58 protein-coding genes and 6 pseudogenes (1 of these 64 running past the window's edge) are annotated in these 57,671 nt (G+C 37.9%); 41 read left to right on the forward strand and 23 right to left on the reverse strand.

The features are described 5' to 3' along the window. Positions 1-130: 130 nt before the first annotated feature. On the reverse strand, positions 131-910 hold the full coding sequence (locus CDG59_RS10710; protein ID WP_005159755.1) for a ferredoxin--NADP reductase: 780 nt from the start codon (positions 908-910) through the stop codon (positions 131-133). Positions 911-1,010: 100 nt separating this feature from the next. On the opposite strand from CDG59_RS10710, the gene tsaA reads away from it, so the two are divergent. Next, entirely contained in the window at positions 1,011-1,745 is a 735-nt protein-coding gene (tsaA, locus tag CDG59_RS10715) for a tRNA (N6-threonylcarbamoyladenosine(37)-N6)-methyltransferase TrmO (RefSeq protein WP_087545302.1), read from the forward strand. 8 nt (positions 1,746-1,753) lie between these two features. On the opposite strand, the gene CDG59_RS10720 is transcribed toward tsaA, so the two are convergent. Beyond that, the gene (locus CDG59_RS10720; RefSeq protein WP_413772670.1) at positions 1,754-2,974 is read right to left on the reverse strand and encodes an MgtC/SapB family protein; all 1,221 of its coding nucleotides are present in this window, start codon (positions 2,972-2,974) and stop codon (positions 1,754-1,756) included. Between the two features lie 281 nt (positions 2,975-3,255). On the opposite strand from CDG59_RS10720, the gene CDG59_RS10725 reads away from it, so the two are divergent. Next, the gene (locus tag CDG59_RS10725; protein ID WP_087535876.1) at positions 3,256-5,013 is read left to right on the forward strand and encodes a GspE/PulE family protein; all 1,758 of its coding nucleotides are present in this window, start codon (positions 3,256-3,258) and stop codon (positions 5,011-5,013) included. A 137-nt stretch (positions 5,014-5,150) separates the two neighbouring features. Here the strand turns inward: CDG59_RS10725 and hemP are convergent, their stop codons facing one another. Beyond that, on the reverse strand, positions 5,151-5,321 hold the full coding sequence (hemP, locus tag CDG59_RS10730; protein ID WP_004661888.1) for a hemin uptake protein HemP: 171 nt from the start codon (positions 5,319-5,321) through the stop codon (positions 5,151-5,153). Between the two features lie 176 nt (positions 5,322-5,497). Here hemP and CDG59_RS10735 point away from each other — a divergent pair, with 176 nt between their 5' ends. After that, positions 5,498-6,409, forward strand: a complete 912-nt coding sequence (locus tag CDG59_RS10735; protein ID WP_087545305.1) for a thiamine phosphate synthase — start codon at positions 5,498-5,500, stop codon at positions 6,407-6,409. 9 nt (positions 6,410-6,418) lie between these two features. On the opposite strand, the gene CDG59_RS10740 is transcribed toward CDG59_RS10735, so the two are convergent. Both CDG59_RS10740 and mrcB read right to left on the reverse strand, forming a co-directional pair. Then, on the reverse strand, positions 6,419-6,988 hold the full coding sequence (locus CDG59_RS10740) for a tetratricopeptide repeat protein (protein WP_087545307.1): 570 nt from the start codon (positions 6,986-6,988) through the stop codon (positions 6,419-6,421). A 19-nt stretch (positions 6,989-7,007) separates the two neighbouring features. Further along, the gene (mrcB, locus tag CDG59_RS10745) at positions 7,008-9,422 is read right to left on the reverse strand and encodes a penicillin-binding protein 1B (RefSeq protein WP_087545309.1); all 2,415 of its coding nucleotides are present in this window, start codon (positions 9,420-9,422) and stop codon (positions 7,008-7,010) included. Positions 9,423-9,656: 234 nt separating this feature from the next. On the opposite strand from mrcB, the gene CDG59_RS10755 reads away from it, so the two are divergent. Both CDG59_RS10755 and CDG59_RS10760 read left to right on the forward strand, forming a co-directional pair. After that, on the forward strand, positions 9,657-10,565 hold the full coding sequence (locus CDG59_RS10755) for an NAD(+) kinase (protein WP_034601775.1): 909 nt from the start codon (positions 9,657-9,659) through the stop codon (positions 10,563-10,565). Further along, positions 10,562-10,834 (forward strand): YeaC family protein, encoded by a 273-nt coding sequence (locus CDG59_RS10760; protein ID WP_005230905.1) that lies wholly within the window; start codon positions 10,562-10,564, stop codon positions 10,832-10,834. The genes CDG59_RS10755 and CDG59_RS10760 overlap by 4 nt, the downstream gene beginning before the upstream one ends. A 210-nt stretch (positions 10,835-11,044) precedes the next feature. On the opposite strand, the gene CDG59_RS10765 is transcribed toward CDG59_RS10760, so the two are convergent. Then, positions 11,045-12,040 carry a glycosyl transferase family protein gene (locus CDG59_RS10765; protein ID WP_087545311.1) on the reverse strand — a complete coding sequence of 332 codons (996 nt, stop codon included), beginning with the start codon at positions 12,038-12,040 and terminating at the stop codon, positions 11,045-11,047. Positions 12,041-12,289: 249 nt separating this feature from the next. Here CDG59_RS10765 and CDG59_RS10770 point away from each other — a divergent pair, with 249 nt between their 5' ends. Then, on the forward strand, positions 12,290-13,435 hold the full coding sequence (locus CDG59_RS10770; protein ID WP_087545313.1) for an acyl-CoA dehydrogenase family protein: 1,146 nt from the start codon (positions 12,290-12,292) through the stop codon (positions 13,433-13,435). Positions 13,436-13,524: 89 nt separating this feature from the next. Here CDG59_RS10770 and CDG59_RS10775 read toward each other — a convergent pair. Then, positions 13,525-13,782 (reverse strand): annotated as a pseudogene (locus CDG59_RS10775) (alpha/beta hydrolase); the annotation flags it as partial. A 261-nt stretch (positions 13,783-14,043) separates the two neighbouring features. Here CDG59_RS10775 and pheA point away from each other — a divergent pair. The 4 genes and pseudogenes from pheA (at position 14,044) to CDG59_RS10795 (ending at position 19,317) form a co-directional block, all read left to right on the forward strand. Beyond that, positions 14,044-15,153, forward strand: a complete 1,110-nt coding sequence (gene pheA / locus CDG59_RS10780; protein WP_005159784.1) for a prephenate dehydratase — start codon at positions 14,044-14,046, stop codon at positions 15,151-15,153. A 111-nt stretch (positions 15,154-15,264) separates the two neighbouring features. Then, positions 15,265-17,514, forward strand: a complete 2,250-nt coding sequence (locus CDG59_RS10785; RefSeq protein WP_087545315.1) for a bifunctional prephenate dehydrogenase/3-phosphoshikimate 1-carboxyvinyltransferase — start codon at positions 15,265-15,267, stop codon at positions 17,512-17,514. Positions 17,515-17,652: 138 nt separating this feature from the next. Then, positions 17,653-17,757 (forward strand): annotated as a pseudogene (locus CDG59_RS15515) (hypothetical protein); the annotation flags it as partial. Positions 17,758-17,856: 99 nt separating this feature from the next. Beyond that, positions 17,857-19,317: an aminoacyl-histidine dipeptidase gene (locus tag CDG59_RS10795; RefSeq protein ID WP_087545317.1), complete on the forward strand. Its 1,461-nt coding sequence runs from the start codon at positions 17,857-17,859 to the stop codon at positions 19,315-19,317. A 169-nt stretch (positions 19,318-19,486) separates the two neighbouring features. Here CDG59_RS10795 and CDG59_RS10805 read toward each other — a convergent pair. From CDG59_RS10805 to CDG59_RS10815, 3 genes and pseudogenes are all read right to left on the reverse strand, one after another. Beyond that, positions 19,487-19,791, reverse strand: a pseudogene (locus CDG59_RS10805) (DUF2157 domain-containing protein); the annotation flags it as partial. A gap of 125 nt (positions 19,792-19,916) precedes the next feature. Continuing rightward, positions 19,917-20,348: a hypothetical protein gene (locus tag CDG59_RS10810; protein ID WP_005159807.1), complete on the reverse strand. Its 432-nt coding sequence runs from the start codon at positions 20,346-20,348 to the stop codon at positions 19,917-19,919. 28 nt (positions 20,349-20,376) lie between these two features. Continuing rightward, on the reverse strand, positions 20,377-21,006 hold the full coding sequence (locus tag CDG59_RS10815; RefSeq protein WP_087545318.1) for an alpha/beta hydrolase: 630 nt from the start codon (positions 21,004-21,006) through the stop codon (positions 20,377-20,379). Between the two features lie 124 nt (positions 21,007-21,130). Here CDG59_RS10815 and yaaA point away from each other — a divergent pair, with 124 nt between their 5' ends. Genes yaaA through CDG59_RS10830 form a run of 3 tightly spaced genes read left to right on the forward strand, consistent with a single transcriptional unit; the run spans position 21,131 to position 22,825 of the window. Further along, entirely contained in the window at positions 21,131-21,913 is a 783-nt protein-coding gene (yaaA, locus tag CDG59_RS10820) for a peroxide stress protein YaaA (RefSeq protein ID WP_087545320.1), read from the forward strand. Positions 21,914-21,934: 21 nt separating this feature from the next. After that, positions 21,935-22,198: a hypothetical protein gene (locus tag CDG59_RS10825; RefSeq protein ID WP_087545322.1), complete on the forward strand. Its 264-nt coding sequence runs from the start codon at positions 21,935-21,937 to the stop codon at positions 22,196-22,198. A 9-nt stretch (positions 22,199-22,207) separates the two neighbouring features. Further along, positions 22,208-22,825: a metal-dependent hydrolase gene (locus CDG59_RS10830; RefSeq protein ID WP_087545323.1), complete on the forward strand. Its 618-nt coding sequence runs from the start codon at positions 22,208-22,210 to the stop codon at positions 22,823-22,825. 48 nt (positions 22,826-22,873) lie between these two features. Here the strand turns inward: CDG59_RS10830 and CDG59_RS10835 are convergent, their stop codons facing one another. Continuing rightward, complete coding sequence (locus tag CDG59_RS10835) at positions 22,874-23,185, reverse strand: ArsR/SmtB family transcription factor (protein WP_005215950.1); 312 nt, start codon at positions 23,183-23,185, stop codon at positions 22,874-22,876. A gap of 482 nt (positions 23,186-23,667) precedes the next feature. After that, complete coding sequence (locus CDG59_RS10840; RefSeq protein WP_087545325.1) at positions 23,668-24,237, reverse strand: TetR/AcrR family transcriptional regulator; 570 nt, start codon at positions 24,235-24,237, stop codon at positions 23,668-23,670. Between the two features lie 431 nt (positions 24,238-24,668). On the opposite strand from CDG59_RS10840, the pseudogene CDG59_RS10845 reads away from it, so the two are divergent. The 4 genes and pseudogenes from CDG59_RS10845 to CDG59_RS10860 all read left to right on the forward strand — a co-directional run. Continuing rightward, positions 24,669-24,818: pseudogene (locus tag CDG59_RS10845) on the forward strand (helix-turn-helix domain-containing protein); the annotation flags it as partial. Positions 24,819-24,873: 55 nt separating this feature from the next. Then, positions 24,874-25,263 (forward strand): annotated as a pseudogene (locus tag CDG59_RS10850) (transposase); the annotation flags it as partial. A gap of 87 nt (positions 25,264-25,350) precedes the next feature. Next, positions 25,351-26,271, forward strand: coding sequence for a LysR family transcriptional regulator (locus CDG59_RS10855; RefSeq protein WP_171295030.1), 921 nt, complete (start codon positions 25,351-25,353; stop codon positions 26,269-26,271). A 194-nt stretch (positions 26,272-26,465) separates the two neighbouring features. After that, positions 26,466-26,713, forward strand: a pseudogene (locus tag CDG59_RS10860) (IS3 family transposase); the annotation flags it as partial. A 231-nt stretch (positions 26,714-26,944) separates the two neighbouring features. On the opposite strand, the gene CDG59_RS10865 reads toward CDG59_RS10860, so the two are convergent. The 9 genes from CDG59_RS10865 to CDG59_RS10905 form a co-directional block, all read right to left on the reverse strand. Continuing rightward, complete coding sequence (locus CDG59_RS10865; RefSeq protein WP_087545329.1) at positions 26,945-28,195, reverse strand: mechanosensitive ion channel family protein; 1,251 nt, start codon at positions 28,193-28,195, stop codon at positions 26,945-26,947. 116 nt (positions 28,196-28,311) lie between these two features. Then, on the reverse strand, positions 28,312-28,851 hold the full coding sequence (locus CDG59_RS10870) for a DUF2058 domain-containing protein (protein ID WP_004662427.1): 540 nt from the start codon (positions 28,849-28,851) through the stop codon (positions 28,312-28,314). Positions 28,852-28,854: 3 nt separating this feature from the next. After that, positions 28,855-29,535 (reverse strand): YoaK family protein, encoded by a 681-nt coding sequence (locus tag CDG59_RS10875; protein WP_087545331.1) that lies wholly within the window; start codon positions 29,533-29,535, stop codon positions 28,855-28,857. A 9-nt stretch (positions 29,536-29,544) separates the two neighbouring features. Continuing rightward, on the reverse strand, positions 29,545-30,744 hold the full coding sequence (gene sstT / locus CDG59_RS10880) for a serine/threonine transporter SstT (protein ID WP_087545333.1): 1,200 nt from the start codon (positions 30,742-30,744) through the stop codon (positions 29,545-29,547). A gap of 424 nt (positions 30,745-31,168) precedes the next feature. After that, complete coding sequence (locus tag CDG59_RS10885; RefSeq protein ID WP_004639328.1) at positions 31,169-31,954, reverse strand: thiazole synthase; 786 nt, start codon at positions 31,952-31,954, stop codon at positions 31,169-31,171. Between the two features lie 23 nt (positions 31,955-31,977). Further along, positions 31,978-32,175 carry a sulfur carrier protein ThiS gene (gene thiS / locus CDG59_RS10890; RefSeq protein WP_087545335.1) on the reverse strand — a complete coding sequence of 66 codons (198 nt, stop codon included), beginning with the start codon at positions 32,173-32,175 and terminating at the stop codon, positions 31,978-31,980. A 9-nt stretch (positions 32,176-32,184) separates the two neighbouring features. Beyond that, a complete protein-coding gene (locus CDG59_RS10895) occupies positions 32,185-32,550 on the reverse strand; it encodes a DUF423 domain-containing protein (protein WP_087545337.1) in 366 nt (121 codons plus the stop codon). Positions 32,551-32,657: 107 nt separating this feature from the next. Continuing rightward, entirely contained in the window at positions 32,658-33,527 is an 870-nt protein-coding gene (rpoH, locus tag CDG59_RS10900) for an RNA polymerase sigma factor RpoH (RefSeq protein ID WP_004662417.1), read from the reverse strand. 131 nt (positions 33,528-33,658) lie between these two features. Further along, positions 33,659-33,898: a sulfurtransferase TusA family protein gene (locus tag CDG59_RS10905; RefSeq protein WP_005159855.1), complete on the reverse strand. Its 240-nt coding sequence runs from the start codon at positions 33,896-33,898 to the stop codon at positions 33,659-33,661. A gap of 564 nt (positions 33,899-34,462) precedes the next feature. Between CDG59_RS10905 and CDG59_RS10910 the strand changes: the two genes are divergently transcribed. From CDG59_RS10910 to fba, 3 genes are all read left to right on the forward strand, one after another. Then, the gene (locus tag CDG59_RS10910; protein ID WP_004653893.1) at positions 34,463-34,675 is read left to right on the forward strand and encodes a cold-shock protein; all 213 of its coding nucleotides are present in this window, start codon (positions 34,463-34,465) and stop codon (positions 34,673-34,675) included. A gap of 100 nt (positions 34,676-34,775) precedes the next feature. Continuing rightward, positions 34,776-35,927, forward strand: coding sequence for an ATP-dependent RNA helicase RhlB (rhlB, locus tag CDG59_RS10915; RefSeq protein WP_005159857.1), 1,152 nt, complete (start codon positions 34,776-34,778; stop codon positions 35,925-35,927). A 200-nt stretch (positions 35,928-36,127) separates the two neighbouring features. Beyond that, positions 36,128-37,165 (forward strand): class II fructose-bisphosphate aldolase, encoded by a 1,038-nt coding sequence (fba, locus tag CDG59_RS10920; RefSeq protein ID WP_004662410.1) that lies wholly within the window; start codon positions 36,128-36,130, stop codon positions 37,163-37,165. A gap of 98 nt (positions 37,166-37,263) precedes the next feature. On the opposite strand, the gene CDG59_RS10925 is transcribed toward fba, so the two are convergent. Beyond that, complete coding sequence (locus CDG59_RS10925) at positions 37,264-38,574, reverse strand: peptidylprolyl isomerase (protein WP_087545339.1); 1,311 nt, start codon at positions 38,572-38,574, stop codon at positions 37,264-37,266. Next, complete coding sequence (locus CDG59_RS10930) at positions 38,574-41,039, reverse strand: LPS-assembly protein LptD (protein WP_087545341.1); 2,466 nt, start codon at positions 41,037-41,039, stop codon at positions 38,574-38,576. Before CDG59_RS10930 ends, CDG59_RS10925 begins: the two co-directional genes overlap by 1 nt. 118 nt (positions 41,040-41,157) lie before the next feature. Between CDG59_RS10930 and CDG59_RS10935 the strand changes: the two genes are divergently transcribed. From CDG59_RS10935 to CDG59_RS11035, 21 genes are all read left to right on the forward strand, one after another. Further along, complete coding sequence (locus CDG59_RS10935) at positions 41,158-42,171, forward strand: aminoglycoside phosphotransferase family protein (RefSeq protein WP_005159863.1); 1,014 nt, start codon at positions 41,158-41,160, stop codon at positions 42,169-42,171. After that, on the forward strand, positions 42,171-42,860 hold the full coding sequence (gene murU, locus CDG59_RS10940) for an N-acetylmuramate alpha-1-phosphate uridylyltransferase MurU (protein ID WP_005159865.1): 690 nt from the start codon (positions 42,171-42,173) through the stop codon (positions 42,858-42,860). The genes CDG59_RS10935 and murU overlap by 1 nt, the downstream gene beginning before the upstream one ends. 176 nt (positions 42,861-43,036) lie before the next feature. Next, positions 43,037-43,672, forward strand: coding sequence for a 16S rRNA (guanine(527)-N(7))-methyltransferase RsmG (gene rsmG / locus CDG59_RS10945; protein WP_087545343.1), 636 nt, complete (start codon positions 43,037-43,039; stop codon positions 43,670-43,672). An 18-nt stretch (positions 43,673-43,690) separates the two neighbouring features. Continuing rightward, complete coding sequence (locus CDG59_RS10950) at positions 43,691-44,473, forward strand: ParA family protein (RefSeq protein ID WP_005159877.1); 783 nt, start codon at positions 43,691-43,693, stop codon at positions 44,471-44,473. Next, entirely contained in the window at positions 44,470-45,357 is an 888-nt protein-coding gene (locus CDG59_RS10955) for a ParB/RepB/Spo0J family partition protein (RefSeq protein WP_087545345.1), read from the forward strand. Before CDG59_RS10950 ends, CDG59_RS10955 begins: the two co-directional genes overlap by 4 nt. A gap of 47 nt (positions 45,358-45,404) precedes the next feature. After that, complete coding sequence (locus tag CDG59_RS10960; protein ID WP_087545347.1) at positions 45,405-46,034, forward strand: MotA/TolQ/ExbB proton channel family protein; 630 nt, start codon at positions 45,405-45,407, stop codon at positions 46,032-46,034. A 14-nt stretch (positions 46,035-46,048) separates the two neighbouring features. After that, a complete protein-coding gene (locus CDG59_RS10965; protein WP_087545349.1) occupies positions 46,049-46,477 on the forward strand; it encodes an ExbD/TolR family protein in 429 nt (142 codons plus the stop codon). Further along, positions 46,474-48,201 carry a lipid A export permease/ATP-binding protein MsbA gene (msbA, locus tag CDG59_RS10970; protein WP_087545351.1) on the forward strand — a complete coding sequence of 576 codons (1,728 nt, stop codon included), beginning with the start codon at positions 46,474-46,476 and terminating at the stop codon, positions 48,199-48,201. Before CDG59_RS10965 ends, msbA begins: the two co-directional genes overlap by 4 nt. Positions 48,202-48,203: 2 nt before the next feature. Further along, positions 48,204-49,211, forward strand: a complete 1,008-nt coding sequence (gene lpxK, locus CDG59_RS10975; RefSeq protein WP_087545353.1) for a tetraacyldisaccharide 4'-kinase — start codon at positions 48,204-48,206, stop codon at positions 49,209-49,211. Positions 49,212-49,220: 9 nt separating this feature from the next. Continuing rightward, positions 49,221-49,982, forward strand: coding sequence for a 3-deoxy-manno-octulosonate cytidylyltransferase (gene kdsB / locus CDG59_RS10980; RefSeq protein ID WP_087545355.1), 762 nt, complete (start codon positions 49,221-49,223; stop codon positions 49,980-49,982). A gap of 2 nt (positions 49,983-49,984) precedes the next feature. Then, entirely contained in the window at positions 49,985-50,968 is a 984-nt protein-coding gene (locus CDG59_RS10985; RefSeq protein ID WP_087545357.1) for a DNA polymerase III subunit delta', read from the forward strand. Positions 50,969-51,306: 338 nt separating this feature from the next. Continuing rightward, positions 51,307-51,651, forward strand: coding sequence for a PilZ domain-containing protein (locus tag CDG59_RS10990; RefSeq protein WP_004662384.1), 345 nt, complete (start codon positions 51,307-51,309; stop codon positions 51,649-51,651). A gap of 17 nt (positions 51,652-51,668) precedes the next feature. After that, the gene (locus tag CDG59_RS10995) at positions 51,669-52,442 is read left to right on the forward strand and encodes a TatD family hydrolase (RefSeq protein ID WP_087545359.1); all 774 of its coding nucleotides are present in this window, start codon (positions 51,669-51,671) and stop codon (positions 52,440-52,442) included. Positions 52,443-52,482: 40 nt separating this feature from the next. Next, entirely contained in the window at positions 52,483-53,094 is a 612-nt protein-coding gene (locus tag CDG59_RS11000; RefSeq protein ID WP_034601445.1) for a TetR/AcrR family transcriptional regulator, read from the forward strand. Between the two features lie 8 nt (positions 53,095-53,102). Beyond that, positions 53,103-53,654, forward strand: a complete 552-nt coding sequence (locus CDG59_RS11005; protein ID WP_005159908.1) for a prepilin-type N-terminal cleavage/methylation domain-containing protein — start codon at positions 53,103-53,105, stop codon at positions 53,652-53,654. Beyond that, positions 53,641-54,027, forward strand: coding sequence for a type II secretion system minor pseudopilin GspI (gene gspI, locus CDG59_RS11010; RefSeq protein WP_087545361.1), 387 nt, complete (start codon positions 53,641-53,643; stop codon positions 54,025-54,027). Before CDG59_RS11005 ends, gspI begins: the two co-directional genes overlap by 14 nt. Then, positions 54,027-54,656, forward strand: coding sequence for a type II secretion system minor pseudopilin GspJ (gene gspJ, locus CDG59_RS11015; protein ID WP_087545369.1), 630 nt, complete (start codon positions 54,027-54,029; stop codon positions 54,654-54,656). Before gspI ends, gspJ begins: the two co-directional genes overlap by 1 nt. Continuing rightward, positions 54,653-55,609, forward strand: a complete 957-nt coding sequence (gspK, locus tag CDG59_RS11020) for a type II secretion system minor pseudopilin GspK (RefSeq protein ID WP_087545363.1) — start codon at positions 54,653-54,655, stop codon at positions 55,607-55,609. Before gspJ ends, gspK begins: the two co-directional genes overlap by 4 nt. Before the next feature lie 110 nt (positions 55,610-55,719). Next, positions 55,720-56,316, forward strand: coding sequence for a 6-pyruvoyl trahydropterin synthase family protein (locus tag CDG59_RS11025; protein WP_005159917.1), 597 nt, complete (start codon positions 55,720-55,722; stop codon positions 56,314-56,316). Between the two features lie 45 nt (positions 56,317-56,361). Then, on the forward strand, positions 56,362-57,075 hold the full coding sequence (ung, locus tag CDG59_RS11030; RefSeq protein WP_050040245.1) for a uracil-DNA glycosylase: 714 nt from the start codon (positions 56,362-56,364) through the stop codon (positions 57,073-57,075). Continuing rightward, on the forward strand, positions 57,072-57,671 hold the 5' portion of the coding sequence (locus tag CDG59_RS11035; protein WP_171295032.1) for an enoyl-CoA hydratase/isomerase family protein. Its footprint extends 525 nt past the window's final position; the window shows 600 of its 1,125 coding nt (coding positions 1-600); its start codon is at positions 57,072-57,074; its stop codon lies off the right edge, out of view. Before ung ends, CDG59_RS11035 begins: the two co-directional genes overlap by 4 nt.

A 57,671-nucleotide genomic window follows, 5' to 3' on the forward strand; every position in this document is an offset into this window, starting at 1 on the left:
TAAGAAAGTGCTCGCAATTTTAAGGAAGAAAAAGCCTGATAGGACAAGGGCCCTATGAAATTTGTCGTGTACAGAGAGATAAAAAGAAACCGAGGGATCACCTCGGTTTCTTTTATATCGTTATTGACGTTTATTTTTCAACAAATGCACGTTCAATAACATAATCACCCATTACACCCATACGAGGGGATTCAACTAAACCATGTTGGTCAAGTAAAGCAGCCACGTCTTTTAGGAAAGCAGGGCTACCACAAAGCATTGCACGGTCAGTTTCACGATTGAAACGTGGCAAACCAATTTTTTCAAATAATTGACCAGATTCAATTGCGGTTGTAACGCGACCTTGGGTGTGGAAAGGTTCACGAGTCACTGTTGGATAGTAGATTAATTTATCTTTGATACCCAATTCTTCAAAGAACTCATGGTTTGGTAGTTCATTTAAGATTAAATCTTGGTATGCAAGCTCTGATACATAACGCGTACCGTGAACCATGATCACTTTTTCAAATTTTTCATATGTTTCAGGATCACGTAATAAAGCCAAGAATGGTGCTAGTCCTGTACCTGAAGATAACAGATATAGGTTTTTACCTGGCAATAAATCATCATGTACAAGAGTACCTGTAGGTTTTTTAGAAATAAGGATTTCGTCGCCCACTTGTACTTTTTGTAAGATAGAAGTGAGTGGACCATCTTGTACTTTAATTGAGAAGAATTCGAGTTCTTCTTCATAATTCGCACTCGCAATCGAATACGCACGCATTAAAGGCTTACCATTCACTTCAAGTCCGATCATCACAAACTGACCATTTTTAAAACGTAAGCTTGTATCGCGCGTGGTTTTAAAACTGAAAAGCGTGTCATTCCAGTGGTGAACATGAGTAATGCGTTCAACGTTAAAAGCAGCCATTAAAGGTCTCGATCACAGTTAAAAGAAACAGATTGCTATTCTAATCTAAAATCATTCTCTATAAACTGAATATATTTAATTGTGTTTATAAGAAAAAGTGATGAGCAATTCTGTGGTCATGCCGATCATCGGTTATATGCATTCTCCTTATCAGGAGAAATTTGGTATCCCAAGACAGCCAAATTTGGTGCAGGTGGAGTCCTATATAGAGTTGTCAGAACCTTATAATGATCTTTCTGCATTTGAGGGAATTGAAGACTTCAGTCATTTATGGTTATTGTGGCAATTCCATGATAATAAAAATAATGATAACTCCTTAAATCAAATGTCTAAATTTCGTCCACAAGTACGTCCACCTAGATTAGGTGGTAATCAAAAAATTGGAGTATTTGCAACGAGGAGTATGTATCGTCCATCTCCTATAGGTCTGTCGGTCGTTCGCTTTTTACGTGTTGAAAAATGTGCTAAGAGTGTTCGAATGTATGTGATGGGAAGTGATTTACTCAATAAAACTCCAATTTTGGATATTAAACCTTATATCCATTATTCAGATGCTGTCATGGATTCAGTCAGTGGCTATGCGCAAGACGAGCCGATTCGAAAGCGTGTTCTATGGAGCGAATTAGCACAATCAATTAAGCACAAGTTCATTCAAGAGAATGACACTCAGCCGAGAATCTTTGACGAGTTAGAACAAGTTCTATCTTTAGATCCACGGCCTGCTTATCATGATGATGCGAGTCGAATTTATAAAATGAAGTTTTCCACGTTCGATGTGAGTTTTAATGTTGACGATGAAAAGATCAACATATTAAAGCTTGAAACTCTCAATTAGCATTGATATTAGTGTTGCTGCATCCAGAACATGATAATTAACACAGTCATATGTATGATTTGGGCTGGAATAAAAGCAAGAGCAAATTTATATCCTCCTGTTAGCGCAGCGTTGATACTTTTCGCTAAAGCATGGGCAGCGAGTCCAATCATTAATGCAATCATAAGTGTTGTTGCTTGAACGGTATCAGGCTCTGCTTGGACAACGATTGCAGCAATTGCCGCATGTATTTCAAAAAGAGATGCGATTAATGTACCTAAAATCAGACCTGAACTACCAAGCCAAATGTTGAGAGCATATACCGCGGCTTGAATTGCTGATAAGGCAAAAGTAATAATGATGGCATTTTTGAAGCTGAACATGCGGCTGCTATCATTGGTTACGATTGTTTCACCATCGCCAATAGATGTCCGCATCAAGTATAAAGCCCAAATAGATAGAACGATGGTAGAAATGATAGTTGGCAAAAATATGATTTTGAACCAAGCCAAGCTAATGCTTGCAACAATAATGAGCATTTGAATAAGCGTAGATACGCAGGACATCAAGGCAGCACCAGCATTTAGATGAGGGTTCGCACCGTTGTTACGAACTTCCATACCCAGATTTGCGATAGTTGCTGTGCTTGAGACAAAACCAGATGCCAAAGCAGAAAAGACGATTGCATTTTTTGATGATAGAAGTCTTTTGGCAAAATGTGCTAATGCTTGTACAAATAGTATGAGGCTTAATAATTTCAAAATTGTATAGGGATTTAATACAGGTCCCCAAAAAGCTTGGTTAGGGACTAAGGGCAGTGCAATTAGTATTAAAGCCAGTAGTAGCACGCCATCCCTTAATTCACTTTCATTAATCCACTGGTTTGCGAGCCCGTGAAGTGATTGTTTCGCAAAAAGTAGAATGGTCAGCGTCACTGCAAGCCCAGCAGCTAAATTGATATTCCATATGCAAACAGCACCAATGAAATAGGTCATTATGAGTGCAAGTTCAGTAGTCACACCAGGATCATCGGGTTGATTTTTAAGTGATGCAATACTTATAGCACCAATTAAAATTGCCCCCGTAATTCCTATTTCTAAATTAAATAAAAAGCACAGTGTTCCTAAAAGAGAGCTAATTGCAAAGGTTCTAAAACCAGCAAAGGTTTTGGTCTTATGTTTAGCTTTGCTTTGTTCTCGTTCTAAACCGATCAATAATCCACAACCGAGCGATACAGCAAAGATCATCATTAACTGACTTAAAGCCGTATTTTGTATTGATAAATCAAGTAAATCAGTCATGTCATATCCTTTCGCTTAGAGGATCATCGTTATTGTTTAGGCAAAATTGAGTGGAATTTATATACTTTAAAATTGCATAAATGCATCGCTCTATCTTAACCCTTTTTACTTTTATGGCTAAGTTATCTATATGTTTTTTAAAGTGCATTTAATCATTCTTGAGTTATGAAATGATCTGGGAGATTTCAATAAATCTCTGTTATATTATAGAAATAGCTTGGGGTATAACAATGACGTTTAATTTTCAAATCGATATTTTTTGGTGCTTAGAACAATTACAAAAAGATGGACGAATCACTGAACGGGATAAATTATTAGTACAAACAACACATCGTCAAAAAGATGAATTGAAGTGGCATCCTTTACAGTGGGTTGCAAAATTTAATCTGAAAGATCAATTAAATCCAGAAACCATTTTAACACTCAATCGTCTATGTCTATGGTTAGCTGAAAAATCGCATGTTCCTTTGTTTGTCATTGATCCTCTAAAGGCTGATGTGACGGCATTAACCAGTGTTATGTCTCAAGAGTTTGCAGCTCGAAATCATATTTTGGCAGTAGAAGTTCACTCTGATCGTATTTTAATCGGTACAGATCAGCCGTTTATGATGGAATGGAAAAATAATTTAGAAAGAAGTTTGAGCCCAAAAAAAGTTGAAGCTGTACTATTAAATCCAGAACAGCTACAACGTTATTTGATTGAATATTATCAAGTTAGTCGAGCGGTGAGCTCTTCTCAAGGCACAAGTGCTTTTGACCGTGACAATAAGGGGGTCGAAGCTTTACTGCAATTAGGCGATACACAAAACCCTGATGCCAATGACCAGCATATTGTGAAACTGGTTGATTGGGTATTGCAATTTGCTTTTGAGCAGGGTGCAAGTGATATTCATTTGGAGCCTCGCAAAGACAAAGGCAAGGTACGTTTCCGTATCGATGGTGTGTTACATACTATTTATAACATGCCAGCCAATACGCTTACAGCAGTGATTTCCCGTATTAAAATCTTAGGTCGTATGAATGTTGCGGAAAAGCGTAAGCCTCAAGATGGACGTTTAAAAACACGTACACCGAAAGGTCAAGAAACGGAATTACGTCTTTCTACGTTGCCAACTGCTTTTGGTGAAAAGTTGGTCATGCGTATTTTTGATCCTGAAGTATTAGTGCGTAGTTTTCAGCAATTAGGATTTGAAGGGCATTTATTACACAGTTGGCAGCAACTGACACAGCATAGCCACGGTATTATCTTGGTGACGGGACCAACAGGTTCAGGTAAAACCACAACGCTATATTCGTCTTTAAAGCAATTAGCAACTGAACAAGTGAATGTCTGTACCATTGAAGATCCGATTGAAATGTTGGAACCAAGTTTTAACCAGATGCAGGTGAATCCAAATATCGAACTTGGTTTCGCCGATGGTGTTCGTGCACTGATGCGTCAAGATCCTGACATTATCATGGTGGGGGAGATTCGTGATCATGACACCGCAAATATGGCGATTCAAGCAGCCTTAACAGGACATTTGGTTCTTTCGACTTTGCATACTAATGATGCACCTTCAAGTCTGACCCGTTTGCATGATTTAGGCGTACAACCATTCTTAACTGCAGCAACGATTTTAGGTGTTCTAGCACAACGTTTGGTGCGCCGACTCTGCCCACTTTGTAAGCAAGAAACGGCAATTAATGAACAAGAGTGGGAGCATCTTACTTTTGATTATATGATGGATATGCCAACGACGATGTATAAAGCAGTTGGATGTGAAGCATGTCGCCATACAGGTTATAAAGGTCGTGTAGGTATTTATGAATTTATGCCAGTAAGTTTAGAGTTGAAGTCTATTATTAGTGCTCATGGCACACTGAATGATCTGAAAGCACAATCCAAGAAAGAAGGTGTTGAGCCACTGCGGATTGCAGGTGCACGCAAAGTCATTGAAGGTGCAACCACGTTAGAAGAGGTATTGCGTGTTGTTCCTTTAAGTTAAGCAAATTATTGATCTTCATATTCACCTCATCTTCATTTGTTTTAAAGAGGTGGTCCCACTTGTTTGATCAAACAAAAAAGCAGTACGTGCTGACATACTGCTATTTCCACGTTTATTATTATGCGGTTGTTATTATATTACTTCGTTAAAATAAGACGATTATTACGCGTTAAACGCAAGCGGTATTCTTCACCCGCATGCATTATGCGTATTTCCCGACCTAAGGCAAAAAGATTATTGGAATGCAACATTGGCAATGATTGAGCTGCATCTGTGCTACGTGTAAATAGGTTAAATGGTGCGTTCATTTGTTATGCTCCGTGGTGTGTTTTTTAGTTATTTAAATGATAATCATTATCGAATAGGCCTGTCAATGTAAATTTCAAGAATTTACAAAATCATTGATTATTGATGTTTTTAGCATGTGAAATCGTTGTTAAATTCATTAAAATTATTGTGAAAAAAATAGAGATATTAGACTGTTATGGCAAAAGCTATAGTTGATGTTGCGATTGCAATTTTACTGCATAAATCTAAAGTGTTAGTGGGTTGGCGACAAGCAGATCAACATCAAGGTAATAAACATGAATTTCCTGGTGGAAAAGTCGAATTAGGGGAATCACCTGAACAAGCTTGTCGTAGAGAGATTTATGAGGAAGTAGGCATTGGTTTAAAAGAGTGGCATCCGTTTGATATTATTCGTCATGAATATGAAGATGTTATTGTTAATTTACATCTTTTTCATGCACACGTACCTGAGGAAATGCTCAATCAAATTCATCAACCTTGGACTTGGTATCAACGCGATCAACTAGCGAGTTTAAACTTTCCGAAGGCAAATGTTGTAATTCTGGAACGCTTAATCTGGTCTCATTTGATTAAGATCAGTGATCAAATTGATGCATTACCACATCATAACTTTCAAATGTATTGGCGCATCCAAACAGCTGAAATTGAACAGATTGAACAGCAGTTAGAGGTTTTAACTGATGAACAATTACAAAAAATTATAATCAATACTGATATTTATCAAAATATGAACATGGTTCTACAGTCTAGAGTGAAGACAATTCATCTTAAACAATCACAATTAATGGCACTTAAAAAAGGTGAATTGATTGTTGGTAAACGTTTTATTGCAGCCTGTCATGATGCTGTTTCATTACAACATGCACAGCATATAGGTTGTGATGCCGTATTTTTGAGTCCTGTGAAAGCGACTGAAACACATCCAAATGTAAAAGTATTGGGTTGGAATGATTTTGCTGCATTAGCTCAGAAGTGTGATATTCCAGTTTTTGCTTTAGGTGGCGTAGCACCTGAAGATTTAGAACAAGCCCAAAAACATCATGCTTATGGGCTTGCTGGGATTCGTCAATTTAGTTCAATTAATTGATCAAACTTGTTATAACGCTTGAATGGCTTTTTTAGCTTCTTGAGCTTTTACTGGATGATTACGTGCTTCACTTGCTCGGAGCACAATAAACCAAAGTTGTTTTTTCATCGAGTTACTTTGCGCATAGCTTAAACCACGACGTGCCAAAGCTTCCGCATTTGCATATTGTTTGCGTTGGTCTGCAATCAATGCTAAATACAAATAAGTTTCGGTCGCTTGGGGAGCAATACGTTGAGCTTGAAGAGCATAACGTTCTGCTTCCGCAAGTTGCTGTTGCTTATAAGCGACTTGGGTTTTTTGCATTAATGTTCTAAATGCTGGTAATTGACTCCCATCATTGAACTTTTGCTGTACTTTTTGCTCAGGTACAACCACTGGTACGTTTTGACGCTTTATTTCTTTCTGCTCATACGGCGTAATTTTTACATTCGACGCGGGCGGAGTAGTTTTCTTTTTCTGCGTCTTTGAAGTACTTGGTGGTTCTCCCAATTTAATTACCACTTTTTTATTTGGAGGCGGTGCTGAATTACAACCTGCAAGCAGCAATATACCAATCACAATTGTTATTTTCTTCATCATGTCCAATCATCCTTGTAACTTAGTTTTCACCGCTATAACTACCGCTCGAAATCACACGTGTAGAATTATGATTGGATAAATCGGTGTCCATTTGATTTTCACTTTCTCGAATATAATTGGTATTAGTAGTGCCATCACCGTAATGATCCCCCTGAGTGTCTTCCTCGGATGGAATATTGGTTGGTTCAACTTCATAATGTGATTGACCGCAGAGAGTTGCACGACGAGGTACAGTTTGTCGAAGTAGGGGAATATACATTGCGCCATCGCAGCCTTGCGCCGATAAATCACCTGTTGCGCTATCTATCCATTGCCATTCTACATTGTCAGTTTGACGAAGATTGACGGGTTCTTGGCGAAGCTGTTTCATTACATTGGTCCAGACAGGTAATGCGCCTGAAGAACCTGTGAGACCAGTAACTTTATTATCGTCCAGACCTAACCAGACGACAGCGACATGATTGCCTGAATAACCAGCGAACCATGAATCGCGTGTATCATTAGTAGTACCAGATTTACCAGCTAAATTTAAGGTTTCAGGTAAGCTGCCATAAGCTGATCGTCCAGTACCTGAACGCATAACTTGTTGCAAACCATAGTTCAAAATATAGGCAGCAGCAGGATCAATCGTTTGTTGAACATTTAAGCTATAACGTTCAAGCAAATGTCCTTTTGCATCAACAACAGTACGAATAGAGCGAGGAGGATATTTGAAACCACCTGTTGCAAAGTTGCCATAAATGCCAAGTACTTCCATTGGGGACATATTTACTGCACCCAAATAGATAGACGGATAAGCTGGAATATTCGAACTGACACCAAATTGTTTTAGCTTATTTGAAAATGTTGATAATCCAAATTCATTTCCTAAACGAACAGCAGATAGGTTGTATGAATTTGCCAAGGCTTGTAGCATAGAAACAACACCGTGTTCACCACCACTATAATTTTTTGGTGTCCAACTTTTATCACCATCAACTGGAATATTAACGGCACTATCTTCAATCGGACTCGCCCACGTATAACGTCCAGATTCGATCGCATTTAGATAAATAATTGGTTTTAACAACGAACCGACTTGACGTTTAGCGTCTAGTGTACGGTTAAAGCCAGTAAAATCTTGGGTTGAACCAACAGCAGCAACCAATTCACCATTCTCAGGATGGGCTACAAGCACAGCACCTTGTAAGTTTTTCAAACGTGCTGGATTTGCTTTTGCTAAACGTTCAACAGAGTCTTTAAAAGCATTTTGAACTTGGGTCTGTGCAATCGGGTCAAGCGTTGTGAAAATTTTCAAGCCTTGATTGGTAATATCACTTTCTTGATATTCTGTACGTAATTGGCGACGTACGATATCAAGGAAATCTGGGAATTTTGCAGGCCCTAAAGTTGGTTTACTCACAATATTTAAAGGGCGTGAGATTTCATCTTGATATTCTGTTTCAGATAAATAGCCCATCACCATCATATTGTTTAATACAACATCACGGCGCTTTTTAGCCGCTTCAGGATTACGCCAAGGATTATATAAAGTTGGACCCTGTACTAAACCAACCAAAAAGGCTTGTTGGGAAATATTCAATTCACTCAGAGGTAAACCAAAATAGAATTGTGAAGCTAAGCCATAACCGTTAATTGAGTAATTACCATTTTGACCTAAATTTACTTCATTTAAATAGGCTTCTAGAATTTCATCTTTGCTGTAATGTAGCTCAATCAACAACGCCATAAGCGCTTCATTGACTTTACGTTTGAGCGTTTTTTCTGGTGAAAGATAGAAATTTTTAACTAATTGTTGGGTTAATGTCGAGCCACCTTGACGTCGACCACCGGTTGCATTACTGACTAAAGCACGTGCTGTACCTCGAATAGAAACACCATGATGGTGATAAAAATTTCGGTCTTCTGTTGAGATCAATGCTTCAATTAGTGTTTTTGGTACTTTATTTAGCTTAATGAGGACACGGTCTTCATTATGTTGTGGATAGATACCACCAATTAATAGAGGTTCTAAACGAGCAATGCCTGTGCTCGAAGGTTTAGTGGAACGAATTTCACCGACTTGACCTTGATTGAAAGCAATCTCAAGCACCTGTTCAGGTTCATTACTATCACCATAGTCAAAACCACGTGTATGAACATACATTTGGTTGCCTTGAATGATGTAACTTCCTGACTTTTCATAGTTCGTGGTATTTTTATAGCCCAGTAATTTTAATTCTTGGACAAAATTATCTTGAGTAATGGGTGCATTCGCATAGATTTCTAATGGACGAGCAAATACCTTGGCAGGAATATCCCAACGCTGACCTTCAAATTTATTGCGAATAATATTATCCAAACGGATCAGATAGATACTAAAGGCAATAAACACACCAATCACTAAAATTGAAAAAATTAGTGCTAGAAAACCAATACCACGTTCACACTTCATAGACTTGCGTTAAAACCGAAACAATGTGAGTAATGATGCGATAGCTTATTGTCATTTTGCAATCATAAAACTGTGAATAAATAGCAACATGCAATAAAAACTTTCAGAAGGTGTTGACATTAATCGTATAAAAAAACAACGAATGGACATTTTTATACTTTTTAATCAATCATCAACGAAAATTTGATTGTTAATGATATGATAGTCAATAGTCGCGGTGGAGCTGAGTTATTCGTGCAAATTTCACATAAATCCTTTCGAAATATTGGTCTAATTGGGCGACCAGATAAGAATTCTGTAGTAGAAACGTTATGTTTAATCCATGATCATTTGATCACTTTAGGCTTAAATCCCGTTTTTGATCAGGAAACAGCCAAACTCGTACCCTATAGTTATGGTCAGACCGTGAGCCGTAATTTATTAGGTGAAGTGGTGGATTTGGTGATCGTTGTGGGTGGCGACGGTTCTTTACTTCATGCGGCACGTGCTTTAGTCCGATACAATACACCTGTTATTGGGATTAACCGTGGTCGACTCGGATTCTTAACTGATATTAAGCCGGCAGAGGCAATTTTTAAACTGGATCAGGTGCTACAAGGTCAATTTCAACTCGATCGACGTTTCTTGCTCGAAATGGAAGTTCGCACCAATAACGAAACCATTTATGATGCAATTGCCTTGAATGATGTGGTGTTACACTCAGGTAAATCGGTTCATATGATTGATTTTGAGCTGAGTATTGATGGGCAATATGTCTATCGTCAGCACAGTGATGGTTTAATTGTCTCAACACCAACAGGCTCGACCGCTTATTCGCTTTCAGGCGGTGGGCCAATTTTGCATCCAAGTATGGATGCGATCGCACTCGTACCAATGCATCCACATACATTATCATCTCGTCCAATCGTTGTCGGTGGGCAAAGTGAGATTAAGATCACCATCCGTGAAAATCGTGTCTTACCGATGGTGAGTGCTGATGGACAACATAGTGTTGCATTAAATGTAGGTGATACGGTGCATATTCGTAAACATCCGTTTAAACTAAGCTTATTACATCCACCAGGTTATGATTTTTATATGGCATGCCGTACCAAATTAGGGTGGAATCAAGATTTTGAATCTTTTCAACAGGATGACTCATGAATATTGAACAAATGCTCGCTATTTTAAATCCTGAAATTGTTGAGCGTCTCCGTACTGCTGTTGAAATTGGTAAATGGCCAAATGGCGTTGCACTCACTAAAGAACAGCGTGAAACCTGTATGCAAGCCGTGTATGCATGGGAAATGGAAAATTTACCAAAAGAACAGCGCAGTGGTTATATCGACCGTGGCACTAAAAAAGACGGTGAAGAGTGTGATGACGACCATCACAAAAATGAACCTGAATTTAAGCCGATTCGTTTTGTTTAGTTAATATAAGTAGTATTTAAAGCGATGATTTTAATAAAGTCATCGCTTTTTATTACGCTGTCTATTATTGATGTAATGTCTTTAAATAAAATACTGATTACTTTAACGAATAATTTAATGGTTGCTCTTTATATATTTTATTTTTAGGATCAAAAAGATATAGTTTTGTAGAAAAGGTGATCTAAAAAATCACCTTATTTATTTTTTGGTTTAAAAACGATTGTCCCAAAGCGCTTTCGCTTTAATCATTGCTTCATCATAACTATTCACAGCACCCATGGTATACAAAGCGATTCCCATGGTTTCGATCACTGCCATTTCGCCATATTCATGCTTTTGCTCACCGAGCCAAACTGCTTTAAATACTGCAAGATCAAGTTCTTCTTCAATCGGACTACGGTCAGGTGTTAATTTTGGTAGCTCATGTTCATATAGCTCACCATTTTTAATCCCACAAATTAAGGTTTTGGCATCAGGATTACGCTCAAACTCACCACCTTCACCTTTAATCACAGCACTATTTTGATAGCCTAAACGAAAAGCGGTGTGTTGATGAGAAGTCCGATAAGCAGGGTGGAAAATTGCCTGTAAAGTCGCTTTGGCGTTAAACGGATTAATTAGACGAGCAAGGGTGTGAATTGGAGAACGTAAACCCATCACATTGCGGAGTGAGATCAATTCACTCAGAATTGGTGAAATGGCTTCAAGTGGCAAAAATGCAAAATTATTTTGTTCAAGTTGTTTACGGACATCTTGCTCATTCTCACAAATAGAATAGCCTAAGTATTGTAAAACTTGTTCCGTATAAACACGGTTAATGGTATGACCCGATGCGCCGTGCATCACAATTCTATAGCCATGATGAGCTAGTGTTAATGCCGCCAATAAAAACCACGGATAGTGCTTACGCTTGCCTGCATATGATGACCAGTCAAGATCGACATCAAGTGGCTGAAAATTGAGTTGATCACGTGTGGCTTGAACAAAACCAGCCAATTCATCGACAGATTCTTCCTTAACACGTAAAAGCATTAAGAATGCACCCAACTGAACATCCAAGACTTCATCTTTTAAAATCATGCTAAATGCTTGATAGGCTTCTTCATAACTGAGCGAACGAGAACCTGTTTTCCCTTTACCCAAGATACGAACATACTGAGCAAAGGGGTGTTCTACAGTTTTATAAATATTTCGTTTTGTATTCATGATCGTATGAGAAGTCTTCGCCAACAATAAAAGGAATATGACATAAAAGTGACGTATTTAGCGTAAAAAAATATGAGGAGCTGTCTAATCAATAAACAATTAGCGTTTGCTTATGCCGAGTGCAAACAAAATTATTGACCGAATCAGTCTAGTGATTTGATGTAAACGGAACATGACATCCAATCTAAAAATCATTAGCATGGCTGCAAATCGAATTTTTAAAAACAATGAAAGCGAAAGGAAATAATGATGTTAGCTTACGATGCAGATTTGGAACTCTTCCGTGATAACTTTAAACGTTTTATGAGCGAGCAAATTGCACCTCATTATGATCAGTGGGAACGCGAAGGCATTATGCCACGTTCAGTTTGGTCTTCATTGGGTGAAAATGGCTTTCTCTGTGTAGATGTACCAGAAGAATATGGTGGTTATGGTGTACCAACCCATTATTCATTAATGTTAGTTGAAGAATCTGCACGTGCGGGTTATTGCGCATTATCAACAGCGATTTCTTGTCATTCTGAAATTGCGGCACCGTATATTCAACATATCGGAACTGAAGAACAAAAGCAGTACTGGTTGCCAAAAATGGTTTCTGGCGAAGTTGTTGGTGCGATTGGTATGACTGAGCCAGGTGCTGGTTCAGACTTGCAGGCAATGCGAACCAGTGCAATTTTGCAGGGCGATCACTATGTGTTAAATGGTTCAAAAACTTTTATTTCAAATGGTCAGCATGCTGACGTTGTTGTTCTAGCAGTCAAAACTGATCCACAAGCACGTGCTAAAGGTGTGTCTTTATTATTGGTTGATACACATTTGGAAGGCTTTAAAAAGGGCACGAACTTAGACAAAATTGGTCTGCATTCACAAGATACCTCTGAACTTTTCTTTGATAATGTGAAAGTACCTAAAGACCAGTTATTGGGGAATGCAGGTTCAGGTTTTGCTTACTTGATGCAGGAATTACCACGTGAGCGTACTGCAATCGCAGCGACCTCTTTGGGAGCAATTCGTGGCTCAATTGATTTAGCAACAGCTTATGTAAAAGAACGCCAAGCATTTGGTCAAGCAATTGCTCAATTTCAAAATACACGTTTTGTATTGGCTCAAGCAAAAATTGATGAATTAGCAACAGCCGCTTTCTATAACCAAAACGTTGCTTTGTATAATGAAGGCAAATTGGATGTAGAAACCGCAGCGGCATTAAAGAGCTTTAGTACCGATATGCAAATGAAAGTAGCCGATAATTTACTTCAATTATTTGGTGGCTATGGCTATATGACAGAATATCCAATTTCACGTTTCTTCGTTGATGCGCGTATCCAACGTATTTATGGTGGTACCAACGAAATTATGAAAGAAATCGTTGCACGTGGATTGATTGGTAAGTCTTAAGCACAAAAATCATCTCTATTTAGCAAATGATTTCAGACTGAATCAATAAATTTGATTCAGTCTTTTTATTTGGAGTGATGTTTTTAAGATCAAGGAGTGACTGGATTATCAAATAATGCGGAACAACTTTTATGATCTATACAACCTGCCAACATAATCGCTTTGGGTAAACTGGTATAGAGATTAGTTAAATGCTGCTCTGCTGGATGTTGGTAATTCCAGAACAAGAAATGCTTTGAACGTTGCTGATTAAAGTTTTGATAGAAGTTATTCTGCTGCTGCAAGGATTCAGCGTCTGGTGTTGGACTTCGACCATGTTCATGTGTACCCACTGTGGTCATCAGCATTGGTTGTGCAAAAGACAATGTTGTGCCAATGAGCAGAGAAAAAGTCAAAATACCAAATTGTTTAATCATAATTTATTTGCAAACATTAAAATTTTGCTAGCAATATATAATGAAAATCATTATCAATAAAGTTTGGTAATAAAAAGAGTTAAAACTCAGCGTGTTTAATAGTTTAAAGTGTTGTTATACTAGCTCAGATAATCAATTCACAGATGAATTGTAATCCATTCTTATAGATGATTTTGCTGAGGCTGCATTCCAATGGTAAACGATGGACAAAACACATCGAATTCACTTAATTTAGAACAAATTCGTAACGATATTGATAGTGTTGATCAACAAATCCAAGAGTTACTTAATCGCCGTGCAACGCTTGCAGAAGCGGTAGCCAAAGCGAAGTTTGCATCCGAAGAAAATCCGCTGTTTTATCGTCCAGAACGTGAAGCTCAGGTGTTACGTAAAGTCATGGAGCGTAACCAAGGTCCTTTATCTGATGCAACCATGGCGCGTTTGTTCCGTGAAATTATGTCAGCATGTTTGGCACTTGAAGCACCACAAAGTATTGCATTCCTTGGGCCTGAAGGCACTTATACCCACTCGGCTGTGTTAAAGCATTTTGGTAAAGATGCCGTTGTACGTCCATTACCAACGATTGATGAAGTGTTCCGTGAAGTTGAAGCAGGCAGCGCACATTATGGTGTGGTTCCCGTAGAGAACTCATCAGAAGGGATTGTGAACCATACTCTTGATTGCTTCAAATCGTCGACAGTCAATGTGATTGGTGAAGTTGAACTACGTATTCATCATCAATTCCTTGTATCTGAAAATACCCGTAAAGACAGCATTAAGCAGATTTATGCACATCAACAAACCTTGGCACAATGCCGTAAATGGTTAGATGCGCATTATCCGGGCGTAGAGCGTGTTGCACTGAATTCAAATGCTGAAGCAGCACGCCGTATTCGTAATGAATGGCATTCTGCTGCGATTGCATCTGATATTGCAGCAAGCATGTACAATCTTGAGATTTTACATAGCAATATCGAAGATAACCCTGAAAATACCACTCGTTTCCTTGTGATTGGTCGTGAAAAGATTCCTCAAAGTGGTAATGATAAAACCTCTTTATTAATCTCTGCGCATGACCGTGCGGGTGCTTTATTGGAAATCCTTGCGCCATTTGCCAAACATAAAATTAGTTTGACTAGTATTGAAACTCGTCCTGCGCTTCCTGAGAAATGGGCTTATGTTTTCTTCATTGATTTGGAAGGGCATATTGATCAAGAAAATGTAGCCGCAGCATTAGATGAAATTCGACCTAATGTAAAAGAATTGCGAGTATTGGGTTCATATCCTATTGCTGTTTTATAGTTCAATTTATTTATTTTAAATCCGTTCCAATCTCCCTTTTTAAAGGGAGATACTTTCCGATCTTTTTTAAAAGAGAGGTTAAGGAGATTTTCAGATAGGCAAATATGTTTTATGTCTCAACCATTATTTAAGAAAGTTGCATTTATTGGGCTTGGGCTGATTGGGTCGAGTCTTGCTCGTGTGATTGTGGCAGAACAGCTTGCATCTGAAATTGTCGCTTCAACACGCTCAAAAAAAACATTGGAAGATGCCAAAGTACTGGGGCTTATTCAGCAGGGTTATGCAAATCCTGAGGAAGCGGTTCAGGGTGCAGACCTGATTGTTTTGGCATTGCCTGTTCGTGCGACACAAAAAGTGCTAGAACAGATCAAGCCTTATCTTGCAGACAATGTCATCATTACCGATGTCGGTAGTACCAAAGGCAATGTGGTTGAAGCTGCTAAAGTGGTATTTGGTGAAAATTTACCAGTCGGTTTTGTACCGGGTCATCCGATTGCAGGTGCAGAACATACAGGTGTACATGCAGGTAAAGTTGATTTATTTGCCAATCATAAAGTGATTCTAACGCCATTGCCAAGTAGTGCAGATTGGGCAGTGCAGAAACTTATCCTGCTTTGGTCTGCGGCAAAAGCAGAAGTGATTTGCATGGACGTCACTAAGCACGATGAAGTGTTGGCACATACCAGTCATTTACCGCATTTGATGGCATTCAATCTGGTTGAGCAACTGGCAAATCGTGAAGATAATTTAGATATTTTCCGCTATGCTGCTGGAGGTTTTCGTGACTTCTCGCGTATTGCGGCTAGTGACCCACAGATGTGGCATGACATTTTCTTTGCCAATAAAACGGCAATTTTAAATGCTGTTGATGGCTTTGAACGGCAATTATCAGTTTTAAAGAAATTGATTGCACAGGAAGATTCGCAAGCGTTGATGGGACTGCTCGGGCATGCTCAAGCAGCACGTCAGCACTTTAACCATATGTTGGCCAAAAAACCTTTGATGGAGAAAAACAAGGTGACACAGCAATTTACCATTTTACCGGGAAAGAAAACATTTACAGGTAAATTCACCGTACCGGGTGACAAGTCTGTGTCACATCGCTCAATTATGTTTGGTGCGATTGCTGAAGGCACAACGCATGTGACAGGCTTCTTGGAAGGTGAAGATGCACTTGCAACTTTGCAGGCTTTCCGTGATATGGGTGTGAGCATTGAAGGGCCTAAGAATGGTGAAGTCACGATTCATGGCGTGGGTATGCAAGGCTTAAAAGCACCAGCGAGCGCGTTGTATATGGGTAACTCTGGTACTAGTATGCGTTTGCTATCAGGTATGTTGTCTGCACAAAAATTTGACTCGGTGATGACAGGTGATGCGTCATTGTCGAAACGTCCAATGGAGCGTATTGCTAAGCCACTTCGTGAAATGGGTGCACAAATCCAAACCACAGGTGAAAAAGGTACGCCACCAGTGAGTATCACGGGTAGTCAAGCCCTTAAAGGGATTCAATACGATTTACCAATGGCATCAGCTCAGGTGAAATCAGGAATTTTATTGGCAGGTTTATGGGCTGCTGGTGAAACTTCAGTGACGGAACCTGAACCGACCCGTGATCATACTGAACGTATGCTGCGTGCTTTCGGTTATGATGTGAAAACTGAAGGAAATAAAATCTCGCTTGTGGGTGGTGGTAAATTAGTTGGTACAGATATTCAAGTGCCTTCGGATATTTCATCTGCGGCATTCTTTATGGTGGGTGCTGCCATTACTGAAGGTGCCGATGTGATCCTTGAAGCAGTGGGCATCAACCCAACCCGTACTGGAGTGATCGAAATTCTCAAGCAAATGGGCGCTGATCTGACTGTTGAGAATGAACGTATTGCAGGCGGTGAACCGATTGCAGATATTCATATCAAAGGTTCAAGAACATTGAAGGGCATTCATATGCCTGAAGATCAAGTACCTTTAGCAATTGATGAATTCCCAGTATTATTCATTGCGGCTGCATGTGCAGAAGGTCAAACCGTATTAACGGGTGCAGCTGAACTTCGTGTCAAAGAGTCTGACCGTATTCAAGTCATGGCTGATGGCTTGAAAATCATGGGCATTGATTGTACGCCAACAGAAGATGGCATCATCATTGAAGGTAAAGGCAAGTCAGGTGACTGGTCGGCAATCTTTGCTGGCGGTGAAATTGAATCTCACCATGACCATCGTATTGCTATGAGTTTCAGTATCGCAGGTTTACGTACTTCAGGTAATATCACGATTCATGGTACGGAAACGGTTGCAACTAGTTTTCCAACCTTTACTGAGCTAGCAAACTCAGCAGGTTTAGATTTACAAGTCGTAAATCAGTAAACGAATTGAGAAATGCAGCATTTAGAATAGCTAAATGCTGCATTTTTTATTTGTTTATACATAAAAATAAGTTGTTAGGTGCAAACATAAAACGTATAAATAATGAGAATGATGAGTTTGGCCGTGTACATATATAATTTTGAACGAATCGAAACGCAAAGTATTATCCGACAGTTGGCTCAAGCCGTAGAAAATAGCTTAAAAGCAGAGCATAGCTTTTCTCAATTTGTATGGAAAAGCTAAGACGTTTGCCAATAAAATCTTAAATAAAGTGATTTAAGCATCGCCATTTAGGTGTATGGTGTATATTTGTTTAAACACTTTATTTGAGAGTATTGGTGCATGATACAGGTCGATTTTTCTAAATTATCTCCACAAGTAGTTTGGCGGCATTTTGAGACCTTATGTACAATTCCTCGACCATCTAAAAATGAACAACGGTTAAGACAGCATTTAAAAGATTGGGCAGAACAGCGCAATTTGGAAACCTATGTCGATAACATTGGTAACCTAATTATTCGAAAAGCGGCAACTACGGGTAAAGAACAGGCTGCTGGTGTGATTTTGCAAGGCCATTTGGATATGGTGACACAAGCCAATCGTGGTACCCAGCATGATTTTTTTAAAGATCCAATTCAACCAGTCTTAAAAGATGGTTGGCTGATTGCTGAAAATACCACGCTTGGTGCAGACAATGGCATTGGCGTTGCACTTGCAATGGCGGTATTAGAATCAAATGATATTGCTCATGGGCCGATTGAAGTCCTGTTGACCATTGATGAAGAAGCAGGAATGAGTGGTGCTCGTTTGCTTGAGTCAGGCGTGTTAACTGGACAGTGGCTTTTCAATATTGATACCGAAGAATGGGGTGAACTGTATCTTGGCTGTGCAGGCAGTATTGACCTAGAAGTGGGACAGACAATTGAATATGAAACAGCACCAAGTGATTTAATCTTTGTAGATTTACTGGTATCAGCTTTGAAAGGTGGTCACTCTGGGGTTGATATTCATTTAGGTCGTGGGAATGCCAATGTCATTCTAGCCCATTTCCTCAATGATTATTTGGCACCATCCAATGGCCGACTGGTTGAGTTTGTCGGTGGATCGGCACGCAATGCCATCCCGCGTGAAGCTGTGGCAACTATTGCAATTAAAGCAGAGCAATTACCCGCGTTGGAAAATGCCGTTGCTGTGTCACAAACTGAATGGCAACAAAAGTTACAGAACATTGATGATCAGCTACAGATCAGCTTACAGCAAAATGCTAACCCGATAAATGAAGTTATAACATTGCAGCAACAGCAAGCTTGGTTGCAAGCATTAGCAAGTTGTCCATACGGGATTGCCCAGTGGAGTAGCGCTTTAGCTGATGTGGTTGAGACTTCGAATAATATTGGTGTGGTCAAATTGACCAAAGATGAAGCGAAAACCTTAATTATGGTTCGTTCGATGGTGAATCAAGAAGCAGTAGCATTTGCTCAAAAGATTCAACAGCACTTTGCCAGTTTTGAAATTCAATCTGAATTAACGCCTTTAGTATCAGGTTGGACACCGAATCCAGAATCGGCTGCATTAAAGTGCTTACAACAGGCTTATCAATCTGCATTTGATATTGAACCTAATCTAAAAGTCATTCATGCAGGTTTGGAGTGTGGCATTATTGCGGAACATTATCCTGATTTACAGATGGTGTCGTTTGGCCCTGATATTCAAGGGGCGCATGCACCAGGTGAGCGTGTGAAAATAGATACTGTAGATAAATGCTGGAAGTTACTGGTGACTGCACTGGAAAGTGTGAAGTAACGAATTAATCCTGAGATCAGACCGATGATCCTGTCTTGGTCTGATCAATCAGTGATAAATATTGTGTTGGTATGTGTATTGTTAGCCAAACACTATTTTCTGCTTGATAAAACTCAAAGCCGTGTTTATACATTTGCGGTGTGTTAATTATGAATAGCACAGGCTTACCGTAGTGTTGGCCTACATTGGCCACCGCAACTGCAGCAAAAATCAGACAAGGGATGATTTTAGAGTCAATAAAGATTTTTTCGATCAGTTCCATTAAGAACTTATCGGCTGTCATTGCAGCAATCGCAATCACGGCGTAAATCATGAAAATCCAGAATGAGTATTTTGCCAAACGTTCCCAGTCAAAAGGTCGAATCGAAGAACTTTGATTTAAATCATTGGCAAAATCGGGCGTAATCGTGCCTTGTTGTTGCCAATATTCAATAGTTTGCTTTAAAAAAAGTCCCTGTTTTTATTTAATTTCATTATTAAAAAATCCGAATGCTCATTTTATCGATATTGATAAAGCAGAAATGGGGCGTTAGGAGTATTTCTTTTAGTAATCGAATGAATATTTTATTATATGTTTCAATGGTTAATATTTGATTTTATTATTTGAAAATGGGTATTTTTTGATCTTTTGTTGTCATCCAATAATTGCTTTCATGGTGGAAATCTGAATAGGCATAAGGCAGCTCTTCAATAGTTAAACAATTAAGCATATTTTGATACCACTCAATATAGGCAGAATTCTTATTTTTGCATTGGTTTAAAAACTCTTGATGTTGTTGAATAAATAGCTCAGTCAGTTCAGTAATATCTTGAGTGATTTCTGTTTTGCGGATATCTCTATTTTTTTGAATCCAGCTAGAAATAATAATGGTAGATGCATTTTTATGGCTATTCAAAAAAGAACATCTCCAATAACAACCAGAAGGAGATAGAGAGGGTTCAACATATAAAGATTCAAATCCTCGTTTGTGTAATTCATGTGCAATATAAAGTGTTTTTTTTAGATTGGTGATGTAAAAATCCTTTTTCACTGTCAATGTCCTGTTTTTCTATTTAAGTCTACAGTTTCAAAAAGTGAGCAATCACTTGGCGTAACTGTTTTAGATAGCCAGTAAAGAAATGGTTTGCACCTGGCAAAATCGTGATCGGATGTTTTTGTGGTTTTGCCCAAGCAATCATATCTGAAAGCAAGGTGATGTCATCTTGTTCGCCATGTACAAATAAGATATCGCCATCAATTGCTGGGGTTGTGTAGTGGCGTAAGTCAATCACTGAGCCTGTTGGCAAGCCACATAACACTAATTGCTTCGGACGTAATTCTTCGCTGAGTTGTGCTTGGCATTTTGCCAGTACATGTGAACCAAAGCTAAAACCACCTGCATAGAAGGTTAAACCTGCATGCTTCTCACGGGCATATTCAATCACTGCCATAATGTCATCTGTTTCACCATGACCTTGATCATGTGTACCTTCACTGCCAGCTAAGCCACGGAAGCTAGGACGGTAAACCACGCATCCCATCTTATTAAAAATTTGAGCCAGTAGTACAGGAACTTTATGATGCGGTGTACCACCTTGCAAAGGGTGCGGATGGCAGACGACAGCAAAACCTGTGATTTCACCTTGGGGTTGATCTACAAACATTTCAATTTGACCAACAGGACCTTGGATGAATACTTGCTCAGACATAAGATACGCAATGGATAATGGAAGAATCCACTATTTTACCGATAAAACTGAACGAGAACACGAATTGGCATTAAAAATTATCAACTGATATAGTTTCACCAAGATAAATTTATTCTGATTGATTATGCTTGCTTTAATTTCTCCAGCGAAAACACTAGATTATGAAACTACATTACCGACTGATAAATATACTCAGCCTCGTTTGTTGGCGCAATCTCAACAATTAATTGATGTTTGTCGCAAGCTTTCTGCGAGTGAAATCGCATCATTGATGACGGTGAGTGAGAAAATAGCTAACTTAAATGTAGAGCGCTTTCGTGACTGGAATGCAGATTTTGATTTTTCTAATGCACGTCAGGCATTATTTGCATTTAAAGGTGATGTGTACACAGGCTTAGATGCTTATCACCTAAAAGACCGAGAGATTGATTTTGCCCAGCAGCATTTGCGTATGTTATCTGGTCTTTATGGCTTATTGCGTCCGTTGGATTTGATGATGCCATACCGTTTGGAAATGGGAACTAAACTAAAGAATAGCCGTGGTCATAATCTATATGAATTTTGGGGCAGTATGATAACCGATCAAATTAACCAAGATTTAGCTGAAATTGATGCAAAAGTGTTGGTAAATTTAGCCTCTGACGAATATTATAAATCTGTGAATGAAAAGAAAATTCAGGCAGAAATTATCAAGCCTGTATTCTTGGATCAGAAGAACGGAAAATATAAAGTCATCAGTTTCTATGCGAAAAAAGCGCGTGGCCTGATGGCGAGATACTTGATTGAAAATAAATTAAGCCAAGTAGAACAATTAAAAGCATTTGATAGTGAAGGGTATTACTTTGATGCTGAAAGTTCATCGAATAAAGAATTGGTCTTTAAGCGAGATGAGCAGCACGCAGCTTAGATTTACCTTGGGCAGGGTGGGATGTTAACCAAAGAACATTTATTAAAACACGCGATATCGTCTGATCAAGTCCGGATTAAAGGGCAATTGACAGAACCGCGGAGTTATGGGGTATATGCGCTACCTTTAGATCGTGATGGAACCAGACGTTTTCGATTTGGTAATCATCCTGTACGCCAGCAAGAACTAAAACATGAGTTTGGCTCCTGTACCTTGTATCAGCTTTTTCTAGAACGTAAAGATGCTGAATCACTGGCAAAGTGGCTGAATAAAGAAATCCAATGAGGATGAGCAATGCCGCAGTATTTATCTACATTAGAAAAATCATGGTTTGAGCTGCATCAGCATTATCATTTTTCAGAGCCGCAGAAAGTTTTTAATAAGTTGATTGCTGCCTACAGTGAAAAGCAGCGGGCTTATCATACGCTGCAACATTTGTATGAATGTCTAGTTCTAGTTGACTCGATTCGAGCTGATTTAATTGATGCGGATGCTGTAGCATTGGCGCTCTGGTTCCATGATGCAGTTTATGACCCACAAGCCAAAGATAATGAACTTAAAAGTGCTGAGCTGTTCGAGCAGTATTTGGCTCAAGATTTATCATTTGAAATTGTTCAAAAGATTAAGCGATGGATTCTTGTCACGCAAAAGCATGAAGCAACGAATGAACTAGATTTACAGTTTCTACTGGATATTGATTTGGCGATTCTAGCAGCTTCACCTGAGCGTTTTACGGAATATGAACAGCAGATTCAGCAGGAATATGCTTGGGTATATCCAGATATTTATTTGATTAAAAGAAAACAAGTTCTAGCACATTTTTATCAGACAGAACCGCTGTATCAAACTGAATATTTTCAACAGAATTTTGAGCAAAGGGCGAAAGAGAACTTAAAATTTAACCTTTTTTAGAGAATCAAGAATTTCAATAATTCTCTAATAATCTTTCTTTAGTAAAATTCAGATATTAGGACAATAATTTTCATAAAGCGTTGTTAAAACAACCTGTAACTTAGGGTCACTAATTGAATAAAAGATTTGCTTTCCATCCCGACGTGTAGAAACTACATTACTTTTTCTTAACATCATAAGCTGTTGTGACAGTGTAGGTTGTAGGATATGAGTAGCTTCTTCAATTTGAGACACATTTAATTCTTGTTTGGCTAAATGACATAAAATAATTAAGCGATCTGTGTTTGCCAAAGACTTAAGTACATTGACAATAGAGCTTGCAGACTCTCTCATCACGTTGATCTCTATATCCTTTTGCATACTTTTCTCACTACATTCAAGCCGAACTTAGTATAAGGTGAGAAAAACATAAAAATGTATTAAAACTTGAAAAATACAATGGTTTTTTGTGAATATCTATATCAGTGAAACTTATATTTGTCATTAATAACGCTTAGACTTTAAAATTTGAGAGTTTAGATATTTTGAGCAATGTTAGAAATTGTTAAAATTTTATAAATAATAAAATTATGTAATTAATTTAATTAATAAATATAAAAATTTTTAAAATTTTATTTGTACTTTCAGGAAAAATGTATATAATAAAGAACAAGACAGAAAGATCTGTCTTGATAAGAAGGATCGGGATGTGCAATTTGTACGACCGCCAGAGGGTAATATTTTTATTATTCTTTTTCCAACTCAGACGCAAGCGTGAGCCACAATAATAACTATAAATCACGCTTTATTTTTTTATACTTTCAATTTCATATTATTTGTTTTAACTCAGCTTTCTGAGAATTTTATGATGTTATTTGCTTTTCAAAATTAATTAAATGTTCTACGCGAGTCCAATACTCACTCATTTCAACAGAGTTTTTATTTACATGCGCTTGGATGGTCATTCCATCTAAAATACTTACGATTAATGTAGCTAAGTGTGTCGGGCTTCGAATATCTAAATGAGTCAGTAAGTTTTGGATCAAGGCTGTTAGCCATATTTTATATTGTGTCGCAGGTTCAAGAGTTGAAGGGTAAATTTTAATCACTTCTTCAAGTGCTTTTTGGAACATACAGCCGTTAAAGTCTTCGCTTTGGAACCAGGCGTTGTACCATTTGAATATCGATTCAATTTGCTCTAAATAATTTGATTGATCACATTGAGCTAATGTTTCATTCAATGAGATTTGAAGGTTAATATTACGTTGAAGTAAACATTCCTCAATAAGCTTTTCCTTCGATGGAAAATATTTATAGAATGTCATTTTTGCAACGCCTGACTCACTAATAATTCGATCAACCCCAATCGAATTGTAGCTATGCGAGTTAAAAAGTTTTAATGCTGTGTTAATAATATCTTCTTTTTTTGACATACAAGCCTCGCATTCGCTCTCTGCTAATATGAGCTGAGCATTATTTGCATTCCATCATGCAATTTTGGCACGAATTTTACATTGTATTAAATAAACATCATAGAAAAAATAATATTATTTATTTAATTGATTCTTAAATTTACAGTTCATCCATTATTTTTTTAGTTAAATATATGAATTAAGTAAATTAATTTAAATAAAATACAGTACTTATAAGGTGATTTATAACTCTATAATATGAATTTAAACTAATTCACATTTATTAAAAATTAGCTTCTTGGTAAAGTTTCAATTAAACGCGCAAAATTTTGATAAAGCGTTGACTGTTGAGTAGGCGTATATACAGGGCGTTTAATTGTCCCTTTATTGGTTTGAATCATTAAATCGACATTTTTGCATTTCTAAGTTTATTAAGAAATAAACTCGGGATAATAAATGCAGAACAAATCCGAGTCAAACTACATGAAGAATACGAGGTGTCCGTGTCTGTTGAAACCATTCGTAAGTTTTTACGTGATTCAGGTATGGTCTTCAAGCGTACCCGTCATAGCTTAAAAGAAAAGAGATCCGATTGCATTTGAACAAGCAACACAGCAGATTGAAGAATTACGAGAGCAAGCGGCACGTGGTGAAATTATATTAGGTTATGTAGATGAAACAGGGTTTTCATCTACACCTGATAACCGCTATGCGTGGACAAAGATAGGTGATGTTCATGCAGTTGATGCAATAAGATTAAAACGAGTTAATGTCATGGGGTGTTTGCTTTCAACGGGGAAACTGTTGACAAGTTGTTTACACGAGTCAGTTACAAGCACTTGGTTTTATGCCTATTTAACTGGAATAGCTCAACAAGTAAAACAGACGTATAACCTTCGATTAGTTGTTATTGTTGATAATGCCTCGATTCATAAAAGTAAAAAGATGGCTGATTACAGAGAACTACTTAAAACTAACTTTGCAACGAATCTGTATTTTATTCCAGCTTATAGCCCTGAGTTAAATCGAATCGAGATGGTATGGAAGCATAAACAATAATAAAATAAAATTCATAGTGAGACACACTCATGAATAACATGATAGGATGAATTAAATTCAATTGTGGTGATCGTTGTGTTAGAACTTCGTCATTTAAAAACATTAATTGCACTACGTGAGCATGGTTCATTGGTTGCGGCTGCGACAGATCTATGCCTAACTCCTTCAGCAATTTCTCATCAATTAAAAGAACTTGATCATTGGTATGGTGTAGAAGTTGTTAATCGCCGTAGTCGTCCAGTAAGTTTTTCCAATGTCGGCGAGCGTTTGCTTCGACTAGCAGATGATGTGTTGCCTCAGGTTCAGATAGCACAAACGGATATTACTCGTATCGTGCATGGACAAACGGGGAGAATTATTTTTTCATCTGAATGTCATAGTTGTTTTGACTGGCTAATGCCTTTATTAAATCAATATCGCCAGCAATATCCAGATGTCGATTTAGATTTTGCAGCGGGTTTTGAGTCTAATCCGCATGAATTATTGCAAAATGCCGAGTTTGATTTATTAATCACTGCTGATCCAATTGCACTCAAAGGGATTGAATACTTTCCGATTTTTGAATACGAGTCACGGTTAGTACTCTCAACGACACATCCATTAGTGCGTAAAGAAATAATCCTAGTTGAAGATTTGGCTGAACAAACGTTGATTACTTATCCAGTTGATAAACATCGTTTAGATATCATGGCGCATTTATTCATTCCAGCAAATATTCAACCTAAGCATATTCGAACGACTGATTTAACGCAGATGTTAATTCAGTTGGTTGCCAGTGGGCGTGGTATTGCTGCTTTACCTGATTGGGTCGTTAATGAATATGAACAAAAGGGATGGGTTGTCAGTCGTCGTTTAGACTGTGTGTCGCCGCAAGGATTGAGACGCACATTATATGCAGGCTACCGTACTGAAGATAAGGAGAAGAATTACTTTGAAGGTTTTCTGAAGCAACTTGAGAAATTTTCAAAGAAGCGTGCGATATATTATGAAGATTGAATAACTTTGTTATCTAGGTTGTAAAGGGATATACACATTCTGTTTGAACGGCTTATATACTCTTATTTGCATATATAGAATGATTAACCAAGATGCCAATCCATAAGTGATCCTAGCCAAAATAATGTACACATAGTCCCTCTAAAGCTAACGTAATGCTAACTTTGGAGATGTAAAAATGGCTAAATGCTTTTTTAACGAATAACTGTATTCAAAGTATGTCACGCAGCCTTGCGCAGTGCACTGCTCATGTTGGGATAATCCAGTGACAGAAAGCTTCTATGATACATTGAAAGGTCATGTGATACATGGTAGTGCGTTTGCCACTCGAAAAGAGGCGAATGCTGTCTTGTTTGACTATATTGAGATTTATTACAATCGGGTCAAAAGGCATTCCGCAAACGGCTGGTTAACCCTAGAAGCCTTTAAACAGAAACATTAATTAGGTGTGGCTTATTCAACCATAGATAAAGCGCATGTGTACTTTCTGATTCCTTATCTTAATTTATTGCAAAAATTTTTTAGATACTCAACCGATAAGAATAAAACTGCATTATCTACACATTTTAAGGTTTCATAGAAAATTTTGGGAAATTAGGTCTAAAGGTTTTTCTATTTGAATACTCTAAGGCTTTAGTATTGAAAAAAGCAAAGCCTTAAAGCTTAGTTCACATTAGATTTGAGCATCTTTAACAGGTAAATAGTTTTTAAAATCATATCCTGACGGTGCTTGATAAATTCTCAAACCAAATTCAGGAATAATTGCAATTAAATGATCGAAGATATCAGATTGAATTGCTTCGTAAGATGCCCATGCTGTCGTATTTGTAAATGCATAAATTTCTAAAGGTAGACCTTCACTAGTGGGTTGTAGTTGACGAACTAAAATAGTTTGATTCTGCGCAATACCTTGATGTTGGCGTAAATAGAACTCTACATAAGCACGGAATGTTCCCACATTGGTTAAACGACGTTGGTTGCATTCTGATTGATTGCTTAAATGATCATTAAACTTATTAATTTCATCTTGCTTTGCATCAAGATAATGGTCTAAAAGTAAAAAATCTTTTAATTTTCGCTGTTCACTATCAGTCATAAAGTGAACACTACTTTGATCAAGAAATATCGAACGTTTAATACGACGGCAGCCTGAATTACTCATACCACGCCAGTTTCTAAATGTATCAGTGACAAGTTTGTTGGTCGGAATGGTGGTCAGTGTTTTATCGAAATTTTGTACGGTCACTGTATGCAGAGACATATCAATCACATCGCCATCCGCATTTAAAGAGGGCATCTCAATCCAGTCTCCAATGCGAACCATATCATAAGAGGCAATTTGTACACTTGCGACTAAAGAGAGGATCGTATTTTGGAAGACCAGCATGAGAACTGCTGCCATTGCACCGAAGCCTGCGAGTAAAGTAAACACATCTTTTTTAAGAAAAGTACCTAAAATCATAAGACCACAGACAACGAATAAAATCAGTTTGATCAGCTGTAAATAACCTTTGATGGGTTTATTTCTCGATTTTGGATTGCGTTGATACACTAAGTTAAAAATATTCAGTGCTTCACTAATTGATAAAGCAAGCGTGAGAAAAATAAATGCCTGCGCTCCCATTTGTATTAATGTAATTACTTTTAATGGAAGATGGGGAACTGCACTGATTCCATTCATGATGACTATCGCAGGAACGATATTTGCAAATCGACGTGTAACGCTGTGTTGGGCAAAAATTGATTGATGGGGTGACTTAAGCTTAGTAATGATATGGCGGATACCACGTACAATAATTCTTTTGGCAATAAAATTTGCTAAAGCCGCTAGAAAAATCAAAATTGCGAATGAAATGAGCATTTCTAACCAAGGGTATTGGCTTAATTCACTTCTAATTTCGCTAATAAAACTTAAATAATTCAAATCAAAACACCTTACAATTTCACTTTGTTAATTGTAAGGTGTTAAAAGATATTATGATGAGTTGATCACATTTTGAATACGATCTGTAAGATTGTATTACATTAATGAGGTGTGATTTACCACATTAAATCATCTGGAATAACATAAGCCGCGTATGGATCTTCTTCATCAGTTGCTTGATCATTTTTCTCAGTATTATTGTTAACCAGAATAAATCCTTGCATTTTCTGATCAATTTTTTCTGCAAGAGCTTTGGGGAGATAAGCATATTTATCTTGATCTTTAGCAATAACTAAAGAACCCGTCACTAACGCATTATAAACTTGTTGTGAAAGATAAACCTTTTTAATTTTCCCCTCATCAATGAATTGATAGGTAACATCACCTTCTGTCTGTAAAATTTTATGTTGCTTGATCATTTGAATAATTGAAGCTTTAAGCGCCTTTTCTTCTAAAACCTTTTGTTTTTCTAAATTCAGTGCTTGGTCTTTGGCTAATTTCTCTTGATTCACTCGATCGATTTCAGCTTTTAATGAGGCATCATCATGTTGTCCAGTGCGTTGCTCATGTTGCACCTGTTTGGTTAATTTTTTAGCTTTTTTATTGTCGACCAAACCCGCTTTGAGTAACTGAGCTTGTAATGCATTTTTAACCATAATTCAATCCGAATTCGAGTTTGATGAAGAGCGAAAGTAAATTACCCAGTAAGCTATACTCATGGTCAGACTTAAACTTGCTGGTATTAGAAAAGTTTGTAATTTTAAATAAGGATAAAGCAAACTCGCAATAAGCCCACCGATAAAAAATCCTAGAAAGATGAGCATGTGTAAAAAAATACGCCTATTTTCTATTTTTAGACCACGAACTTTATAACCTAAGGTTAAACCAATATCCGTTAAAACGCCTGATAAATGTGTTGTACGGATAATTGCACCTTTATAGTGACTGACCATCGCATTTTGTACGCCCATGGCGACACATGCCCACAACAAACCATAGCGCGGGAAGTAAGGTAACAAAAGCCAAGTTAAAAATAGAAATGCAGCAACTAAACTAAGTGGGAAACCGTAATGATGGCCAAAAGAGACATTGCTATCCCCAAGAATGAGACCGCTGTAAAACGATCCAATCATGAAGCATAAAACTACTAAACTGAGATAAATAAAATGCTCTGGTTGCCATTGTAGCAAACTCATTGCCAGCATGCTGACGTTGCCAGTCATGTGTGAAACTGATTGATGTAGAACAGTAAATAGCCCCAATACGTTAACCATACCAGCATTTAGTGCGAGTAAAAAAGCACCAAGTTGAATCCAGTTTGGTAAACGCTGTAAGGGCATAACAATCTACTAGTTTTTTCGGTTTCGGAAATCTACAGCAGCAGTAAATAAAACGTCAGTTGACGAATTCAGCGCAGTTTCAGTCGAATCCTGTAATACACTGATAATCATACCAATCGCAACTACTTGCATCGCAATTTCAGATGATATACCAAATAAACTACAAGCAACAGGGATAAGCAGTAATGACCCACCTGCAACACCTGATGCACCACATGCTGAAACGGTTGCAACGACTGAAAGGATAATCATCGTGCTTAAATCAACATGAATATCTAATGTATGAACAGTAGCAAGCGTTAATACTGTAATTGTAACCGCTGCACCCGCCATATTGACTGTTGCTCCAAGTGGAATAGATACACTTGCGGTTGCTTCGTTTACACCTAAGCGTCGTGCTAAATCTAGATTCACAGGAATATTGGCAGCAGAACTACGCGTGAAAAATGCTGTGATTCCACTTTCTTTTAAACATTTGAACACTAATGGGTAAGGGTTTGCTCGCATCGTCAATGCGACTAGGATTGGATTAATCACTAATGCAACAAAAAGCATTGTTCCAATTAATACAATTAACAAATGTGCATAGCTAGATAAGGTTGCTAAACCTGCATCCGCAAAAGTGACTGCGACTAAGCCAAAAATTCCCACGGGGGCAAAACCAATCACGGTGTGAATAATTTTATTCACTGCATCAGCTACATCAGTAAGCACTTGTTTCGTAGTCTCAGAACTATGACGTAATGCTAAACCTAAGCCGATTGCCCAGGCCAAAATACCAATAAAGTTGGCTTCACTAATCGCTTGTATAGGATTGGCAATAAAGCTTAATAATAAATTCTTTAAAATTTCAGCCAAACTACCGGGTGCTTGTAGAGCTGGTTGAGTTGATAAATTAAGAAATAGCTGACTTGGGAAGGCAATACTTGCTACAACAGCACTAAATGCTGCGAGTAGCATTCCAACCACATACAAAATCATAACAGGTTTTAAGTTTGAGTTTTGCCCAACTTTGAAATTAGCAATCGAAGCAAGCACTAAAACAAAAACAAGAATCGGGGCAACCGACTTTAATGCTTTAATAAACAATTCACCTAGTAAACTCAAATAAGGTGTAAAGTTAGGAAAAAGCAAAGCTACGCCAATCCCTAAAAAAATAGCAATAATAATTTTGCTGACTAAGCTCAAGCGAGACAATACATTAAACATATAAAAGCCTTATAAACCTATATGTGGTTTAAGGTTAAACAAGCGCCGTATTCTATACCTAAGCACTGTATTTTTTTAAATTTTTTTGATGAACGAATTACTTTAAAAATACCATAAAAATTAAAATAATGTTTTTAAAAGTATTTTATTTAAAAATACAGAATCTTTTTGTGTAAAAAAAGATCTTATCTCTATGGTTTTACTAAAAAACTATAAGTAAAAAGTCAGTATTCTTCTATCTAGTGCTTAAAATTTAGATTGATAACTTATTGATAATTCTAGGAACAATAAATCATTTTATCTCAAAAATTATTGTACAAATGAGTGGTTTTTAAAGAATTTGGTCTTATCCATATAATTATTGCATTAAGCAAATAGTGATTAATACAAATAGAGAAGGGACTTATTTAGTCCCTTCTTTCTCTTACTTGAAAAAATATCCTGTTTCAGGTGAGCTTGCATTGGCCATACGCTTACGTGGCATACGACCTGCTAAAAATGCTTCACGACCTGCTTCAACCGCTTTCTTCATCGCAGAAGCCATCAAAATTGGATTTTGAGCAGCGGCAATCGCTGTATTCATTAATACGCCGTCGCAACCCAATTCCATTGCAATTGCAGCATCACTGGCAGTACCCACACCTGCATCCACTAAAACAGGGACTTTGGCATTTTCTTTGATGATGGAAATAGTATGTGGATTCAAAATACCAAGACCAGAACCGATCAAGCTACCTAAAGGCATGATGGCAACACAGCCCATACTTTCAAGTTCTTGCGCAACAATAGGGTCGTCTGAGGTATAGACCATGATTTCAAAGCCATCATCAATCAAGGTTTGCGCTGCTTTAAGCGTTGCAGTGACATTTGGATATAAAGTTTTTTCATCACCAAGGACTTCTAACTTCACCAAATTGTGACCATCAAGCAGTTCACGAGCTAGCATACAAGTCCGAATCGCGCTATCTGCATCAAAGCAACCTGCGGTATTTGGCAGGATTGTGTATTTCTCAGGTGGAATCACAGAAAGTAGATTTGGTTGATCGGCATGCTGACCGATATTTACACGGCGAATTGCCACCGTCACAATCTCAGCACCACTGGCTTGAATGGCTAAATCAGTTTCATTGAGATCTTTATATTTACCAGTTCCGACCAATAAACGAGATTGGAAAGTACGAGAACCAATAATTAAAGGGGAATCTTGCATGGGCTTACTCCATTTTTAGCCGATTAGCCGCCACCAACAGCTTGGATAATTTCAATACGATCTTCAGGAGCAATTGTCGTTTGCTCAAGTCTACTTTTCGGAATAATCTGTTGGTTCTTCTCTACAGCAAAGCGTTTGCCCTCTAAGGCTAAATTCTGAATCAATTGCTGTAGGTTTTCACAAGACGTGTCGATTGACTCGCCATTTAAATAGATGTTCATGATTAATCCTTATTTCGCATGCTTGATTGTTTGCCATGCGAGTAACAGCCAGCCCGCTATCATAAACGCACCGCCAATCGGTGTAATCGCACCTAAAATACGCGGTAGACCGAGCGCCATAATGTACAACGAGCCGCAGAAAAAGATGATACCAATTTGGATCAAAATAAAAGGAATTTTTATTGGAAATGTTGCTGTGGTTTTATGCAGGACGCCTAAGATAAGCAAACCAATTGCATGATAGAAAAAGTATTGAGTTGCTGTACCCCACCAAGCGAGTTGTTCTGGGGTTGCAAAAGATTTGAGTCCATGAGCACCAAAAGCACCCAACATAACTGCAAGCGCAAGATTAAGCGCCGAGATAGCTATCCACATAATGATAATGGAACTGGAAATTTGATGAACAAACTTAACATATTCGGGTGCTTAAACAAAGCCAGATAAAACAAAAGGGCATTAAAGCCCTTGTGTTTGATTCGATTTTAGCTTGCAGACATGGCAGTTTTGATTTTTTCCATTGCATTCTTTTCAAGCTGTCTAATACGTTCTGCTGAAACGTTATATTCTGCAGCCAGTTCATGCAAAGTCGATTTATCATCATCTAACCAACGACGTTGCAAGATATTACGAGAGCGATCATCAAGCTGTTCCATTGCCTCGTGTAAAGCAGAACTACTTTGCTCTTCATAATCTTCTTCTTCAATCAGTCGAGCTGGGTCGTATCGATTATCTTCAAGATAAAGTGCAGGAGCTGTATGTGGGGTATCGTCATCATCATCACCTTGAGCTTCAAAAGCAGCATCATAAGCGGTTAGGCGACCTTCCATTTCGAGCACTTGCTCTGGTGTCACATTCAAATCATTGGCAATTGATTTCGCTTCTTCTAATGTGAGTCGTTTGCTTGATTTTTTAAGACTACGTAAATTAAAGAATAATTTACGTTGTGCTTTGGTCGTTGCGATTTTGACAATACGCCAGTTACGAATCACATATTCATGAATTTCAGCTTTAATCCAGTGCACTGCAAAAGAAACTAAGCGAACACCCATATTTGGATCGAAGCGTTTGACCGCTTTCATTAATCCAAGGTTACCTTCTTGAATAAGATCGCCTTGTGGCAATCCGTAACCTGCATAGCTACGTGCAATATGTACGACAAAACGTAGGTGTGACATTACCAATAGTTTAGCAGCATCAAGATCTTGGTCATAATAATAACGTTCAGCAAGTTCTTTTTCTTGCTCGGCCGTTAGAATTGGAATTTGATTGACAGTACTGATATATGCACCAAGATTTACACCTGGCGCAGACAATGACAGGGGCATCAATTGATTGCTGCTGTCAGTAGTCATGGAGTCTCCTTATAGGATGGTATTTAAGTCAACAATTTCATCTTAATGCGAATGTTCTTCATCACTAAGGAAATTTGAGTATAAAAATGTAAAGTTATCTAGTTTATCTTTAGCTAGAGTTTATCAAAGAATTACATAGATTCAATTAAATAGTGAAACTCATTCTCTGAAATTTTTTGTGTCTGGCATTGAAGTTGCTGGATTTGGCAATATCGTGTTACATCAATTTCGCTATGTGGATCAGATGATTTCAATAAATACTGTTTAGATCCTTCAGCTTTTTTTAAAGCACGTTTCAACATCAATAGTGGCATTGGACAGGGTTGCCCAAGTGCATCAATCACTTCAGGGCATGCGGATATTTGGGTCATAAAGTTTTAATAAATTGAGTTCGATATGATTTTAACAAATTTATATGGTGATTACTGAGGATTTACTCTGAATTATTTGGGAAGTTATATTAATTCGGTTTTTCTCTTTTGAGCTTTTAATCTTAAAAATGGTTGTGAGTGTTTTTTAAACCTAATAACTAGCTCAATAGCGTTGAATGCAAATGAATCGCTTTGATTTTCTTTTCTGATTAATTTTATCTAAAATTGTTTCTCGTTTTATGGCAATAAAGCAGTGCATTTTTATACTAAAAAAAGCACTTGAAAACTGCTAAATTATTGAAAAAAACAGATAGAAACATTGGAAATAACTTAAAATAAATCTATTAATTATCATGAACCCATGTTAAGCTCGATGCGTTTTAGGATGTATGCTATACGATAAGATCGTTAAAAAAACCTATAACAAATGGATGTAACCGGAAATTGTTGATAGTTTTACAGAATGATTACAAGCTTTGAAATTATAAATATTTTAAAACCTTGTTGGCTCTGCTGTTTGCAACACCGGAAGGTCCTTATCTTTCAATATCTGAGGATTGACTTATGACAGCTCGTGAACAAGGCGTAGTAAAGTGGTTTAATGACACTAAAGGCTTTGGTTTTATTCAACGTAATGGTGGTGATGACGTATTTGTTCATTTCCGCGCAATTATGGGTGACGGTCACCGTTCTTTACGTGACGGCCAACGCGTTGAATTCAGCGTAGTTCAAGGACAAAAAGGTTTCCAAGCTGAAAACGTTCAGCCTTTAGACTAATTTGTTGCTTTAACGCAATATAAAAACGCTCCAATGTTATTTGGGGCGTTTTTGTTTATAATGCCACTTTCTTTTGATCATTGATGGTTCGAGAGCATATATGACATCTGGTTTTGAAACCTTAAATTTACATCCGCAGTTGAAGAAGGCAATTGATGCTTTGGGTTTTACACAAATGACCCCAATTCAACAAAAGGTTTTGAAATATACATTAGCAGGGCATGATGCCATTGGTCGAGCTCAAACTGGTACAGGTAAAACAGCAGCCTTTTTGATTAGTGTGATCAATGATCTATTAAATAATCCGCTACAAGAAAAACGTTTTCGTGGCGAACCACGTGCGCTGATTCTGGCTCCTACACGTGAGTTAGCACTACAGATTGAGAGTGATGCACAAGCTTTAACAAAATTTTCAAACTTACATCTTGTTACTCTACTTGGTGGTGTGGATTTTGATAAGCAAAAGAAAATGTTGGATAGTAATTTTGTTGATATTATCGTTGCAACGCCTGGTCGTTTAATTGATTTTGTCGAGCAAAAAGAAGTTTGGTTGGATAAGATCGAATTCCTTGTGATTGATGAGGCCGATCGTTTATTAGATATGGGTTTTATTCCATCGGTAAAACGGATTGTGCGTTATTCACCCTTCAAAGAACAACGTCAAACTTTAATGTTTTCTGCAACTTTTAGCTATGATGTGCTTAATCTTGCCCGTCAGTGGCTATTTGAACCTGTAACGGTTGAAATTGAGCCTGAGCAAAAAACCAATAATGATGTGGAGCAGCGTGTTTATGTGGTTGCGAAACAAGATAAGTACAAATTATTGCAAGAAATTTTGCGTGATGAACCAATTGATAAAGTTATGATTTTCGCAAATCGTCGAGATCAGGTGCGTCGTTTATATGATCACTTAAAGCGTGATGGTTATAAAGTCGGTATGTTATCTGGTGAAATCGCTCAAGATAAACGATTGAAGATGCTCGACCAATTCAAACAAGGTAAGCACAACATTATGATCGCAACAGACGTTGCTGGTCGTGGCATTCATGTTGACGGCGTATCGCATGTGGTGAATTTTACTTTGCCAGAGCAGTCTGATGATTATGTACATCGCATTGGTCGTACAGGTCGTGCTGGTGCTCAAGGTGTGAGTATTAGTTTCTTATCGGAAGATGATGCTTTCTATTTGCCAGAAATTGAAAAAGCAATTGGTAAAAAGTTGCCTTTAACACGTTTAGATGGATATTGTTAAGCCTAAACAATATTTTCTGATATTTAGATAGCATTTAAAAAAGACTAAATTATTTCTTAATTCAGTCTTTTTTTATTTTGAAAGCCCCTCATTTGCTAAATTACACAAATGATTCATGATTTTTTCGGAAATCCAGTGATTAGTTGCTGAATTGAAGTAAATCAACATGTAGAATATGGCGCATTACCTGGGAGGATATTATGGCACTCATCTCAATGCGCCAGCTCTTGGATCACGCTGCAGAACATAACTACGGCGTACCAGCGTTTAACGTAAACAATTTAGAACAAATGCGTGCAATTATGCTCGCTGCTGATGCAACGAATTCACCTGTTATTGTGCAAGCTTCGGCAGGTGCACGTAAATATGCAGGTGCACCTTTCTTACGTCATTTGATTTTGGCAGCTATTGAAGAATGGCCACATATTCCTGTGGTAATGCACCAAGATCACGGGACGAGTCCTGATGTCTGTCAACGTTCTATTCAATTGGGCTTTAGCTCTGTGATGATGGATGGTTCATTGGGTGCTGATGGTAAGACTCCAACATCATATGACTATAATGTTGATGTTACTCGTCGTGTTGTCGCAATGGCACATGCGTGTGGTGTTTCAGTTGAAGGTGAGATTGGTTGCTTAGGTAGCCTTGAAACTGGTATGGCTGGTGAAGAAGATGGTGTTGGTGCTGAAGGTGTGCTGGATCATTCTCAATTACTCACTTCTGTTGAAGAAGCAACTCAATTTGTCGCTGATACGAATGTAGATGCTTTGGCAATTGCTGTTGGTACTTCACATGGTGCGTACAAGTTTACTCGTCCACCTACAGGCGATATCTTGGCAATTGATCGCATTAAAGAAATTCATGCTGCGTTACCAAATACGCATCTTGTAATGCATGGTTCAAGCTCTGTACCACAAGAGTGGTTGGCTGTGATTAACCAGTATGGTGGTGATATTAAGGAAACTTACGGTGTTCCTGTTGAGCAGCTCGTGGAAGCAATCAAGCATGGTGTTCGTAAGATTAATATTGACACCGATTTGCGTTTAGCATCTACAGGTGCGATGCGTCGTATGATGGCTGAAAAACCAAGCGAATTTGATCCGCGTAAATTCTTTGGTGAAACAGTTGAAGCGATGAAGCAAATCTGTGTAGATCGTTATAATTCATTTGGTACATCAGGTAATGCAGATAAGATCCGCCCAATTTCTTTAGAGAAAATGGTCGATCGTTACAAATAATTAATTTGTAATATAAAACTAGCGGCAATTGCCGCTAGTTTTATTTTGAATATAGTTAAAATAAAACTGCCTACGATAGCCGGCAGTTTTAAATTGGATTATTTCGGTGCTTTCGTGTCTAGATTTGCATCTTTAATTTCAACATAAGCATTAGCTCGAAGTTCACGCATCCAACTGTCTACTTCAGTATCAAACAAACGCTCACCTAAAATTTGACGAGCCATACGTTCTTGCACTTCTTTAGTCATATCTTGTTGTCGAGTATCAGTCACTTGTAAAATGTGCCAACCAAACTGACTTTGGAAAGGTTTACTGATTTGCCCAACTGGTGTTTCTTTCATGACTTGTTCAAACTCAGGCACCATAACACCAGGACTTACCCAGCCTAAACTGCCACCATCACGTGCTGAACCTGTATCATTTGAATAGGTTGCAGCGAGGGTTGCAAAATCTTCGCCCGCCGTCGCACGATTATAAAGACTATCAATCATTTGTTTTGCACGATCTAAGCTGACAACTTCAGATGGTTGAATCAAAATATGTCGAGTTTTATATTGTGATACAAGTGCTTTTTGATCATTTTGTTTGCGTTCTAAAAGTTTTAAAACATGAACGCCATCGCGGACATTGATCAGTTCTGTGGTCTGACCCGTTTGTAATGGTGTTATGCGTGCTGCAAGTTCAGTAGGAATGTCTGATAGTGCTCTGAATCCCATATCAGCACCATCAACCTTGATTGCACTGGTCGCAAGCTTGGTACTAATCGCTTTAGGATCATCACTAGTTGCAAGTGCTTGTTTGACTTCTTGTGCAACTTTTTTAACTTCTTCGCTATTTTCACCAGAAATACGCATGTGAATCACATGGACTTGTGTGCCAAGCGCAGCTTGGCCTTCTGGTGAATTTAAAAAGTTTTCAACATCATGATCACTGATTTTAATACGAGACATGACTTGTTGTTGGCGTAAGCGACCAATTGCTAAATCTTCCGCAATCCTATTGCGTAAATTTTCATAAGTATCTGGTGCAATCGCGTCCAATTTTTGTTGGAATGCTTCTAGTGTATTAGCACCTGATTGATTTGCAATTTTTAAGACAGCAGCATTTAAACTTTTTTCATCAGCTTTAATGCCAAAACGTTTGACCTGTTCTAATTGGGCTTGACGGATAATGAGCTGATCAAGTACTTGCATCTGTAAATACTGTTGGGGCGGCACAGTTTTATTTTGTGCTTTTAACTGATGTTCTGTTTCTGCAATCCCTTGTTCTAAATCACTTTTAAGAATGACACTACTATCAACTATTGCAACAACCTCATCCGTAGGTTGCGCAAAGCTTTGCATTGATGAAGAAATAAGTGTAGCGAGAACAGTCGCTTTAAAGATATGTTGGAAAGATTTTATCTTCATTAACGTTGTGTCCAAGATTGATTAATTTTGTTGAAACCTAAAACTCTATTTTCAAGAAGAGAGGCGAGCTTATTGTTGAGTGCACCTAGACCTTTAAGTGTAACCTCAGCCATAACAGCACGTTTTCTATGAACATCTGGTGAGTTTGGATCATCTAAATCATTGTAGTAAGATCTGCCATAAACTGAAACTGCCCAACAGCAAGATTCATAATTCACACCAAGTAAGTATTCTCGCATTAAACTATTATCTAAGTCATATTGAGCGTGACCCATAATACGCCAATTATCTTTTATTGGTTGTATAAACGATGCAACAGCTTGGTCGTATGAACTTTGACGATCTTGAATATTGCTACGATAGAAATAACCTACATTGTATAAGTTGCCTTTATCTCCAGCATAGTAGGCTTGGAAGTCACGTTGAGCATTGTCGCCGTTTGACATCCAAGCAGAATTTGCAGCTATGGTAAAGTTTTGATTCAATTGACTTGAAACACTTACAATTGGACCAGTATGGCGCTGTGTGTCAAACTCATCTGGTTGCTGATTTAATGTGACACGTCGATCACTAAAATAATAGCTTTGCCCAATACTTGCTTTTATACGTTCTAAGCCCTCTGTATCTAATAGGCTATAAGTTACACCCAGAGACAAGAAGTTATTATCATCTAAGCGGTCGTGTCCATAGAATCGATAAGGGTTGAAAAGTTGATCGTAATTAATTGATGCGGTAGTGGAATCAAAGTTAGGATGATCATCTTGTTTTTTATAAGGAGAATAGGCATAAAACGCACGAGGTGAGATACTCTGCAAATATTTACCTTCTTTTTCAAAAGTAACGCCTGTTGCAAAACTAAATTGAGGTACCGCAACAGATTTTTCTAAATCATCAGATATAGAAAGATCGCGACCTTCTTTAGAGTCTTGATCATAAAAAGTATTAATGCTTCTTACAGATATTTCTGGAATTGCATAAAACCACGATGGCGTTAGGTAGTTATAGCGAACGGCAAATTGATTATAAATACGTGTACCACTTGACTCTAACGCAGAGCCATCGGTGATCGATTTCTTAAAATAAGCAGTGTCGTTATTAAACTCATATTGTAAGCCTTGAGGGTTCCCACCTACATAATTTAATAAAAACTGTGGAAGTCGTGCATAAGGCTTATCTGCATCTTTGATACTTTGATCTAGCGTTTGAAAGTCTTCAACCTTTAATTGAGCCTTAAGTCCAGGAATACCATTGCGATAATTAAGTTCCCATGCGCGACGTAAGTTAAGATCTGTTCGCGTGTTTGGGTTGTTATTGAAGTCCGCAAAGTAATCTTTATCGGAAGCGTAGTTGTACTCTAAGTTGGTTGACCATTGGTTATTGATTTTCCAATCATGAAGAAAATGTAAATCACTTCGATCTTTATCTTCGTAATGGTTGTCGTTTGGTAAATATCCACCCCAAATACGTCCAGAACCAAAACTTTCAGTCATATAACGGAATTCGGCATCTAATTTTGCGCCACGTTTGCTCATATAACTTGGTGTGAGTGTAAGATCGTAATTTGGTGCAAGGTTAAGGTATACAGGTGCAGTCAGTTGGACGCCACCTTCGTTACTATAACCAAAAGTTGGACTTAATAAACCAGTGGTACGACGGTCATCAATTGGAAAATTGAAATATGGCACGGCTAAAACAGGCACGTCTTTTACATACAGTTTTGTTACGCGAGTTACGCCACGACCAGTTGCTTGGTCAAGTTCAATTTGCTTAGCTTGGATTTTCCAAGCCGGTTTTTGTTCAGGAGGGCAAGCGGTATAACTTGCATCTTTCAATACAACTAAATTTTCATTCTGTCGTTTAATCTGACTTGCATGTCCGTGAGCATGTTGCTGTTCAGAAATATAAAAACTATTGTTCAAATCGCCTGTTTGGGTTTTTAAATTATAATTTATTGCGTCACTTTGAGTAAGTAAGCCTGATTGAGCCAGTTGTACTCGACCTTGAGCGGAGGCGTGCGTCTGAGTTGAGTCAATCGTAACTTGATCGGCACGAATTGTGCGACCTTCTTGATCAATCACGACATTGCCTTGTAGAACAGAATCGCCAGTTGGGTTGTAATGCCCATAATCAGCGGTAATCACCGAAGTCGTTGTATTGGAATTGCTTGCCTTTGTTTCGGGGTTAATTGGAGTGACCCATGTTCCCTGACAAAAAGAAGAGCTTAAATAACGATTATCTCGTAATTGTGCTTCTGGTGCAGATTTGTCGACATAATATTGCTGAAAAAATTTTTCACCAGGATAACTGTCTTGATCTTGGTTTTTTTGGATAGTGGCTTGCAGCTGTTTATTGTCAAGCGTAGAGACAGCATCAGCTGGAGCTGCGAAACCTGATTGGATCGAGCCGCCACACAAGAGTGTCAAAATAGCTGTTGCTAAAGGATTAAATTTAAACTGATGTTTCATTGTCTCATTAACCAGTACGCTAATTCACAATTAATTATTGTCGCATCATAGAGAAAAAGTTGATAAGTGGCTACACTTAAGCTTTCAAAATCTCAGCTAGTTTTAGATTTTATTGCAAATGAATACACAACGTGAACAATTGATACAAACTTGGCTCCAAGCCACTCTCCAATCTGATCAATTCGAGATCAATTATTTGGCTGGAGATGCAAGCTTTCGCCGTTATGCGCGAATTAAGTTACAAAACAAAACATATATGCTGATGGATGCGCCACCTGAAAAAGAAGATTGTGCACCATTTGTAAGTATTGACGAGTTTTTTGACAAAAATGGTGTGCGTGTTCCGCATATCGTTGCTAAAGACCTAACTTTAGGATTGTTACTATTGGAAGATTTTGGTGATGTTGTTCTTTCAACCTTACTAACAGATGAAACTGTTGACCAATACTATGCACAAAGCTTTGAACAGTTGATTGAATTACAACAAATCGACGGTCTTGAACAACTGCCCGCATACTCTTATGAAAAATTAATGACAGAGATGCGTTTGCTGACAGAGTGGATGTTGCCTTCATTAGATATTCAGCCTACAGAGCAACAGTTAGAAACGATTGAACAAGCTTTTGACTTTTTAGCTGTTGAGGCGACGCATCAGCCACAAGTGATTGTGCATCGTGATTTTCATAGTCGTAACTTGATGAAAATAGAAAACGAGCAAGCATTAGGCGTGATCGACTTCCAAGATGCAGTCATTGGTGCAGATACCTATGATCTGATCTCGATTACACGTGATGCTTATGTACAATGGAATGCTGAGCGTGTCTACGAATGGTTTGAGGTGTTCTATAACTTATTACCAGCTGTAGCGAAAGAGAATCGTAGTTTCGAGCAATTCAAGCGAGATGCAGATTTGATGGCAATTCAACGCCATCTCAAAATTCTAGGTATCTTTGTTCGTCTGTTTGAGCGCGATGGTAAATCTGGGTACTTAAAAGATTTACCACGTGTAATGTGGTATTTGCTTGAAGAAAGCCAAGGTTATGATGAGCTGAATGAATTTATGCAGTTTATTCGTGACGTGGTCATGCCTAAATTTATTGCGAAATATGGCGATTACGAGGTTGCAGCATAATGAAAGCGATGATTCTTGCTGCAGGGCTAGGGAATCGCATGCGTCCTCTGACCTTACATACACCTAAACCTTTGCTTGAAGTAGGTGGGAAGCCACTGATTGTTTGGCATATTGAAAAGTTGCAAAAGATTGGTGTTACAGAGATTGTCATTAATACCGCTTGGTTGGGTGAAAAACTGGCAACTACTTTAGGAGATGGCTCAAAATTCGGTGTGACGATTTTGTGGTCTCATGAAGGAGAAGGGCTTGAAACCGCAGGTGGTATTATCAATGCTTTACCATTACTGGGTGATGAACCTTTTATTTTGGTGAATGGTGATGTTTGGACCACGATGGATTTTTCGTCATTGTTAAATGTCCATTTGGGAGATAAGCAAGCACACTTAGTATTGGTTGAAAATCCACCGCAGCACCAGAAAGGTGATTTTATCTTGTCTAATAATTTGGCCCATACTTTTGAGCAGGGACAAATAGGTGAAGCCTTAACTTATAGTGGTGTTGCAGTATTAGCTCCGCAGATGTTTAATGGTTTGGAAAATGGTAAAAGGCCTCTAGCGCCATTGTTAAAGCAAGCGATGCAACAACAACAAGTGTCAGCTGAAAAATTACAAGGGATTTGGGTGGATGTTGGCACACCTGAACGTTTGGAACAGCTAGATCAACAAATTAAGCAAAATAAGTTTTCGTAATAGGTTATTGTCTTATTTACCTTAAATTTGTCTAAGGAAAGACAAAAAACTGAATAGATTGTGCAGTTTATCAGGTTTGAAAATGTTTAACTGCATAATCGTTCAACAAGTCCTACTGTGCCTTGCATCAGAAATGGGTATACTGCACGGCAAGTTTATCGAGATGTCGCACTGTTATGCATCCTTTTTTTCAAGAATTAAAGCAAGGTAGTCAAGCGTTAGGTTTAAACCTAAGTGAGGAAGCGCTAACACTCTTATTGAAATATCAAGATGCTCTAGTGCTATGGAATAAAGCATATAACCTGACAGCGATTCGTGACCCGAAAGAAATGCTGGTTAAACATTTATTAGATAGCTTAAGTATTTTAAATGATTTGCCACAAGGACGTTTATTAGATGTTGGCACGGGTGGTGGAATGCCGGGCATGATCATTGCATTATGTCAACCAGAGCGCTCGTGTGTATTATTAGATTCAAATGGAAAAAAAATTCGTTTTCTTAAGCAATTTATTGCCGATTTAAAATTGGATAATGTTGTTGCAGTTCAAACACGTGTAGAAAATGAAGACACGATTGATGAACTTGGTCAGTTTGATGTCATTACTAGTCGTGCATTTGCTTCATTAACTGATTTTGTAGATGCAGCGCAACCCTATATGCATGAGCAGAGTATTATTGCGGCAATGAAAGGTTTGGTTCCAACTGATGAAATGGAACAGATGAAAGAACAGTATTCATGCAAAGTGATTGAGTTGCGTGTGCCGCGATTAGATGAACAACGTCATTTACTTTTACTTCAACGAATTCAATAAAAAATATTAAGGGTAATCATGGCTCAAATTATTGCGATTGCAAACCAAAAAGGTGGCGTGGGAAAAACCACAACAGCCGTTAATCTTGCTGCTTCTTTGGCGATTTTGAAGAAACGTGTCTTATTGGTTGATATGGATTCTCAAGGTAATGCCACTATGGGGTCTGGCGTTCAAAAGAATGACTTACTTTACTCGATTACCGATGTGTTGTTGGGTGAAGTGCCAATTGAAACAGCAATTCAGAAAGCTGACGTTGGTTATAAAGTTTTAGGTGCAAATCGTGAACTTGCTGGCGTTGAGTTAGCAATTGCCGAGCAAGAAGGGCGAGAGTTTATTCTCAAAAATGCGTTACAAGAAGTAGATTCAGCATTTGATTATATTATTGTAGATTGTGCACCAAGCCTAAGTTTGATAACAGTGAATGCTTTGGCTGCGGTCAATGGTGTAATTATTCCGATGCAGTGTGAATATTATGCTTTGGAAGGTTTGGCAGATTTGACACAAACAATTGATCGTATACAAAAAGCCCTGAATCCAAACTTGGAAATTGTAGGGGTGTTACGTACGATGTATGATGCTCGTAATGCTTTAACCCGTGACGTGTCTGCTGAGTTAGAGCAATATTTTGGTAAAAAGTTATACGAAACGGTGATCCCTCGGAATATTCGTTTGGCTGAAGCGCCAGCACATGGCTTACCAGTGATTTATTTCGAAAAAAGCTCAAAAGGTGCAGTTGCATATTTGAATTTAGCTGCAGAAATGTTGAAGAAAAGTAAAGTGAAAAAAGGAAGTGCTGTATGAGCATCAAAAAACGCGGATTGGCTAAAGGTCGTGGTTTAGATGCACTATTGGGTTCAATTCAAAAAGAGAAATTGCAACTTGAAGCACAGGCTTTGGATCATGGTCAACTCAAGCAAATTGATGTCAATTTACTGAAACGTGGCGAATATCAGCCACGCCGTTTTATTCAAGAACAAGATTTACAGGAACTTGCTTCATCAATTGAGAAGCATGGCGTAATGCAACCGATTGTGATTCGTCCAGTGGATGATGAACAACACCCTTATGAGATTATTGCAGGTGAACGCCGTTGGCGTGCTGCCCAATTAGCAGGTTTGGCTGAAATTCCAGCAATTGTACGTGACTTAAATGACCAAGTCGCAATCGCATTGGCGTTAATTGAAAACATTCAGCGACAAGATCTCAATCCAATTGATCAAGCGGTAGCTTTGCAGCGTTTCCATGATGAATTTGGTTTAAGTCATCAAGAAATCGCGGATACAGTAGGTAAGGCTCGTACTACGGTGAGTAACTTATTGCGGTTATTAAGTTTGGCTGATCCAATTAAGGACTTAATGCAACAAGGTCAACTTGATATGGGACATGCTCGTGCCATTCTGACCCTAAAAGCGAAAGAGCAAATGGATGTTGCTAAAATCGTAATTGAAAAAGCATTATCAGTGCGTCAGACTGAACAGTTAGTACGTGAGTGGAGTGAACCAAAGCCTGAAAAGGAAAAGGTGCAGGTTTCTCCTGATATTGAACAATTGACTCAGAAATTATCGGAACGTTTTGGAGCAAATGTTGAAATTGACCATAACCAAAAAGGTAAAGGAAAAATGGTCATTCATTATCACTCATTGGATGAGTTGGATGGAATTTTAAATATTTGTTTACCTAACTAATATTTAAGGTGCGTCCTTTTATATTTTAAATATTATTGGGGAATAATATGTGGGAACTTGTGAAAGCGGGTGGTTGGTTAATGCTACCGCTTATTCTCTCATCAATTTTTACGGTTGCTATTACAATTGAGCGATATATTCGCTTAAGACGGTCACAAGTTTTACCTCAAGCATTACTGGTTCAAGGCTCAAATGTGGATAATGTTATTCCACATTTAGAGCAAAATGACGTTGTAAAAAGTCCGTTAGGTCGTATTTTAAAAGCTGGTTATGATCATCAAGATCAAGGTGAGCAGTTTGCGCGTGCACAAATGGAAGCAACAGCTTCCCAAGAAATCAGCTATCTAGAAAAAAATATTAACTTTTTAGGTACATTGAGCGCGATTGCACCCTTGCTTGGTTTGTTAGGAACAGTACTTGGTATTATTGAATCGTTTTTAGTGATTGATATCGGTTCTGCTGGAAATGCAAGCATGATGATGCCAGGTATCTCTAAAGCATTGATTACTACGGCTGTAGGTATGCTGATAGCGATTCCAGCAATGATTGCTTATCGTTATTTTCAACGTGTAGTACATGAATATATTGCTGAGTTAGAACAACAATCAACATTATTTCATGCTGCACTTTTCTACAAAAAAGCACCTCATGTGCAAGAAAATCGCCGTGCAAGCTGAGCATAGGTGACATTATGAAATTTAAACGTTCTCAAGTTGAAGATATTCATATCAATTTGACGCCAATGATTGACTGTATGTTATTCATTTTGGTGTTTTTATTATTATCTACCACATTTAGTCAGCAAAGCCGTATAAATCTTACTTTACCAGATGCTCAAGGTGTTCCACCTAAACAATTCGATCACAAAATTGAAATCATGGTAGACTCCACGGGACATTATTCTGTGAATGGTCAAGCATTATCGACCAAAGATAGTGCCGATCTCAGTACTGCGATTAAACAGGCTGCACAGGATCGTCGTGATTTTATGTTTATTATTGCAGCTGATGCAAAAGCAAAACATGAAGATGTGATTCGTGTAATGGATGTGGCAGGTCAACTCGGCTTTGTTAATATCAATATTAGCACCAAAGTTCCAACTAGAGGTTTTACTGAGTGAATCAGGATTTTAAGGCTTATGTCCGTTTAATATCATATTTAAAATCTTATTGGGGCGTTGCCTTATTCGTCTTACTTGGTTTTGGAATCAACGCTGCGACAGAGGTTTCTGTCGCAAAGTTATTGAAATATATTATTGATGCAATCCAAAATGGTAGTCGCGAAAATTTAGATTGGTTCCCGGCCTTAATTGTCTTACTTATGTTTTTCCGTGGCCTTGGTTTGTTCTTAGGTGGATACTTTTCAGCAGTTATTTCACGTAGTTTGGTATTTAGTATTCGTCAAGAAGTTTATGCTAAATTACTGCGCTTACCTGCGCAATATTATCTTGATAACAGTGCAGGTCATATCAGTGCAAAATTGATGTATAACGTCGAACAACTCACAGCAGCATCATCTGAATCTCTACAAACATTAGTTAAAGATGGTTTAATTGTTATTGGTTTGTTGAGTTATTTACTCTATACCAACTGGCGTTTGACTCTATGTATCGTGGTTTTCATGCCTTTCATTGGGATATTGGTCAGAATCGCATCTAAGAAAATGCGTAAGTTGTCAATTCAAGTGCAAAACACGATGGGCGATGTGAACCATGTGGTACAAGAAACGATTAATGGAAACTCGGTGGTTAAGAGTTTTACGGGTGAGGTTTTTGAGCAGCAACGTTTTTACAAATCTTCTGAGGAAAATCTTCGTCGTGGCCTAAAAATGGTTGTGGTGCAGAATATTAATAGCCCGATCATACAATTACTATTGTCTATGGCAATGGCAATTATTTTATGGTTAGCGCTTCGCCCACAGGTTTTAGGTGACACCTCAGCAGGAGAGTTTGTTTCCTACATTACTGCGGCAGGTCTGATCTCTAAACCAGTGAAGAATTTAACTGATATTAATGAGAAACTTCAGCGTGGTTTGGCAGCAGCGCATTCAGTATTTGAACTGCTTGACATGCCAGAAGAAGAAAATAATGGTCAGCTTAAGCCAGTTTTGAAAGGCAATATTAAATTTGATCATGCTAATCTGCGTTATACAGATGGTACGCATGCAATTAAGGATTTTTGTCTAGATATTGAAGCAGGTCAGACCATTGCTTTGGTTGGTCGATCTGGCGCAGGGAAAACCTCATTAGTAAATATGTTGCCGCGTTTTCAAGAATTAAGTGAAGGGCAAATTTATTTTGATGATATTCCTGTACAAGAGATAGAGCTTTCTTATCTTCGCTCACAAATTGCGACAGTCAATCAACAGGTTGTGCTATTCAATCGTTCAGTGCGTGACAATATTGCTTATGGTCAGCTTCAAGACTCAAGTGATGAACAGGTTATTGCAGCTGCAAAAGCTGCTTTTGCGCATGACTTTATTATGAATTTGCCACAGGGTTACGACACAATACTTGGTGCGCAAGGTTTGAATCTTTCAGGCGGTCAGCGTCAACGTATTGCGATTGCCAGAGCAATCTTAAAAGATTCTCCGATCTTAATTTTAGATGAAGCAACCAGTGCGCTTGATAATGAGTCTGAATACTTCATCCAACAAGCTTTTGATGAAGCGATGCAAGGTCGTACGACGATAGTGATTGCACACCGTTTATCTACAGTTGAAAATGCAGATCTTATTGTGGTAATGGACAAAGGACAAATTATCGAGCAGGGTACACATACTGAGTTGCTAGATAAACATGGCGTGTATTATCAATTGCATCAACGTAATTTTGAGGAAAATTAATAATGTCTATTGCGCAACACGTACAAGATGCTTGGAATAAAAAAGCGTCGTGGTTAATCGTGTTGCGTCCTTTATCATTATTGTATCGCTTAGTTTTTGAATTAAATAAAACCTTATATACGATTGGTTTTAAGAAAAAATACACAGCCCCAATTCCTGTGATGATTATTGGTAATATTACGGTTGGAGGAAGTGGGAAAACACCTTTATTAATTCAGCTCGTTAAATATTTACAGCAACAAGGTGTTCGTGTTGGAGTAATTAGTCGAGGATATGGTGGCAAAGGACCTTTTCCAGTTTTGGTGAATGCTTTGTCTGAACCAGATTTTGCTGGTGATGAGCCGTGCTTAATCGTTCAATCTACTCATGTACCCATGGCGGTTGGGCCAAATCGTCAAGCATCAATTGAATTATTATTGAAATCTGAAAAACTCGATTTAATTATTAGCGATGATGGTTTGCAGCATTGGGCATTAGCACGTCAAATTGAATGGATTGTTCTAGATCAAAATCGTGGTTTGGGGAATGAAAAGTTGTTGCCTGAAGGGTATCTACGTGAGCCTAAATCACGCCTGAATAGAAGTACGGTCATTGAACATACTAAAATTGCTCAATCACAAAGGAATATGCATTTAGCAATTGGTCAGCCATATCTGTTAAATTTAAATACAGATTCAAATGTATTTGATCCAAATCAGTATTTTAATGTGGTTGTTGGTATTGGCTTCCCACAACGATTTTATCAAACTTTAAATCAATTGAATGTGAAGCAATATCAAACACATGAGTTTGCTGATCATTATGATTATCAGATCGATGATCTCACCTTCAATAATCAAGATGCAATTATTACCACAGAAAAAGATGCGGTAAAGCTTAAGGTTTTATTGAAACAATACCCAGAATTTAATATTCCGATTTGGGTTGTGCCTGTTGAAGCGGTTTTATCTGCAGACTGTTATGATTTATTGAAACAACAATTGCAACAAGTCGGTATCCAATTTTCTTAGAGTTCTAACATGAAACATATTGTCATTCCTGCTCGTTTTGCGAGTTCACGTTTACCTGCAAAACCACTTTTGCTTATTCATGGTCGCCCAATGATTTTACGTGTCGTAGATCAAGCGAAGAAAGTTGCAGGTTTTGATGATTTATGTGTTGCGACTGATGATGAGCGTATTGCAGAAGTGTGTCGTTCGGAAGGAATTGATGTGGTTTTAACCAGTGCCGATCATCCGTCAGGCACAGATCGTTTGAGTGAAGTTGCTCGTCTAAAAGGCTGGGCAGAAAACGATATTATTGTCAATGTACAGGGTGATGAACCATTACTTCCTGCTCAATTGGTTCAACAAGTTACTCAGCTTTTAGTTGATCAACCGCATTGCTCAATGTCTACTTTATGCGAGCCTATTCACGCATTAGATGAATTTCAGCGTGACAGTATCGTCAAAGTCGTGATGAGTAATCGTAAAGAAGCATTATATTTTAGTCGAGCAACTATTCCTTATGATCGTGATGGTGCAAAACTACAGCAGCCAAAGCTGCATGATCGTGCTTTTCGTCATCTGGGTTTATATGCATATCGTGTGAAATTGTTGCAAGAATATGTGTCATGGGAACAAGGCGATCTTGAAAAATTAGAAAGTCTTGAACAATTACGCGTATTAGAAAATGGTCATCGTATTGCGATCGATATTGCTGAAGCCAATCTGCCTCCGGGTGTAGATACACAAGCTGATCTAGAGCGTTTAAATGCGCTACCAGTAAGTTTATTTGAATAATTATGATGAGTATGCAGTCAACAACCGTTTATCCTTGGCACAAGCAGACATGGGCGTTGTTGACAACGCGTTTTCCCGATATAGGTCATGGTTTACTTTTTTATGGTAAACATGGCTGCGCGAAACATCAATTTACTGAGCGTTTTGTGGCATGGGTATTATGTTTAAACAAACAAGCCGAACAAGCTTGTGGTGAATGTACAAGTTGTCTTTGGTTGAAGTCTAATACACATCCTCGCTATGTCCATATCACCACAGATGAAGAAAATAAAAAGCAAAATGCCAAGATAAAAATCGAAAAGATTCGTGATTTATTACCATTTGTTCAACAGACTGGTGATGGATGGCGAGTCGTTGTGATTGAGCCTGCGGAGGCTTTGAATATAGCATCCGCAAATGCATTGCTAAAGACTTTAGAGGAACCTGGAGAAAGGGTTATTCTTATTCTATTGGCGGACCATTACTTGAAATTACCCGCAACGATTCGAAGCCGTTTGCAGCATTTCGCTTTAGACCGTCTAGATACCCAAGATGCACAAAAATTTATTCAGCAGCAAATAGCGAATATTTCAGCTGAACATATTGATTTGTTGCTTAATCTTGCAAATGGCATGCCATTGACTGCCGTTGAGATTAATCAGAGCGATTGGTTGCATAAAAGAGATTTATTCTTGAAAGATTGGTTTAAGTTGGTCTCAGAAAAAAATATGCCTTTAAGTTATTCAAGCAAGTGGTCGAAAGAGTTGAGTTTCTCTGAATTTATGACAATGTTTGAATATTTGTTGGCTGATTTAGTCGCTATAAAATTAAATCAATCTTTGAGAAATAAAGACTTAGATTTAACACAGCTTGCACAGCTTTATGACTTGGAAAGCTTATTTCAAATTTATTCTGACCTGCAACAGAAAAAATTGATGGTTGAGCAAAATGTACAAACACAGTTGGTACTAGATCAGTTGTTTATTCAATTGATGCATGTGGTTTAGATAGGTTATTAAAATCTTTTATGTTGATTGAATGCTTGATTTTGTAATAGCCAAAAAGCATTTGCTTTCGTTATGGTGATCACCTCTGAAATCGTGATTCATCGAAGGCTATATTTGCTTAAATAAAAACCATTTTTGTTTGTTTTCGAACAGTTTTCCTCAAACATTATTTGTTGTTTGTCGGATTGTTTCCTATAATTAAAATAGCAGTAATTATAGTTTTTTAAATTGACGGTAGAAAATATTGAATTTGAGAGGCATGTAAATATGCTTAAAAATTTACTAATGTTATGAAAATATAGATATTTCAAACTATTTGTATTTGACAGGGGAATGTTATGCAACCACAAATGATGGGCGGAATTATACAGGTCAATATTCCTGATAAAGCAACTTTGCAATCAAGTTATATGCCTTTTGTGCAAGGTGGCGGTTTATTTGTTTCCACGAAACAAGCCGTAAAAATGGGACAGGAAGTTTTTGTTTTAGCGACTTTACCAGAGCAGTCACAAAAAATCCCATTAACGGGTAAGGTGATTTGGATTTCGCATAAACAAACACATTTTAAACCACAAGGTTTTGCAATTCAGCTTGCTGGTGAAAAAGGTGTGTATTACAAAAATGAAGCTGAGAAATTATTGGCTGGTTCAAAAGCGATGGATCGTCCAAGTTTTACGATGTAAGTTGATAGGAAATAAGCGTGTTTGTTGATACCCATTGTCATTTAACGATGTTAGATCTGAGTCCTTACGATGGGAGTTTAGATAAAGCGCTTGCCCAAGCTCGCCTTGCAGGTGTTTCAAAATTTATGGGCATCTCAGTGGATTTGGATGATCATATTAAATTGGCTGAAATCGCCTCTCGACATGATGACGTGGGTTATTCTGTAGGTGTTCATCCATGCGAGGATGATCATATTATGGCGCGAGCAACAACAGACTACCTCGTAGAGCTAGCACAGTCTGATAAGGTATGGGCATTAGGGGAAACAGGTTTAGATTATTATCACAGTACAGATTTTATTGCAGAACAGAAACGATGTTTTGCCCGTCATATTCATGCTTCAAAAATTGTAAAAAAACCTGTGGTTGTGCATACACGATCAGCCAAACACGATACCGTCGATATTATAAGAGCAGAGCAATCCACACATGGTATTTTGCATTGTTTCACCGAAGATCGGGAAACAGCGAAGGCTGTTTTAGATTGTGGTTACTATATTTCTTTTTCTGGTATTGTTTCATTCAAAAATGCACAAGAATTACGTGATGTAGCTAAACAAGTGCCGCTTGATCGGTTGTTAATTGAAACGGATAGCCCATATTTAGCACCTATGCCTTATCGGGGTAAAACCAATGAGCCTAAATATGTGCCTTATGTTGCAAAGGCGTTAGCGGATGTATATAACAAGTCAGTTGAAGAAATAGGTATGATTACCACACAGAATTTTGAGAATCTTCTTCGTTTGAAGTAAACGGTTTAGTTGTATTAGCAAAGAGAGTTATCACGTGAAAATGGATCGCCAAGCTCAGTTTAGAGCACGAGAAGCCTTAATTTTTCAGATCGCTGAGCAACTCCTATTAGAAAATGGTGAAGCAGGCATGACTTTGGACGCTTTAGCGGCGGAATTAGATCTTGCTAAAGGCACATTATATAAGCACTTTCAGAGCAAAGATGAATTGTATATGTTGCTGATTATTCGTAATGAACGAATGCTGCTTGAAATGATTCAGGATACAGAGAAAGCTTTCCCTGAGCATCTAGCTTTTTTCATGCTACATCATTTACATCATCCTGAACGTACTGCTTTATTTCATCAAATTGAAGAACGCCTCTCTACGACGGGTCAAGGTATTCAGTTATTATTTAGTGAATTGTATAAAGTTCGTCGTCAACGTTTACGTATTATCATTCGTATGACAGAAAGTTATTTATTAGATATAAATAGCACGATGACAACACGTGATTATTTGGCTTCGATTTGGTCTCTGACTTATGGTGCAGCAGTTATTCTGAATTCGAGCTTTTATCAGCGTTATTTAGGTTCACGTGATAGTTTACGTGTGGCTTATATTGATCAAGCTTTAGGTTTGCCAAAACAAATTGAATATTTAGCGAATGGCTGATAAATAAAATGAAATCACCACATAGATTACAACAAGGTTTTACCCTCATTGAGATCATGGTGGTGATTGTAATCATGACGATTATGACATCTTTGGTTGTTCTGAATATTGGTGGTGTAGATCAACGTCGAGCGATGCAAGCCAGAGAAATGTTTATACTTGATTTAAAAAAGATTAATAAAGAATCAACGGATCAAGCTAAAGTTTTTGCCTTAAATACTCAAAATGCGACTGACGTTGCACCATTTCGCTATAATTTGTTTGAGTATCATGATCAGAGCCATGAGCAAATTCAGCAAGCTGATCGGACGTGGCAGCCGTATAAAGAGTTTAAACTTCGAGAGCTACCGACTAGCGTATCTTTTAGTATTCAAACTTTAAATGCTGAAGAATATCGAAAAGCGAGAAATGAGGACTTATTAGGTGGTAAAGCACCGCAACTCATATGGTTTGGCAATGGTGAAGTTAAGCCTGTCCGTATTCAATTTTATTATGAGCAACAGCCAATTGGACATGAGTTTGAAATAGATCATTTGGGTAAAATAAATGAAGAAGATTAAAGCATTTACCCTGTTGGAAGTAATGGTTGCGTTAGCGATATTTGCTGTCGCTGCAATTGCATTAACAAAAATTGCCATGCAATATACACAATCTACATCGAGTGCGATTTTACGAACAAAAGCACAGTTCGTTGCAATGAATGAGATTGCAATGATGGAAATGAATCAAGAATGGTTAGATGGAACGCAATCGAAACAGGTGACTTCTCAAGGTGAGACTTGGCAGATTGATAAAAAAGCACAGGCTACAATTAGCCCCAAAATACAACGTATCGAATTACAAGTAAGTTTATTTAATACTGAGCAAGGTAAAGTTGAAGCGGGCATCACCAATATGGTGTTTTTTAATTATCCAGCAAAAGCTAAAACATGATGAAAATTAAAAAGGGTTTTACCCTTGTTGAATTGCTGGTTGCAATTGCTATTTTTGCCGTACTTTCAATGCTTGGTTGGAAAGTTTTTGATTATTTATTAAAAGTCAAAGATCGTAATGCAGAGCATGAAACACATTTATTTGCGTTACAAGATGCCTATCAGCAGATTCTAAGAGATAGTCTGCAAATTATTCCATTAACGGCAAATGATGGTCGACAATTACAAGCCGCTTTGGTGCTAAATGATCGTGGTTTTATGTTTAGTAAAGCAGGGGTGTCCGATCCGTTGAAACAAGGTTTGTCACCTTATGAACGTATTGAATATCGCTACGATTCAACACAGAAAAAAGTTTATCGACTCAAATATTCAAATCTAAATATTCCAAATCGAGTACAACCCATCTCCAGTACCTTATTAGAAAATGTAGATCAATTTAAAGTAGTCGTCATGAATCCACAGGAACTGACACAATGGCCTGAAAATATTGGTGATCCTAATAATATTAATGAGTTAAAAAAATTACCATTAGGCATAAAAATACAGCTTAGTGTTGCAGGTACGGATTACGAGTGGATCTATAGTCTACTGAATGCAAATCAATTGTTGGGAAATAACTCACCACCATGAAAAACTATTCATCTCAGCGTGGCGTAGCTTTATTAACGATTTTAGTCATGGTTGCTTTAGCAACGATTTTGGCTGCAACAATTGCAAAACGACAAACCAATACCGCTGAAAATACGGGCTATTTGATGCGTCAGGATCAATCGTTATTGTATGCAAAAAGTGCAGAAGCTTTTTTTTCAGAGTTACTCATTCAAGATAGCGATAATGGTAGTAGTATTGATCATTTACAGGAAAACTGGGCAAAACCGATGCCATCATTTCCCGTAGAAGATGGATCAGTCTCAGGAAAACTACTAGATGAGTCAGGAAAGTTTAATCTAAATAATTTGGTTAAGGCTGATGGCAATCAAGTTGATGATTCTGCTCGACGTTGGTTTGAAAAGTTATTGCAACGTGTAGGTCTGCCTGCTGAACTCAGTCAAGCTGTGATTGATTGGCAAGACACAAATGATGAAGTGACTGGCGCAATGGGTGCGGAGAGTAGCTATTACCAAGGACTAGATCCTGCATATTTAACGCCGAATACCAAGTTTCATAGTATAGAAGAATTAAAACTTGTACGAGGTTTTGAAGGCAAAAACTACGATTTGATCAAACCTTATGTCACGGCATTACCTGAACAGACTAAGGTGAATATGAATACAGCACCTGCATTACTATTAGCCAGTATTGACCCTAAAGTAGATGTCAAAGCTATCGAACAACAATTAAAAATCAAGGAAACTGAGTTAACGCATTTTAATAATGTAGATGATTTATGGAAATTAAGTGCTTTTTCTGGGATTGATGAGCAGAGTAAAACCGATACTGCGTCTTTATTAGATAGTAAATCAAATTATTTTACGGCTCAAATTGAAGTGATGCTAAGTGAGCGTAAGCGCCAATTTAACAGCTTAATGATGAGAAAAGATAAACAAGTGATTGTGTATTCAAGAAGTCTTGCACCATTCTAGTCTTTGTATAGATTGGATTATTGAATAGTCACAAGGCTTAAAATCAATCCCACCGATGATTTTTTTGCTTTATAATAAAATCTGTTTGCAGATATAGATCAGCTTGGTGCATGTTAATTCGTAAATTATTTAAGTTTGAAAATGCTCATATTGTACGTAATTGTACATCAGATCGCTGTAAGCGTTCGATTCACGGGCACAGTTATAAAGTTGAATTACTGTTAAAAGCCTCAAAATTAGATCATGGGCAAATGGTCTATGATTTTGGTCTATTAAAAGGTGTGATTAAAGAGCTTTTTGACAGTTTTGATCACGCAATTTGTTATTGGCAAAAAGATGATCCTGAATATATTCAAGCGTGTAAAACTTTTAGTGCACGTTGGGTTGCCTTGCCAGTTTCACCATCAGCTGAACAGTTTTCAAGGATTTTCTTTTATCTAGCGCAACAGGTGCTCGCTTCAACCACAACACAGAATGGTGAGGGTGATGTTGAGGTCTATTCAGTGATCGTGCATGAAACTGATACAGGTTACGCACAAAGTTTTTTAGAAGATATTGAAAATGAGCAAATGGGTTTACTTAGTCTAGACCAAATTATTTTTTCAGAGCAAGTACAAGTTGAGTGGAGCGATCCTCAAATGTATGAAAATCTGAAAAATGGAATTAAATTCCAAAATCCAAATGTAGAGTTACAAGTTAACATTTAGGTCAGCAAGATTTAAATGTTGGAGTCGTTATTTCAAGGAATGTTGATGCAATTTACTGAACAGCAGCAGGAAAAACTTAATAAAGTTCAGTTGGATGAGTCATGGAAAATCTCTTTGTCAGAATTTCTACTCAGTCAGAAAATGGATCATTTAAGAGAGTTTCTACAGCAACAAATCCTTGCTCAGAAAACGATTTATCCACCTAGCAAGCAAATTTTCAATGCATTGAATACAACCCCGTTACAGGATGTAAAAGTCGTGATATTGGGTCAAGATCCATATCATGGCCCTAATCAAGCCAATGGTCTAAGCTTTTCTGTACAAAGAGGGGTTGCATTACCACCATCTTTGCGTAATATTTTTCATGAATTACATACTGATCTCACAGTGCCGATTTCACGTCATGGGGATTTAAGTAAATGGGCTGCTCAAGGGGTATTGCTATTAAACAGTGTACTCACTGTTGAAGCAGGACAGCCAACTTCTCATCAAAAACAAGGCTGGGAAGAATTTACTGATGCTGTAATTGATGTGTTAAATGAACAGCGTGAGCATGTTGTGTTTATCTTATGGGGTGCTTATGCACAACGTAAAGGACAGCGCATTGATCGAAATAAACATCTAGTGTTAACAGCAGCTCATCCATCACCACTTGCTGCAAACCGAGGTGGTTTTTTTGGCTGTAAAGTATTTTCTAAAACAAATCATTATTTGAAACAACATGGCATTGAGCCAATAGACTGGCAACTGGACGCATAATGAATTCTCCCGATTTAAATAGTTATCACCCAGATTTAATCATCGAAAACGCTAAAAATGGTTGGCGTATTGTTCGTTTAAACCGACCAAAATCTTTACATGCACTTGATGAGTCAATTGTGAGCGCTTTATTGAAAGTATTTGAATATTTTCATGAAGATGACAGTGTTAAAGCAATTTGGTTTGATTCAACCACACCGAAAGCATTTTGCGCAGGTGGTGATGTTCGTAAACTCCGTCAACTTGTCATTAATAATGAAGTAGATACGGCAAATAAGTTTTTTGAACAAGAATATGCGCTTGATTTATTGCTTCATAACTATGCTAAGCCAATTGTAGTTTGGGGTGAAGGTTATGTCATGGGTGGTGGTTTAGGCCTATTCATGGCTGCGCCATTTCGTCTAGTTACACCTTATTCACGTCTTGCAATGCCTGAAATCAATATTGGTCTCTATCCTGATGTAGGGGGGAGTCGTTTCCTTGCAGATCGTGGTCAAATTGGGCTGTTTACAGGTTTAACGGGTTCAATCATGACTTCAGCTGGTGCTTTTAGCATTGGTTGGGCAACTCATATTTGTGAAGCACAGCGAGATAAT

This window comes from Acinetobacter sp. WCHA29 (genome assembly GCF_002165335.1).
Lineage (GTDB): Bacteria > Pseudomonadota > Gammaproteobacteria > Pseudomonadales > Moraxellaceae > Acinetobacter.

Excerpts from the sequence above, each read along its gene's own strand:
- sstT (WP_087545333.1), bottom strand. The coding sequence starts at position 30,744 with ATGTTTAATGTATTGTCTCGCTTGAGCTTAGTCAGCAAAATTATTATT.
- rhlB (WP_005159857.1), top strand. The coding sequence starts at position 34,776 with ATGACATCTGGTTTTGAAACCTTAAATTTACATCCGCAGTTGAAGAAG.
- CDG59_RS10930 (WP_087545341.1), bottom strand. The coding sequence starts at position 41,039 with ATGAAACATCAGTTTAAATTTAATCCTTTAGCAACAGCTATTTTGACA.
- CDG59_RS10725 (WP_087535876.1), top strand. The coding sequence starts at position 3,256 with ATGACGTTTAATTTTCAAATCGATATTTTTTGGTGCTTAGAACAATTA.
- gspI (WP_087545361.1), top strand. The coding sequence starts at position 53,641 with ATGAAGAAGATTAAAGCATTTACCCTGTTGGAAGTAATGGTTGCGTTA.
- CDG59_RS10935 (WP_005159863.1), top strand. The coding sequence starts at position 41,158 with ATGAATACACAACGTGAACAATTGATACAAACTTGGCTCCAAGCCACT.
- CDG59_RS10875 (WP_087545331.1), bottom strand. The coding sequence starts at position 29,535 with ATGCCCTTACAGCGTTTACCAAACTGGATTCAACTTGGTGCTTTTTTA.
- CDG59_RS10735 (WP_087545305.1), top strand. The coding sequence starts at position 5,498 with ATGGCAAAAGCTATAGTTGATGTTGCGATTGCAATTTTACTGCATAAA.
- gspJ (WP_087545369.1), top strand. The coding sequence starts at position 54,027 with ATGAAAATTAAAAAGGGTTTTACCCTTGTTGAATTGCTGGTTGCAATT.
- CDG59_RS10710 (WP_005159755.1), bottom strand. The coding sequence starts at position 910 with ATGGCTGCTTTTAACGTTGAACGCATTACTCATGTTCACCACTGGAAT.
- CDG59_RS10870 (WP_004662427.1), bottom strand. The coding sequence starts at position 28,851 with ATGGTTAAAAATGCATTACAAGCTCAGTTACTCAAAGCGGGTTTGGTC.
- CDG59_RS10720 (WP_413772670.1), bottom strand. The coding sequence starts at position 2,974 with ATGATGATCTTTGCTGTATCGCTCGGTTGTGGATTATTGATCGGTTTA.
- CDG59_RS11000 (WP_034601445.1), top strand. The coding sequence starts at position 52,483 with ATGGATCGCCAAGCTCAGTTTAGAGCACGAGAAGCCTTAATTTTTCAG.
- CDG59_RS10950 (WP_005159877.1), top strand. The coding sequence starts at position 43,691 with ATGGCTCAAATTATTGCGATTGCAAACCAAAAAGGTGGCGTGGGAAAA.
- ung (WP_050040245.1), top strand. The coding sequence starts at position 56,362 with ATGCAATTTACTGAACAGCAGCAGGAAAAACTTAATAAAGTTCAGTTG.
- CDG59_RS10905 (WP_005159855.1), bottom strand. The coding sequence starts at position 33,898 with ATGACCCAAATATCCGCATGCCCTGAAGTGATTGATGCACTTGGGCAA.
- murU (WP_005159865.1), top strand. The coding sequence starts at position 42,171 with ATGAAAGCGATGATTCTTGCTGCAGGGCTAGGGAATCGCATGCGTCCT.
- CDG59_RS10770 (WP_087545313.1), top strand. The coding sequence starts at position 12,290 with ATGTTAGCTTACGATGCAGATTTGGAACTCTTCCGTGATAACTTTAAA.
- CDG59_RS10910 (WP_004653893.1), top strand. The coding sequence starts at position 34,463 with ATGACAGCTCGTGAACAAGGCGTAGTAAAGTGGTTTAATGACACTAAA.
- CDG59_RS10835 (WP_005215950.1), bottom strand. The coding sequence starts at position 23,185 with ATGCAAAAGGATATAGAGATCAACGTGATGAGAGAGTCTGCAAGCTCT.
- gspK (WP_087545363.1), top strand. The coding sequence starts at position 54,653 with ATGAAAAACTATTCATCTCAGCGTGGCGTAGCTTTATTAACGATTTTA.
- CDG59_RS10795 (WP_087545317.1), top strand. The coding sequence starts at position 17,857 with ATGATACAGGTCGATTTTTCTAAATTATCTCCACAAGTAGTTTGGCGG.
- tsaA (WP_087545302.1), top strand. The coding sequence starts at position 1,011 with ATGAGCAATTCTGTGGTCATGCCGATCATCGGTTATATGCATTCTCCT.
- CDG59_RS10925 (WP_087545339.1), bottom strand. The coding sequence starts at position 38,574 with ATGAAGATAAAATCTTTCCAACATATCTTTAAAGCGACTGTTCTCGCT.
- CDG59_RS10840 (WP_087545325.1), bottom strand. The coding sequence starts at position 24,237 with ATGTCAAAAAAAGAAGATATTATTAACACAGCATTAAAACTTTTTAAC.
- hemP (WP_004661888.1), bottom strand. The coding sequence starts at position 5,321 with ATGAACGCACCATTTAACCTATTTACACGTAGCACAGATGCAGCTCAA.
- CDG59_RS11005 (WP_005159908.1), top strand. The coding sequence starts at position 53,103 with ATGAAATCACCACATAGATTACAACAAGGTTTTACCCTCATTGAGATC.
- CDG59_RS10765 (WP_087545311.1), bottom strand. The coding sequence starts at position 12,040 with ATGAATACAAAACGAAATATTTATAAAACTGTAGAACACCCCTTTGCT.
- CDG59_RS10785 (WP_087545315.1), top strand. The coding sequence starts at position 15,265 with ATGTCTCAACCATTATTTAAGAAAGTTGCATTTATTGGGCTTGGGCTG.
- rpoH (WP_004662417.1), bottom strand. The coding sequence starts at position 33,527 with ATGACTACTGACAGCAGCAATCAATTGATGCCCCTGTCATTGTCTGCG.
- CDG59_RS10965 (WP_087545349.1), top strand. The coding sequence starts at position 46,049 with ATGAAATTTAAACGTTCTCAAGTTGAAGATATTCATATCAATTTGACG.
- CDG59_RS10815 (WP_087545318.1), bottom strand. The coding sequence starts at position 21,006 with ATGTCTGAGCAAGTATTCATCCAAGGTCCTGTTGGTCAAATTGAAATG.
- CDG59_RS10960 (WP_087545347.1), top strand. The coding sequence starts at position 45,405 with ATGTGGGAACTTGTGAAAGCGGGTGGTTGGTTAATGCTACCGCTTATT.
- CDG59_RS10885 (WP_004639328.1), bottom strand. The coding sequence starts at position 31,954 with ATGCAAGATTCCCCTTTAATTATTGGTTCTCGTACTTTCCAATCTCGT.
- CDG59_RS10740 (WP_087545307.1), bottom strand. The coding sequence starts at position 6,988 with ATGATGAAGAAAATAACAATTGTGATTGGTATATTGCTGCTTGCAGGT.
- CDG59_RS10955 (WP_087545345.1), top strand. The coding sequence starts at position 44,470 with ATGAGCATCAAAAAACGCGGATTGGCTAAAGGTCGTGGTTTAGATGCA.
- rsmG (WP_087545343.1), top strand. The coding sequence starts at position 43,037 with ATGCATCCTTTTTTTCAAGAATTAAAGCAAGGTAGTCAAGCGTTAGGT.
- CDG59_RS10985 (WP_087545357.1), top strand. The coding sequence starts at position 49,985 with ATGATGAGTATGCAGTCAACAACCGTTTATCCTTGGCACAAGCAGACA.
- yaaA (WP_087545320.1), top strand. The coding sequence starts at position 21,131 with ATGCTTGCTTTAATTTCTCCAGCGAAAACACTAGATTATGAAACTACA.
- fba (WP_004662410.1), top strand. The coding sequence starts at position 36,128 with ATGGCACTCATCTCAATGCGCCAGCTCTTGGATCACGCTGCAGAACAT.
- CDG59_RS10830 (WP_087545323.1), top strand. The coding sequence starts at position 22,208 with ATGCCGCAGTATTTATCTACATTAGAAAAATCATGGTTTGAGCTGCAT.
- CDG59_RS10895 (WP_087545337.1), bottom strand. The coding sequence starts at position 32,550 with ATGTGGATAGCTATCTCGGCGCTTAATCTTGCGCTTGCAGTTATGTTG.
- lpxK (WP_087545353.1), top strand. The coding sequence starts at position 48,204 with ATGTCTATTGCGCAACACGTACAAGATGCTTGGAATAAAAAAGCGTCG.
- CDG59_RS10990 (WP_004662384.1), top strand. The coding sequence starts at position 51,307 with ATGCAACCACAAATGATGGGCGGAATTATACAGGTCAATATTCCTGAT.
- CDG59_RS10760 (WP_005230905.1), top strand. The coding sequence starts at position 10,562 with ATGAATATTGAACAAATGCTCGCTATTTTAAATCCTGAAATTGTTGAG.
- thiS (WP_087545335.1), bottom strand. The coding sequence starts at position 32,175 with ATGAACATCTATTTAAATGGCGAGTCAATCGACACGTCTTGTGAAAAC.
- kdsB (WP_087545355.1), top strand. The coding sequence starts at position 49,221 with ATGAAACATATTGTCATTCCTGCTCGTTTTGCGAGTTCACGTTTACCT.
- mrcB (WP_087545309.1), bottom strand. The coding sequence starts at position 9,422 with ATGAAGTGTGAACGTGGTATTGGTTTTCTAGCACTAATTTTTTCAATT.
- CDG59_RS10825 (WP_087545322.1), top strand. The coding sequence starts at position 21,935 with ATGTTAACCAAAGAACATTTATTAAAACACGCGATATCGTCTGATCAA.
- CDG59_RS11025 (WP_005159917.1), top strand. The coding sequence starts at position 55,720 with ATGTTAATTCGTAAATTATTTAAGTTTGAAAATGCTCATATTGTACGT.
- pheA (WP_005159784.1), top strand. The coding sequence starts at position 14,044 with ATGGTAAACGATGGACAAAACACATCGAATTCACTTAATTTAGAACAA.